Origin of the sequence: Aquamicrobium sp., assembly GCF_023954335.1 — a bacterium.
Lineage (GTDB): Bacteria > Pseudomonadota > Alphaproteobacteria > Rhizobiales > Rhizobiaceae > Aerobium.
This window is the reverse complement of the sequence record NZ_JAMLIE010000002.1, coordinates 833,829-889,312: the sequence shown is the minus strand read 5'-3', so window position 1 is coordinate 889,312 and position 55,484 is coordinate 833,829. Positions and strand designations below refer to the sequence as shown.

Below are 55,484 nucleotides of genomic sequence, written 5' to 3'. Positions count from 1 at the left end.
CCGGCGTCACCGTGCCGAGCGCGTTCGACATGTGGGCGATCGCGACGAGCTTCGTCCGCTCCGTCAGGCATTTCTCGAACGCGTCGAGATGGAAGACGCCCTCGTCGTCCACCGGCGCCCACACCAGCTTGGCGCCCTGCCGCTCGCGGATGAAATGCCACGGCACGATGTTGGAGTGGTGCTCCATGATCGACAGGACGATCTCGTCGCCGGCGCCGATATTGGGCATGCCCCAGCCATAGGCCACGGTGTTGATCGAGGCGGTGGCCGAGCGGGTGAAGACGATCTCGTCAACGCTTCCCGCGTTGAGGAAGCGGCGCACCGTCTCGCGCGAACGCTCATAGGCGTCGGTCGCGGCGTTCGACAGGAAATGCAGGCCGCGATGGACGTTGGCGTATTCGTTGGAATAGGCGTGGGCGACCGTGTCGATCACGACCTGCGGCTTCTGGGCCGACGCGCCGTTGTCGAGATAGACGAGCGGCTTGCCGTAGACGGTGCGCGACAGGATCGGGAAATCCCGGCGCACTGCCTCGACGTCATAGGCCGCATGCTCCACGATCTGGTCCATCTGCGCCACCGATCATCCGTGCGTGGCGAACCACTGGTCGAGCTTGTCCTCGAGCGCCGCCACCAGCGCCTCGTCCTCCAGCTCCTCGACGATCTCGGCGAGGAACGCCTTGATCAGGAGCCCGCGCGCCTGCTTCTCGTCGACGCCGCGCGCCATAAGGTAGAACAGATGGTCGCGGTCGATCTCCGTCACCGTCGCGCCGTGGCCACAGGCGACGTCGTCGGCGAAGATCTCCAGCTCCGGCTTGGTCGAGAACTCGGAATCGTCCGACAGGAGCAGCGTGTTGCAAGCCATGCGCGCGTCGGTCTTCTGCGCGATCTGGGCGACCCTGATCTGCCCCTGGAACACACCGTGCGCGCGGTCGGTCGCGACGTTGCGGACGATCTCGGTCGAGGTCGTGTGCGGCGCCGAATGGTCGAGCACCATGGTCACGTCGCAATGGGTCTCGCCGCCGAGCAGGTTGACGCCGCGAAGCTGGAAGTCCGAGCCCTCGCCGGCGGCGTCGACGCGCACTTCCTGGCGCACCAGCTTGCCGCCCGCATTCATGATGAACAGGGTGAGCTTCGCGTCCTTGCCGAGCGTGGCGTTGAACTGGCCGAGATGGGTCGCCGTCTCGGCCTGCTCCTGGACGATGATCCAGAGAATTTCGGCGCCCTCGCCGAGGTCGAGCGAGGAGACGGAGCTGATCAGCGCCGCGCCCGAGCCGGCCTGCCGCTCGATGACGGTGGCCTTCGCGCCCGCGCCGACCGTGACCGGGAAGCGGGCATGGACCTGCCCGCCGGCTTGCAGGTTCTGGATCTCGATCGGCGAGGAAATCTGCGCATTGTCAGCGATTGTCAGGCCGAAGCCGTCGGCGGCGAAGGCGGCGTTGATCGCGCCGATGGCGTCGTCCCGGTCGACCGGGGCCATCGCGGCGCGGGCGTCGCCCGCCGTCAGCAGCGCGCCGAACGGCACGATCTCGACGCCCTCGATCCGCGGCGCAGGCAGCGCCTCGCCATTGGCGACGCGCAGCACGGACGAGCCCTCGATCAGCGCGCGCGGCGCCTCGGGCTTGGCCGCGGGATCGAACGCCGGCACCGTGGCGAGAAGCCGGCGCAAATCCGTATAGTGCCACGCCTCGATGCGGCGGGTCGGCAGGCCGGCCTTCAGCCGCTCGACGGCGTTGTCGCGGGTCAGCGCGATGTCGGCGTCGCCCGGCAGCTCGGAGATGCGCTCCGCGAACGCCTCGACCAGCGCGGTCTCGGCCGGCGTCAGCACGGGGCTGGAATGGATGTTCATCGCGCCCTCCTTACGCCGCCTCGCCGATCACGCCGGCATAGCCCTCGCGTTCGAGGTCGAGCGCGAGGCTCTTGTCGCCCGACTTGATGACCTGGCCGCGATAGAGCACATGCACGCTGTCCGGCACGATGTGCTCGAGCAGGCGCTGGTAGTGGGTGATGACGAGGAAGGCGCGGTCCGGCGCGCGCAGCGCGTTGACGCCGTCCGAGACGATCTTGAGAGCGTCGATGTCGAGGCCGGAATCGGTCTCGTCGAGCACGCACAGCTTCGGCTGCAACAGCTTCATCTGAAGGATTTCCGCCCGCTTCTTCTCGCCGCCGGAAAAGCCGACGTTGAGCGGCCGCTTCAGCATGTCCATGTCGATCGAGAGCGAGGCGGCCGCCTCCTTCACGCGCTTCAGGAATTCGGGGATCTTCAGATCCTCCTCGCCGCGCGCCCGGCGCTGCGCGTTCATCGCAACTTTCAGGAATTCCATGGTCGGAACGCCGGGTATCTCCATCGGATACTGGAAGGCGAGGAAGATGCCGGAGGCGGCGCGCTCGGCCGGGTCCATCTCGAGGATGGATTCGCCGTTGTAGAGGATGTCGCCCTCGGTCACCTCGTAATCGTCGCGCCCGGCGAGAATGTAGCTGAGCGTCGACTTGCCGGAGCCGTTCGGCCCCATGATGGCGGCGACCTCGCCGGCCTTCACGGTCAGGTTCAGGCCGCGGATGATCTCGGTGCCGTCCTCGGCGATGCGGGCGTGCAGGTTCTTGATCTCAAGCATGGTATGTCTTCCTGAATAGTCTTGCCGGCCGGTTGGGTCTGTCGGCCTCAGCCGACCGAGCCTTCGAGCGAGATGCCGATCAGCTTCTGCGCCTCGACGGCGAACTCCATCGGCAGTTCCTGGATGACTTCCTTGACGAAGCCGTTGACGATCAGCGCGATGGCTTCCTCCTCGGGAATGCCGCGCTGCATGACGTAGAACTTCTGGTCGTCGGAAATCTTCGAGGTCGTCGCCTCGTGCTCGATCTGGGCCGACGAGTTCTTGGCCTCGATATAGGGCACGGTGTGCGCGCCGCAGTCGTTGCCGATCAGCAGCGAGTCGCAGTTGGTGAAGTTGCGCGCGCCCGTGGCCCGGCGGTGGACCGAGACCTGCCCGCGATAGGTGTTCTGCGACTTGCCGGCCGAGATGCCCTTGGAGATGATGCGGCTCGACGTGTTCTTGCCGAGGTGGATCATCTTGGTGCCCGAGTCGATCTGCTGGTGGCCGTTCGACACGGCGATCGAGTAGAACTCGCCACGCGAATTGTCGCCGCGCAGGATGCAGGACGGATATTTCCAGGTGATCGCCGAGCCGGTCTCGACCTGCGTCCACGAGATCTTCGAGTTCTTGCCGCGGCAGTCGCCGCGCTTGGTGACGAAGTTGTAGATGCCGCCGAGACCCTCGGCGTCGCCCGGATACCAGTTCTGCACCGTCGAATACTTGATCTCGGCGTCGTCGAGCGCGACGAGCTCGACCACGGCGGCGTGAAGCTGGTTCTCGTCGCGCTGCGGAGCGGTGCAGCCCTCGAGATAGGAGACGTACGCCCCCTCCTCGGCGATGATCAGCGTGCGCTCGAACTGGCCGGTGTTCTTCTCATTGATGCGGAAATAGGTCGACAGCTCCATCGGGCAGCGCACGCCCTTCGGCACGAACACGAACGAGCCGTCGGTGAACACCGCCGAGTTCAGCGTCGCGTAGTAGTTGTCGGTCGTCGGCACGACGGAGCCGAGATACTTCTTCACCAGCTCGGGATGCTCGCGGATCGCCTCCGAGATCGAGCAGAAGATGACGCCGGCCTTGGCCAGTTCTTCCTTGAAGGTGGTAACGACGGAGACGGAATCGAACACCGCGTCCACCGCGACGCGGCCGGAGGCGTAGACGTTGTCGTTGGCCGTCTCGCCGTCGCCGGCATCCTTCTGCACGCCGGCGAGGATTTCCTGCTCCTTGAGCGGGATGCCGAGCTTCTCGTAGACGCGCAGCAGCTCAGGATCGACCTCGTCGAGCGACTTCGGGCCGCTCTGGTTCTTCGGCGCGGCGTAGTAGTGGATGTCCTGGAAGTCGATCTTCGGGTACGACACGCGCGCCCAGGTCGGCTCCTCAAGCGTCAGCCAGCGACGGAAGGCGTTGAGCCGCCATTCCAGCATCCATTCCGGCTCGCTCTTCTTCTCCGAGATGAAGCGGATGATGTCTTCGTTCAGCCCCTTCGGGGCCTTGTCGGTCTCGATATGGGTCTCGAAACCGTATTTGTACTGGTCCACGTCGATCTTGCGGACCTGCTCGATCGTTTCCTGCACGGCAGGCATCGGCGTTCTCCATCCTCGCCGGGTTCAAGGCCCGGCAGTTGTCGAAATCGCATAAGGCCGCGTCTTTGTCGCGGTATGCGCTCTATATAGGCGCTCGGGCCGGAAATACACCGGCCCCGCGCCCGGATCAGGCCGCGTTCACCCGCGCGGCCCTACGTTCCATCATCTTCGCCAGCGCCGCCCGGAAGGCGGCAAGCTCGGCCTCGCCCGTCTCGCGCCCGATCGAGACGCGCAGCGCGCCGAGATCGCTCTCGACGCCCATCGCCTTCAGCACGTGGCTCGCGCCGACCTTGCCCGACGAGCAGGCGGAGCCGGCCGACAGCGAAACGTCGGCGAGATCGAAGGCGATCTGCGCCGTCTCGGCCTTCACCCCCGGCACGGAGAAGAACAGCGTGTTGGCGAGGCGCTCAGATTTGCTCCCGTGGATCGCGGCATCGGGCGCGAGCTCGAGCAGGACCGCCTCGAACGCGTCGCGCCGCGCCCGCATCGCGTCCATGTCGCCGAGGCCGGCGAGCGCCGTGCGCGCCGCCGCGCCGAAGCCCGCGATGGCGGCAACGTTCTCGGTGCCGGGGCGATGGCCCTTTTCCTGCCCGCCGCCGCGAATCAGCGGCGCCGGCATCATCAGGTCGGTGACGCCGACGAAGGCGCCCGCGCCTTTCGGCCCACCGATCTTGTGCGAGGTCAGGATGAGGAAATCGCCGTATCCATCCGATATGTCTATAGGAATACGCCCAACTGCCTGCACCGCGTCGACCACCAGAACCGCGCCGTGCGCCTTGGCGATCCGCGCGACCTCGCGCACCGGCTGGATCACGCCGGTCTCGTTGTTGGCGGCATGGATGGCGACGAGCGCCAATCCCTCCTCGCGGTCGTGGCCGATGAGCAGCGCCTCCAGCGCGCCGAGATCGACGACGCCGTCGCCGTCGACGCCGACGACCGTGATCGCCTCCGGCGGGAACCGTCCGCCCGAGAGGAAGCAGGGATGATCGGTGGCGCAGACGATGAGCCGGGCCATCCGCACCGGCGCGCGACCGAGCCGCCATTCGGGCGACAGGAGCGTCGAGGCCGCTTCCGTCGCGCCCGAGGTGAACACCACGTGCTCGGACTTGCCGCCGACGAGGGCGGCGACGTCGCGCCGCGCCTGCTCCACCATGCGGCGCGCCTCGCGGCCGTCGGCATGGACGGACGAGGCGTTGGCGCCCGCCTCCAGCGCGGCCAGCACCGCCGCGCGCGCTTCAGGCAGAAGCGGGGCGCTGGCGTTGTGGTCGAGATAGGCGCGCTTGCCGGTCATTCAGGCGATTCCGTTTCCCTTGCGGGTTGTCCGCGCGGTCGGTCGGCGTTTTTCCTTGAAATTGCAAGGCCAGCCGTCCTATTTACCCGCTCTGCCAACAGGCTGGCTACCGGCTTGCCTGTTTTGAACTGTTCTAAACTGGCTTCTACGGCGACGATCCTTCCGCGTCAAGTCCGGCGAGCGTTCCGCTCCGGCCGGACCGGCGGTCGAAACCCGGCGAACCCGTTGTGCATTGGAGTTGGTATGCCCGAGGTAATTTTCGCAGGTCCGGCCGGCCGTCTCGAGGGCCGCTACCAGCCCTCCAGCCAGAAGAACGCTCCGATCGCGATCGTGCTGCACCCGCATCCGCAGTTCGGCGGCACGATGAACAACAAGATCGTCTACGACCTGTTCTACATGTTCCAGAAGCGTGACTTCACCACGCTGCGCTTCAATTTCCGCGGCATCGGCCGCAGCCAGGGCGAGTTCGACCACGGCACGGGCGAGCTCTCCGACGCGGCCGCCGCGCTCGACTGGGTGCAGTCGCTGCATCCCGATTCCAAGAGCTGCTGGGTCGCCGGCTATTCCTTCGGCGCGTGGATCGGCATGCAGCTGCTGATGCGCCGGCCCGAGATCGAGGGCTTCATCTCGGTCGCGCCGCAGCCCAACATCTACGACTTCTCGTTCCTCGCCCCTTGCCCGTCCTCCGGCCTCATCATCCATGGCGACGCCGACAAGGTCGCCCCGGCCAAGGACGTGCAGACGCTGGTCGACAAGCTGCACACGCAAAAGGGCATCACCATCACCCAGAAGACGCTGCCCGGCGCCAACCATTTCTTCTCCAACGACGCCGATCTCCTGATCGAGGAGTGCGCCGACTATCTCGACCGCCGGCTGGCGGGCGAACTGGCCGATCCGCGCCCCAAGCGCCTGAGATAGGGAGGCCGGGATCGTGGAACTGCTGCGCTTCCGGCGTTTCCACGAGACGGACCTGGCCGTCTACGCCGCCTGGTTCGCGGACGAGGAGCTCGCCCGCCGCGCGCCCTTCCCCGATACCGACTGGTTGGCCGAGGCGACCGCCGGCGAAGGCGTGGTCGCCGAAATCGCCTCGCTCGACGCCGAGGGCACGCCCGTCGCCGTAATCCGCTACGAGGAAGAAGGCGACGGCGGCATGACGCTGTTCATCGCCGTCGATCCCGCCCAGCGCGGCAAGGGCGTGGCGCGCCGGGTGCTGGACGCCTTCGCCGAGCGCGCCGCCGACCGCTTCTCCCACATCGACGTCTTTGTCGCGCGCGATAACGAGGCGGGGCTTGCCCTGGTGCGCGCCTGCGGCTTCCGGCTGATCGACGGGCCGGACGACGAAGGTTTCGTCCCCTACCGCCTCGGCCTCACGGATTAACCAGAACCCCGCCCGTCACCGGCCGGGCACAGCCGGTCGTCGTCGGGAACGTCAGCGGCAGGCCGTTCAGCGCCCGCACCGCGAGATAGGCCCAGGCCTCCGCCTCCATCGCGTCGCCGTCGAAGCCCGCCTCCTCGGCCGCGATCACCCGCACATTGCCCGCGCCGCGGCGCAGGTCCTCCATGATCGCCGGGTTCTTGCGCCCGCCGCCGCAGACGATCCACAGGAGCGGCGGCTCCGGCATGTGCGCCCGCGCCTTGAGGATCGCCGCGGCGCTGACGGCGGCGAGCGTGCGCGCGCCGTCCTCCAGCGAAAGGTCTTGCGCCAGATCGGTGGTGAAATCGCCGCGGTCGAGCGATTTCGGCGCCGGCTCGTCGAAGAACGGGGCGTCGAGATAGCGCGCGACGACATCCTCGACCGCTCCGCCCCCGGCCGCGATCCGCCCGTCCTCGTCATAGGACGGGCCGCCGCCGCGCTGGACCCACTGGTCGATCAGCGCATTGCCCGGCCCGCTGTCGAAGGCGACGGGATCGCCCGCCTCGGGAATGAAGGTGACGTTCGAGATGCCGCCGATATTGACGAAGCAGACGGGGAAGGAACGCAGCGCCGCCGGCAGCGAGGCGGCGAGCGCGGCGTGATAGACCGGCACCAGCGGCGCGCCCTGCCCGCCATGCGCCATGTCGTTGGCGCGCATGTCGTAGACGACCGGAACGCCGGTCTCGCGCGCCAGCAGCGCGCCGTCGCCGAGCTGGACCGTCAGCGCCTGGTCGGGCCGGTGCAGCACCGTCTGGCCGTGGAACCCGATCACCCGGGGCGTTAGGCCGGGATTATCAGTGAGGAACCGCTTCACCGCCCCGGCGTGGCGCAGCGTCAGGTCGCGCTCCAGCGCGCCAAGCGCGCCCGGCCGCTCCTGCCGCCCGGCCATGGTGCGCGCGTCGTCCAGCCCCGCCTCGATGCGGGCGCGGAACGCCGCGTCATAGGCGAAGAAGCCGCCCGGCCCGCGCCGGACATGACCGCGCCCGTCGGTCTCGACGGTCGCCACGTCGATGCCGTCCATCGACGTGCCGCTCATCAGCCCGATGCTCCAGACAGGTTCCGTCATAGCCTCGTCCCATTGCCGTTCTTGTGATTCCCGCCGCCATGATGCTAAAGGCCCCCGCATCCATACGCACGAAAGAACCGATCATGTCCGCCTTCAAGTCCGATTTCCTGCGCACGCTTTCCGAGCGCGGCTTCATTCATCAGATTTCCGATGAAGCCGGCCTCGACGCCCTGCTGGCGAAGGAGACGGTGACGGCCTATATCGGCTTCGACCCGACCGCGCCGAGCCTCCATGCCGGCGGGCTGATCCAGATCATGATGCTGCACTGGCTGCAGCAGACCGGCCATCGGCCGATCGCGCTGATGGGCGGCGGCACCGGCATGGTCGGCGATCCCTCTTTCAAGGAGGAGGCGCGCCAGCTGATGACGCTGGAGACCATCGCCGCCAACACCGCCTCGATCAAGTCCGTGTTCTCGCGCTACCTCGCCTTCGGCGACGGCCCGAAGGACGCGCTGATGGTCGACAATAGCGAGTGGCTGCGCGGCTTGAACTACCTCGACTTCCTGCGCGACGTCGGCCGCTACTTCTCGGTCAACCGCATGCTGTCCTTCGACTCGGTCAAGATGCGGCTCGACCGGCAGCAATCGCTGTCGTTCCTCGAATTCAACTACATGATCCTGCAGGCTTACGACTTCGTCGAGCTGAACAGGCGCTACGGCACGCGCCTGCAGATGGGCGGCTCCGACCAGTGGGGCAACATCGTCAGCGGCATCGACCTCGGCCACCGGCTCGGCACGCCGCAGCTCTACGCGCTGACCTCGCCGCTGCTCACCACCGCGTCGGGCGCCAAGATGGGCAAGTCGCTGTCCGGCGCGGTCTGGCTCAACCCCGACATGCTGTCGGCCTACGATTTCTGGCAGTACTGGCGCAACACCGAGGACGCCGACGTCGAGCGGTTCCTGAAGCTCTACACCACGCTGCCGCTGGACGAGATCGCCCGGCTCGCCGCCCTCGGCGGCTCCGAGATCAACGAGGCCAAGAAGGTGCTGGCGACGGAGGTGACGGCGATGCTGCACGGCCGCGCCGACGCGGAAGGCGCGGCCGAGACCGCGCGCAAGACCTTCGAAGAAGGCGCGCTCGCGGAAAGCTTGCCGACGGTGGAGCTGCCCGCGGCCGAGTTGGAGGCCGGCATCGGCGTGCTGGCGCTGTTCGTCAGGGCCGGCCTTGCCGCCTCCAACGGCGAGGCGCGCCGGCATGTGCAGGGCGGCGCGGTCCGCGTCAACGACCAGCCGGTCGCCGACGACAGGCGCGTCGTCGGCGCGGCCGACGTGACCACAGACGGCGTCGTCAAGCTGTCGCTCGGCAAGAAGAAGCACGTGCTGGTCCGCCCGGTCTGATCGGGCACGCCCGCGCCGCCCCTCATCCGCCCTTCGGGCACCTTCTCCCCGTGAACGGGGAGAAGGGGAAGCGGCAAGGTCGCGGCAGTCTCCCCTCTCCCTGTTCACGGGGAGAGGATGCCGGCAGGCAGGTGAGGGGCAGCGCCGGCGTTGCCGTCTTCCCCTCACCGGAACTTGAACACCGAGCGGAAGATTCCCGGTGCGATGACCGAGAGCGGGTTGACCTCGAGCCGCGGCTCGTCGGTCTTTCCCGCGAGGCGGAAGGTGATGCCGATCAGGCCGCGGTCGCGGCCGTTGCCGAGAATCTGGCCGATGATCGGGATCTCGCCGAATATCCGGTTCAGGCCATAGGCCGGCATGAAGGTGCCGGTCATGGCCATGTTGCCGTTGCCGTCGCTGAGAAGCCCCTGGAAGCTGACGCCGATCATCGGCCCGCGCAGGATGCCGCGGTCGAGCGACACCCTGCCCTGTCCGCGCGCGATTTCGGCATAGCCGCGCTCGAACTGCACGCGGCTGGTGTCGAGCGAGCCGCGCACCGCCTGGTTGAGCGAGCGCCCGTCCTGCGTCGACGGCGTCGAGACGATGGAGGACAGCCGCGGCTCGTTGACCAGCCAGAAATCGCGCGCGTCGATCCGGCCGCGCAGCGTCTCACCGCCGCGCCCGGACAGGCTGAGCGCGATGCGCCCGCCCTCCATGCGCTCGTAGATGTCGAGGAAGCGCAGCAGCGCGCCGGCATCCGCCGACTGCATGGAGATGCCGCGCGTCCCACCCTCCATCCCGTCGCGGAAGACGATCTGCTGGCCGCTCGCCGTCGTCGCGGAAAATTCAGTGTTGCCGCCCTGCGCGCCCGTTCCCGAATAGGAAAGCGTCACGTCGCGCAGCACCTCGCCATGGAAGCCGGACATGGCGTCGACCTTGAGGTCGAGCGTGACCGGCGTCGCCGCCGCCTCGGCCGTCCCGCCCGCGCCGGCGTCGCGCGTGTAGAGCTTGACGAGCGAGCGGGCGTCGACGCTCTTGCCGCGCACGGTCACGGCATAGCCCCCTCCGCTGCGCACGACGTCGAGCGAGAAGTCGTCGCCCCGGTTGAGCCGCATCGCGGGAAATCGCACGCGCTCGACGCCGCCATCGTTGAGAAGAACCGTTCCGCTCGCGGCGAAGGTCTCGCCGCGCAGCGAAAAGTCGGACAGCTCCGTGCGGCCGCCCGACGCCTTCATGGCGAAGGAGACCGCAGCCGCAACCCCGGCCCCCTTGCTCCATCCGACCCACGGGATCGAAAGGGTGGCGGGCTGGAGATCGGCCCGGATCGTCCGCGCCGCATCCGCCCCGGCGCCGGAGCCGGCCCCGGACCCGGCATCGTCCACCTCGACCCTGACGATGCCGGAAAGCAGCGCGTCGAGGCCCGGCGCCAGCGCCGCGCGCGCCTTGTCGTCCATGTCGATGGCGATCTGGCGCTGGCGCTGCTCGGTGCTCTGGCCGAGCGGCTCCGTCAGCTTCAGCGTCGCCGGCAGGCCGTTCAGCTGCGCCTTCGCCTCGATTACCGCCTTCTGCGGATCGACGATAATGGTGCCCGTCGCCGCCCGGACCGCCTGCCCCTGGAACGGCCGCGCCACCGAAAGGTCGTCATAGGCGAGCTCGACCTTCCAGTCGAGCCGGTCGAGGGGAACGCCGCTCTGCAGCGGAATGTCGGCCGCGACGGAGCCGCTGACCGTGCCGTCGAGATCGTCCGGCTTCAGGTCGACGAAGCGGCCGACGCCGATCGGGTCGTAGCTCGCCAGCTCCAGCACCGCGTCGGCCTGCCCCGCGACCTCGATGTCGAGCCTGCCGATCGTCGGCTTGATGTGGGCGTCACGGATGTCGAGGACGCCGTTGCTCGCCGCGACCGTGCGCCCGGACGGCATGTAGACCGTGCCTTCCGCCAGCTCGATCTCGACATCCGTGCCGAAGAAGGCGACGGTGCCGGTGCCGTCGCGCACCGGCGGAATGCGGCCGGCGACGTCGAAGCGCGTCCCGCGCACCTTGAAGAAACCCGACACCTCCTCGTGCCGCAGCGGCGTGCCGTCGCCGAACCGCCCGGCCGGCACCTTCAGCTCGACCCAGCCGCCCTCGACCTGCCCGCCGAAGACGTTGGCCGTGACCCAGCGCTGGGCCGAGCCCGCGGCGAACCAGGGCCAGAGCTGCTTGGCATGGCTGACCGGCATGGCGCCGACATCGATGCGCAGATCGAGGCCGGGGCGCTTGCCGCGCTCGAACCGCACCGCGCCGTGCCCAGTCACCTCGCCCTGCGGCGAGCGCACGCCGATCTCGTCGGCATGAAGGGCCGTGGCTGCGGCGTCGAGCCGGCCGGCAACCCGGGCGGCGACCAGCAGCGTCGGCTCCGACGAGCCCGCGGGCGCGACCGACGAGCCGTCGCTGACCAGTTCGTAGCGATAGAACGCGCCATTTTCGGAGGGTGGGCCATCGCCAGCGGCTCCCTCGCGCGGCGCCGGGCCGATCGCGCCATGGAATCCCCATGTCGAGCGGCCGGAAAGAATCCGCAGCCGCTCGATCTCGACCTTGCCGGTGCCGCTCTGCGACGTGGCGACGAAATCGAGATCGGCGACGATGTTGTCGCGGCGGCTGACGGGAAAATCGGCCCGCTCGACGCGGCCGGACAGCGCGAGGCGGCCGCCATCCGCAACCTGGCTGCCGGAAAAGGCTAGGACTGCCGCCCCGACCCGCTCCGCGGCGGGTCGCGGCGCGGCCGCGTCGTCTTCCTTCTGCGGCTGTGCGTAATCGGCAAGGTCGACGCGCAGATCGAGCGAGGCGACACGGTCGCCAGCGGAATCGAGCGCCGCGTCGCCGCGCGCGGTCAGCACGCGCCCCAGCGCCTCCATCGTCGCCGAAAGCCGCATCCCCCCGCCGGACCTGCGCCGCAGGGCGGCCTCGTCGACGCGCACCCGCGTCGCCGCCTCCCCCGGCAGCACGATTTCGACATTGCTGATTTCGATGCGGCGCATCCCCCGCGCCTCGAGCACGTCGATCGCCTGCTTGACGACGTCGAAGACCGCGGCGTTGATCAGGTCGGGATCGGCGAGGCCGTCCCCGTTGAAAATGGCAAGGCCGGCCCCGCCGGCCGGCTGCGGAAAAGCCCCGGCGTCGAGCACCGCGTCCGAAACGGCGATGCGGCCGATCTGCATCTCCCCGCGCAGCAGCGGCAGCATGTTGAGGCCGAACCGGGCCGAGCCGACGCGCGTCGTGCGGCCCTCCTGTCCGGCCGGCGCGATGGCCATGTCGTCGATCCTGAGCACGAAACCGCGAAAGCCGTCGAGCGTGACCCCGACGCTGCCTATCCCCACCTCGTAGCCGTCGCCGACGAGGCCAAGCACCGCCTTCTGCGCCTCGAGGCGCAGCCGCCCCTCGCCGAACCCGGCGACGACGACCGCGACCGCCAGCGCCACAGCGACGCAGATGCCGAGCACGCCGAGGACGACAGCCTTGCCCAGCTTTCGCGAGGCGCGCGCCACGCGCGCATGGCGCGGAAGCGGGACGGCTGAAGGCAGCGCGTCCAGGGACGCAATGTCGCTGCGGCGAAAGCGGATCTTCTCGTGGGGAGGAACCTCGCTATGCACGCGTGGCGAGCCTGTTTCCTGTCTGCGAACGAATCTGGCAGAGACACTATAGCGCCGCAGGGCAATGGCGACACCACAAAGGAGGCCACGGCATGGATCAGATCAAACCCGGCAACCCGGCACCGGACTTCACCCTTCCCGGAAGCGGCGAGAACCGGATTTCCCTATCGGACTATCGCGGCAGGATTGTGGTCCTGTTCTTCTACCCCAAGGACGACACCAGCGGCTGCACGGCCGAGGCAATCAGCTTCAGCGGGCTCAAGGCCGGGTTCGACGCGCTCGGCGCGACGGTGATCGGACTGTCGCCGGACAGCGTGAAGAGCCACGACCGCTTCCGGGCCAAGCACGAGCTCACCGTCGACCTCGCCTCCGACGAGGAGAAGGAGGTGCTCCAGGCCTATGGCGTGTGGGTACAGAAAAGCATGTACGGCCGCAAATATATGGGCGTCGAGCGCACCACCGTCCTGATCGACCGCAGCGGCACGATCGTCCGGGTCTGGAACAAGGTCAAGGTTCCGGGCCACGCGGCCGAGGTGCTGGAAGCGGTGAAGGCTCTGGGCTGAGCGGCGGCCGCGCGGCCGGAACAAAATCGCGAACGGAACGTTTGCCTTCCACCGGATCATTCAACCGAAAAGGGAGGCTTCATGTTCCGTTCGCTCATCCTCTGGCTCGTCGGCGTCCCCATCCCGATCATCATCCTCCTGTGGCTGTTCCTGAACTGATTTCGCCTCGCCGATCCCCGCCGGCGCGGCGAGCGCAAAGCTTTGTTAACCCTAACATTGTGTAATCGCACCCGATCTTCCTTGACGTCGGTTGGGTGTAGTCGTGACAGGGATCAGACAGGCTTCGGTATTCGGCAGACGCAAGGAGCCGCATACGCTCATCATCGCACGGGGCGACGAGATCAGGCATTTCGTCGTCCGGCCGTGGCTCGCCGCCGTCGTCGGCTCGGTGCTGGCCGCGCTGGCGATCGGCTATCTCGTCGCCACCTCCTACCTCGTGCTGCGCGACGATCTGATCAGCGCCACCGTAGCGCGCCAGGCGCGCATGCAGCAGGCCTATGAGGACCGGATCTCCGCCCTGAGGGCGCAGGTCGACCGCATCACCAGCCGCCAGCTCCTCGACCAGCAGATCGTCGAGAGCAAGGTGACGGAGCTGCTGGAGCGGCAGACGCAGCTCACCCAGCGCCACGGCCGCATCGGGCCGATCCTCGAGCGCATGGGCGGGGCCGAGGCGCCTGCCCTGCCCGCCCCAACCCTGCCCACTTCAGGCACGGCCCCCGTTCCGGCGACCAAGCCGGAGCTGCGCGCTTTCTTCGAGGAGCCGGTCAGGAGCGCCGCGGGCGGCAGCGCCGGCGCTGCCTTCTGGCCCTTCCGCCAGACGGTCGCCGGCGAGGAGACCGCGGCCGACCGGGCCGACCGCATGTTCGTCGCCATCAACCAGTCGCTGCGCACCATCGAGAACGAGCAGATCGAGGGCATCGATTCCCTCGCCGAGAACGCCTTCGAAACCGCCGACACCATTGCCGAGGCGCTGGCCGCCGCCGGCCTCAAGGTCGCGCTCGACGGTGAGGCGGACGAGGCCGTCGGCGGGCCGCTGCTGCCGGTCGACGCCGGCCGCGCCTTCGAGGCGCGCGTGCGCGAGCTCGACGAGGCGCTGGGAAAGCTGGAAACGGTGAAGGCTGCCGCGCGGGCGATGCCCATCCACAATCCCGCCCCCGGGCAGCCTGTGTCGAGCAGCTTCGGCGTGCGGCGCGATCCTCTCCTGCGCACGCCGGCCATGCATGCCGGCATCGACTTCCGCGCCACCTCAGGCACCGCGATCCGTGCCGCCGGCGCCGGCACCGTCGTGCGCGCCGGCTGGAACGGCGGCTACGGCCGCATGATCGAGATCGACCACGGCAACGGCCTGTCCACGCGCTACGCGCATATGAGCAAGATCCGCGCCCGCGAGGGCCAGAAGGTCGAGACCGGCGACATCGTCGGCGAGGTCGGCTCCAGCGGCCGCTCCACCGGCCCGCACCTGCACTACGAGGTGCGGCGCAACGGCAACCCGGTCGACCCGCTGCGCTTCCTCAAGGTCGGCCGCAAGATCGCCGGGCTGCTCTAAAGCAATTCCAGCAAAAGTGCGAAGCGGTTTTGCGTCCGGAATTGCGTAAAAACAAAGAGGTAGATCGTTTCCATGAAACGGTGAAACGATCTAGCCGTCGATCGCCGCCGGCAGGCGGAAGCGGTATTCGCTTGTCTGCCGGTATTCCTCGCCCGGCCGCAGCACCGCCTGCGGGAAATAGGGCCAGTTCGGCGCGTCGGGCCAGACCTGCGGCTCGAGGCAGAAGCCCGCGCCCGGCCCGTAGACGATGCCGTCGAGCCCCGGGACCTCGCGCGCGGAAAAATCGCCGGAGAAGAATTGCAGCCCCGGCTCGGTCGTCCACACCTCCATCTCGATTCCGCTTGCCGGCCCTTGCGCCCACGCCGCCTGCCGCAGCGGGCCGCGCGCGGCCGACAGGCAGAAATTGTGATCGTACCGCTCCGCGCCGCCGGCCAGGCGGATCGGCCGCGCGAGCTGGAAATCGAACGCGGTTCCCTCGACGGGCAGCACCGCGCCGGTCGGGACGCGGCGCGTGTCGATCGGCAGATAGGCCGAGGCCGCGATCGACAGCCGATGGCCGGAAATGCCGCCTCGCCCGCCGTCGTCGAGGTTGAAATAGGAATGATGGGCAAGATTGCACAGCGTCGGCCGGTCCGTGGTGGCGACGAGCTCGACGGCGAGCGTCGCCGGCGGCTTCAGCCGGTAGGTGCAGGCGATGTCGAGGTTTCCCGGAAAACCCATCGCCCCGTCGGGGTCGCGAAGGACGAGCGTGACGAAATCCGCGCCCGAAGCGGCGATGCGCCAGACGCGGCGGTCGAGCCCGGCGCGCCCGCCATGCAGCGTGTTGCCGTCATCGTTGGCGTCGGTGTCGAACCGCTCGCCGTCGAGGGTGAAGCGCGCGCCGCCGATGCGATTGGCATAGCGGCCGACGATGGCGCCGAAATAGACCGAATGGTCGAGATAGTCGGAAAGCGCCTCGAAACCGAGCACCAGCGGCGCGTCGTGGCCGGCGAGGCGCAGATCCTGCACCACCGCGCCGAAGGTGAGGATGCGGGCGGCGAGCCCGCCGCCCGCGATCGTCAGCCGGTGGACGGACTCACCCTCCGGCGTTTCGCCGAAGGGCTCGCTCGCGTCCATCGCGCGCCGGCTTCACAGGCCAAGGCCGCCGATGCAGACATATTTGGTGTCGAGATAATCGTCGATACCCTGATGCCCGCCCTCGCGGCCGAGGCCCGATTCCTTGACGCCGCCGAACGGCGCTTCCGGCGTGGTGATGAGGCCCTCGTTGACGCCGACCATGCCGTATTTCAGCCCCTCCATGACGCGGAAAGCGCGGCCGAGATCGCCGGTGTAGAAATAGCAGGCGAGGCCGTATTCGGTGTCGTTGGCGAGCGCAACGGCTTCTTCCTCGGTCTTGAACTTGAACACGGGGGCGACCGGGCCGAAAATCTCCTCCTTCGCGAAACGCATCTTGGTGGTCGCATCCGCGATCACGGTCGGCTGGAAGAAAGAGCCGCCGAGCTCGTGGCGCTTGCCGCCGGTGACGACCTTGCCACCCTTGGCGGCGGCGTCGGCGATCAGCTCCTCGACCTTCTCGACCGCCTTGTCGTCGATCAGCGGCCCCTGCTGCACGCCGTCCTCGACGCCGGGGCCGACCTTCAGCTTCTTCGAGGCGGCAGCCAGCTTCTCGACGAACGCGTCGTAGACGCCGGCCTGCACGTAGAAGCGGTTGGTGCACACGCAGGTCTGGCCGGAATTGCGGTACTTGGCGGTGACGGCGCCCTCGACCGCACGGTCGATGTCGGCGTCGTCGAAGACGAGGAACGGCGCATTGCCGCCCAGCTCCATCGACACCTTCTTGACCGTCGAGGCCGACTTCTCGATCAGGATCTTGCCGACCTCGGTCGAGCCGGTGAAGGTGATCTTCTTGACGATCGGGTTGGTGCAGAGCTCGTCGCCGATCTCGCCGGCCGCGCCGGTGACGACATTGACCACGCCCTTCGGGATGCCGACCTCCTCGGCCAGCGCGCCCCAGGCGAGGCCGGAATAGGGCGTCTGCGAGGCCGGCTTGACCACCGCCGTGCAGCCGGCGGCGATGGCCGGGCCGATCTTGCGCGCCAGCATCGAGGACGGGAAGTTCCACGGCGTGATCGCGGCGATGACGCCGACCGGCTCCTTGTTGACGAGGATGCGCCGGTCCGGCCACGGGCTCGGGATGACGTCGCCATAGGTGCGGCGCGCTTCCTCGGCGAACCACAGCACATAGGCGGCCGACGCGCCGACCTCGCCCTTCGCCTCGGTCAGCGACTTGCCCTGCTCCATGGTCAGCAGCGCGGCGAGCGCGTCCTGGTTGTCCATGATCGCGTCGTGCAGCCGGCGCAGCATCTTCGAGCGCTCGAGCGCCGAGGTCTTGCGGAAGGTCAGGAAGGCGCGCTCGGCCGCCTCGATGGCGCGGCGCGTCTCGGCCTTGCCCGCCTTCGGCACGGTGCCGATCTTCAGGCCCGTCGCCGGGTTGACGACATCGATGGTCGCGCCGGAATCGGCCTGCACCCACTCGCCGTCGATGAGGTTGGCCTGACGCAGGAACTGGCTGGCTTTCTGCAACATCTCGCTTCTCCCTTGCCGGCGCGCAGGCCGGTTGCGTTTTCCTTGCCCCTACAATGAAACGCAATCGCGTCGATTCCAAGCCTTCAGCCGAAAACCGATTGGGCCACGGCGAGCCAGAAGCCCGTCGTCGCGGCGGCAAGGAGGGTCGAGATCGTCATCGTGTTGGAGGCAAGGACCTGGCCCGTGCCGAAGCGCGACGCGATGAGATAGGGATTGACCCCCGTCGGCATCGACGCGGCCACGACGATCACCATGGCGACGAGCGGCGGCAGGCCGGCGATCAGCACCGTCGCCAGCACGAGCGCCGGCATCAGGACGACCTTGAGCAGCGCGAGCGCCAGCGCCGGCTTCACGTTTCCCGAGATCCCGAACTTGCGCAGGCCGAGGCCCATCGCGAACAGCGCCACCGTTCCCGCGATCCCGGCGAAGGCGTCGACGAAGCGCGCGCCCATCGCCGGCATGGCAAGGCCGCTCGCGCGCCATGCCAGCCCGGCGAGGATGCCGACGATCAGCGGGTTGAGGAAGAGATTGCGCAGGAAGTCGCGCAGCACCCTGAGCGGCGCGCTCGCCTTTCCCTCCCCGCGCCGCACCCATTCGAACATGACGATGGAGGCCGCCATCATGATCGGCAGGTGGATCGCCAGCAGCAGCGACAGGATCTCGACGCCCGGCCGGCCGAACACGCCCTGTATGAAGGGCAGGCCGAGGAGGAGCAGGTTGGAGAACGAGGCCGCGACGCCCGCCACCACGCCGGCCGCGACCTCGCGCCCGAACAGGCGCGTCGCGACGAGATGGCCCGCGAGCCACACCGGCGGTATGGCGCAGAAATAGGCCGCCCACATCGCCCAGGGCGCGGCGCCGGCGAAATCCATCCCGATCATGGTGCGGAACAGCAGCGCCGGCAGCGCGGCGACGATGACGAAATCGGTGAGCGCGTCGCCGACCTGCGGCCGCAGCAGCCCCGTCCAGCCGGCGGCATAGCCGAGCCCGACCAGCCCGAAGACGAATGCGATGGTTTCGACCATGGGAAACATCGGCGAGCCGGTATCGCAACGGCAGGGCGACGGCAAGCCACGAACGCGCCCCTTGCCTTTCATGTTCCGATCCCCTCCCTATATGAGCAGTTGCACAAAGGGGGCCGGATGCTTCGCTTCTTCACCATCGTCGTCGCGCTTCTCCTCGCCGGCCTGCCGCAGGCGAGAGCGACCGAGGCCGGCTGGGCGCTGCTGCGCGAGGGCAACCAGATCGTGCTTCTCGTCAACGCCAACGCGCCGGGCCACGGCGACCCGGCCAATTTCGACATCGACAATTGCCGCACCCAGCGCAATCTCTCCGAACGCGGCCGCCAGCAGGCGCGGCGGATCGGCGCACTGTTCGCGGCGCGGGCCGAGCCGGTCGAGCAGGTCTATTCCAGCCGCTACTGCCGGGCGCTGGAGACGGCGCGGCTCGCCTTCGGCGATCGCCTCGTCGAGCCGAGGGATTCGCTCGATTCGCTGGTGCGCAACCCCGAAGGGGCCGAAGAGGCGAAAAAGGCGGTGATCGATCTCGTGCGCGGCTATAGCGGCTCGGGCAATCTCGTCCTCGTCACCCACCCCGAGAACGTCGAGGCCCTCGTCGGCGCGCGGGCGCGCGAGGGCGAGGCCGTCATCATCGCGCCGCACGAGGATGGTCTCGTCGTCATCGGGCGGATCGTCTTCAACTGACGGGTGCGCAGGGATCGCGTTTTTGGCTTCGACCCTTTTCCTGCCGACAAAAACGGACTAGACAGCCGCGATAGCGGAGAGCCACCCCGATCACCGAGGAATCGCAGTGACAACGACATTCGACAAAGTTGCCGACATCATCGCCGAGACGAGCGAGATCGACCGCGACACCATCACGCCCAAGAGCCACACCATCGACGATCTCGGCATCGACAGCCTCGATTTCCTCGACATCGTGTTCGCCATCGACAAGGAGTTCGGCATCAAGGTGCCGCTCGAGAAGTGGACGCAGGAAGTCAACGACGGCAAGGCTTCGGCCGAGGAATACTTCGTCATGGAGAACCTGTGCGCCAAGATAGACGGCCTCGTCGCCGCCAAGAACGCCGTCTGACGCGCCGCCGTCCCATTCGCACGATGAGGCCCGCATGAGCGCCAACGACGTCGTCATCACCGGTATCGGCCTCGTCTCCTCGCTCGGCGAGGGCGCGGACCGGCACTGGCAGATCCTGTCGGCGCCGGGGGCGAAGCCGGTCATCGAGGCCGAGCGCTTCACGCCCTACACGGTCCATCCCCTGCCGGAGATCGACTGGAGCCGCCAGATTCCCAAGCGCGGCGACCAGCGCCAGATGGAGACGTGGCAGCGGCTCGGCACCTATGCGGCGGGGCTGGCGCTCGACGATGCCGGGATGAAGGAGAACGAGGCGCTCCTCGCCAGCATGGACATGATCGTCGCCGCCGGCGGCGGCGAGCGCGACATGGCCGTCGACCAGGTGATCCTCGACGCCGGCCGCGCCCGCAACGACCGCGACATGCTGCTCAACGAGAAACTGACGACGGAGCTGCGCCCGACGCTGTTCCTCGCCCAGCTTTCCAACCTCCTCGCCGGCAACATCTCCATCGTCCACAAGGTGACGGGGTCCTCGCGCACCTTCATGGGCGAGGAAGGCGCGGGCGTCGCCGCGGTGGAGACGGCCGCGGCGCGCATCCGCGCCGGCCAGTCCAGCCACGCCCTCGTCGGCGCGGCGTTCCAGACCGAGCATGCCGACATGCTGCTCGGCTACGAGCTCGGCGGCCTCCTGCACCGCAAGCGGTGGAAATCCATCTGGAAACGCGCGGCGAACGACGGCGGCGGCATCGTCACCGGCTCGGGCGCGGCCTTCCTCGTCCTCGAATCGCGCGCGCATGCGAAGCAGCGCGGCCGCAACGCCTATGCCGCGCTCGGCAAGGTCGAATCCGGCAGCGCCCGGCGCGCCGAGGGCAACCTGACCGAGGCGATCTCTGGTCTTGTGCGCGCGCTCGGCCTGCCCGGCGAAAGGCTGCTGGCGCTGTCCGGCGCGTCGGGCGCCCATGCCGCGACCGGGGCGGAGCGCTCGGCACTCTCCGGCGCCGGCGATTTCGCGGTTCGCGGCTTTTCCTCGCTGACCGGCCACATGAAGGAGGTCCAGTTCCCCTTCGCCATCGCGCTCGCCGCGCTCGCCATCCACAACGGCGCGCCCTACCCCGCCTTCGACCCCGAGAACGAGAGCGGGATCGACGGCGCGCCGCAGGCGGCGCTGGCGACGGCGGTCGGCTATCGCCGCTTCGAGGGCGCGGCCCTCGTGGTCAGGGCCTAGAGCAACTCCAGGAAAAGTGTGAAGCACTTTTCCGTCCGGAATTGCGTCAATACAAGGAGTTGGACTGCTTCACCGTGGCCATGAAACGATGAAGCGGTCTAAGAGGGAAGGCAACCCGCATGGCACGCACCACCGATCATTTGGGCAGGCCCATCGTCGCCGTCACCGGCATCGGCGTCGTCACCTCGCTCGGCCAGGGCGTCGAGGACAACTGGTCGGCCCTGACCTCCGGCCGCTCCGGCATCCGGCCGATCACGCGCTTCCCGGTCGAGCATCTGGCGACCACCATCTCGGGCATGGTCGATTTCCTGCCGTCGAGCGACAAGGGCGCGAGCGCCCTGACCTACGAGCTCGCCGAAACCTCGGCCGTCGAGGCCGTCGCGGGGTCGGGGCTCGATGCCGGCAACTTCGCCGGCCCGCTGTTTCTCGCCACGCCGCCGGTCGAGCTCGGCTGGCACGACCGCTTCCGCCTCTACGACGCCGCCAATCTCGACCTGCCGGATTATGAGCGGCTGCTGGTCTCGGCCCGCGAGCATCTCGACGAGACCGTCTGGGATTCGACCCAGTTCGGCACCATCGCCGACCGGCTAGCCGAGCGGTTCGGCGCGCGCGGCTTGCCGGTGAGCGTCTCGACCGCCTGCGCCTCGGGCGCGACCGCGATCCAGCTCGGCGTCGAGGCCATCCGCCGCGGCGAGGCGACGCGGGCGCTTTCCATCGGCGCCGACGGCTCGGCCACCGCCGAGGCGCTGATCCGCTTCTCGCTGCTCTCGGCGCTGTCGACGCAGAACGAGGAGCCGCAGAAGGCCTCGAAGCCCTTCTCGCGCGACCGCGACGGCTTCGTGCTGGCCGAAGGCTCGGCCGCGCTGGTGCTGGAATCGCTCGACAGCGCGCTGGCGCGCGGCGCCAAGGTGCTGGGCATCGTCGCCGGCTGCGGCGAGAAGGCCGACGATTTCCACCGCACCCGCTCCAAGCCAGACGGCTCGCCGGCCATCGCCGCCGTGCGCGCCGCGCTCGCCGACGCCGGCCTCGGCGAGGACGGCATCGACTACGTCAACGCCCACGGCACCTCGACGCCGGAGAACGACAAGATGGAGCACCTGTCGCTGTCCACCGTGTTCGGCGGGCGGATGAAGACGATGCCGGTCTCGTCCAACAAGTCGATGATCGGCCATACGCTGTCGGCGGCCGGCGCGGTCGAGGCCGTGTTCTCGATCCTGACCATGACGCGCGGCGTCATCCCGCCGACCATCAACTACGACCAGCCCGACCCCTCGATCGAGCTCGACGTGGTGCCGAACGTCAAGCGCGAGGCCGAGGTTTCGACCGTCCTGTCGAACTCCTTCGGCTTCGGCGGCCAGAACGCATGCCTTGTCATGGCGCGGGAACCCGGCTAACCCGCACCGCAACAAGACAGACACTAGCGGACGAAAACCCATGCGCGCATTGCAACTCGTCGAGGACCGGCGGCTGGAAGCCGTCGAGCTGCCTCCTCCGCCGCCGCCCGCCATCGGCGAGGTCACGGTGCGGATCAGGGCCGTCGCGCTCAACCACATCGACGTCTGGGGCTGGCGCGGCATGGCCTTCGCCAAGCGCAAGATGCCGCTCGTCATCGGCGCGGAAGCCTCCGGCGAGGTCGAGACGGTCGGCCCGGGCGTCGCCGGCCTCCTGCCCGGCCAGCTCGTCTCGATCTACGGCGCGCGCACCTGCGGGCGCTGCCGCGCCTGCCGCGAGGGCCGCGACAACCTCTGCGGCCACGTCTCGGGCGTTCACGGCTTCCATCTCGACGGCTTCGCGCAGGAGAAGGTCAATCTCCCGGCGCGCCTGCTCGTCCCCGCGCCTCCGGGCGTCGACGAGGTCGGCGCGGCGGTCGCGCCCGTCACCTTCGGCACGGTCGAGCATATGCTGTTCGACAACGCGAAGCTGGAACCCGGCGAGACCATCCTGATCCATGCCGGCGGCTCCGGCATCGGCTCGGCCGCGATCCAGCTCGCAAAACGCATGGGCTGCACTGTCATCACCACCGTTGGCTCGAACGACAAGATCGACAAGGCGAAGGCGCTGGGCGCCGACCACGTCATCAACTATCGCGAGGACCGCTTCGAGGGCGTGGTGCGCAAGCTCACCGCCAAGAAGGGCGTCGACGTCGTGTTCGAGCATGTCGGGGCGGACACCTGGGCCGGCTCGATGCTGTCGATGAAGCGGGGCGGCCGCCTCGTCACCTGCGGCTCGACCTCCGGCGTCTCGACCTCGATGAACCTGATGCAGCTCTTCCAACAGCAGTTGAAGATCTTCGGCTCGTTCGGCTGCCGCATGGAGAACATGGAGAACGCCATGCTCAAGATGGCGGCCGGCATCGTCAGGCCGGTGATCGACACGGAAGTCGGCTTCGACGACATCGACCTCGCGCTGCGCCGCATGGAAGGCCGCGACGTCTTCGGCAAGATCATCCTGCGGATCGCCTGATGGCCGGACGCGCGGCGACATTCCTGCGGCCGCTCGCCGCGCGCACGCTGCGCATTCTCAAGCGGGCGGAGCACTGGCTGGTCGGGCAGCTCGCCTTCGCCATATTGTGGCTGCTGCGCCTCCTGCCGCCCGACAGGGCGCTGGCCTTCGCCGACCGCGCCGCCCGGCGCATCGGGCCGCTCACCGGCCGCCACCGCGTCGCGCTCGACAATCTGCGCCGCGCCTACCCCGAGAAAAGCGAGGAGGAGATCCGCGCCATCGCCTCCGACATGTGGGGCAACATGGCGCGCCTTGCCGGCGAGTATCTCTATCTCGACCGGATGTTCGAGCTGAAGCCCGGCGACGGCGAGCAAGCGCGGATCGAGATTTCCGGCGAGGAGATTTTCCTGCGCCTGCGCGAGGAGAAGAAGCCGCACATCTTCTTCACCGCCCATACCGGCAATTTCGAGCTCTTACCGGTGGCGGCCTCGCTCTACGACCTGCCGGTGACGGCGCTGTTCCGCGCGCCGAACAACCCCTACATCGCGAAATACATCTTCTCGACCCGCGCCGAGGCGATGGGCGAGCTGATTGCCTCGCGCGCCGGCGCCGCTTTCGGCCTCGCCCGGGTGCTGGAGCGCGACGGCAATATCGGCGTGCTGGTCGACCAGAAGTTCAGGCACGGCGTGCCGACCACCTTCTTCGGCCTGCCCTGCAACACCAGCCCGCTCGTCGCCAAACTCGCCCGCCAGTACGAGTGCGACGTCTACCCCGCGCGCTCGATCCGCCTGCCGGGCAACCGCTTCCGGCTCGAGGTCTACGACAGGCTCGTCCTGCCGCGCACCGAAAAGGGCACGGTCGACGTCAACGCCACCTGCCAGCTGCTGAACGACGTGGTCGAGGGCTGGGTGCGCGAGCATCCCGGCCAGTGGATGTGGTTCCACAAGCGCTGGGAGCTCGACGGCAGGAAGAAGGCGAAGGCGGCGAAGCCCGCCCCTCAGTCCTGAACGATGATCCGGGTGTTGCCCGGCCCGACCTGCCGGACCAGCGTGTAGAAGATCTCGGCATTGGGCGTAGCGAGCCGCACGCAGCCATGCGAGGCGGGGCTGCCGAGGCGCGACACGGCCGAGGTGCCGTGCACCGCCCAGCCGCGGTCGTAGAACACCGCGAACGGCATCGGCGCCATGTCGTAGGTGCGCGAATGCCACATCTTGTGGATGCGCTGCGGCCGGTATTCGCCGCGCGGCGTCGTGTAGCCCGCCGCCGCGGTCGAGACCGGCCATTCGTGCAGCACCTTGCCGTAACGCGAGACGGTCATCTTCTGCGCCGCGACGTCGACGCGCGCGATGAGGCTCGCGGCCTCGGCCTCGACGGCCGGGAGCGTCCACAGCGCGAGGCCCGCTGCCACGGTCGCAATGAAACGCCTCGTGCCCGCCATATCCCCGATTCCCCTGCCCGGTCTCGCGAAAATCATTGCCGCAGAATCCCTTTGCGATCAATCTTCCCGCGCATCCTGCCGCCAATTCCCTAACAGGATGTCGCCGGCGGGCGGTCAAATCCGCGTGAGGCGCTGGCCCAACGCCGACATCTTGCCAGACCTGCCCCGCTTTGCTCTAGGTTGCCCCATGAACGAACGTCTCTTCCGTGCAGTCGAAAGCCGACGCGACGAGCTCGTCGCCCTGACGTCGGACCTGATCCGCTTCCCGACGGTCAACCCGCCGGGAGAAGCCTATACGCCCTGCGCCGAATATATCGGCGCGCGGTTGAAGCAGCGCGGCTTCCAGACGAAGCTGGTTCGCGGCGAAGGCACGCCCGGCGACACCAATCGCTACCCGCGCACCAACATCGTGGCGCGGCGCGAGGGCCGCAGCCCCGGCGCGACCGTGCATTTCAACTCGCATATCGACGTGGTCGAGGCCGGCGAAGGCTGGACCGTCGATCCGTTCGCCGGCACGGTGAAGGACGGGCGCGTCTACGGGCGCGGCGCCTGCGACATGAAGGGCGGCCTCGCCGCCTCGATCATCGCGGCCGAAGCCTTCATGGAGGTCTTTCCCGACTTCCCCGGCGCGATCGAGATTTCCGGCACGGTGGACGAGGAATCCGGCGGCTTCGGCGGCGTCGCCTATCTGGCGCGGCAGGGCTTGTTCTCCCGCCCGCGCGTCGATCACGTCATCATCCCCGAGCCGCTGAACAAGGACCGCATCTGCCTCGGCCATCGCGGCGTCTGGTGGGCGGAGATCGAGACGAAGGGCTCCATCGCCCACGGCTCGATGCCCTTCCTCGGCGATTCGGCGATCCGCCACATGGGCGCGGTGCTCCACGCTTTCGAGGACGAGCTCTTTCCCGCGCTCGACGCCAAGCGGACCGAGATGCCCGTCGTGCCGGAAGGCGCGCGCCGCTCGACCATGAACATCAACTCGATCCATGGCGGCCAGACCGAGGACCATTTTCCCGGCCTTCCCTCGCCAAACGTCGCGGATTCATGCCGCGCGGTGATCGACCGCCGCTTCCTGCTCGAGGAATCGCTCGACGAGGTGAAGGGCGAGGTCACGTCCATTCTCGAGCGCCTGAAGCGCGAGCGGCCGAAATTCGACTATTCGATCCGCGACATGATGGAGGTGCTGCCGACCATGACCGAGCGCAACGCGCCGGTGGTGACGGCGGTGGCGGAAGGAATCCGGCAGATCTTCGGCCGCGAGCCGGACTACGTGATCTCGCCCGGCACCTACGACCAGAAGCACATCGCCCGCATTGGCCACCTGCACGACTGCATCGCCTACGGCCCCGGCATCCTCGATCTCGCCCACCGGCCGGACGAGTGGGTCGGCATCGACGACATGGTCGAATCGGCCAAGGTGATGGCGATCTCGCTCGACGCGCTGCTGCGCGGCGCGCGCCAGGATTCCCATGCCCACGATCATGGCCACGGCCACCGTCACGGATAGAGCGCGGTGCGCCGCAACAAAGCCGATTTACTCGCCGGCCGTTTCGCGCTTTGATCGCCGCCAAAATCAGTTCCACGTCAGGGAGAGAGTGATGAAGCCGTTGAAGTCGATCCTCGCCGCCGCAGGGCTTGCGCTGGCCGTTTCCACCGCCGCCGCCACCGGGGCGCTCGCGGCCCGCACCGATGTCGTCATCGGCATGGTGCTGGAGCCGCCGCATCTCGACCCGACCGCCGGCGCCGCTGCCGCGATCAAGGAAGTCGGCTACGCCAACATCTTCGAAGGCATCACCCGCATCGGCCCCGACGGGCAGGTGCAGCCCGGCCTCGCCGAAAGCTGGGACATCTCGGACGACGGCAAGACCTACACCTTCAAGCTGCGCACCGGGGCCAAGTTCCACGACGGCACGCCGTTCAGCGCCGACGACGTCAAGTTCTCCATCGAGCGGGCCATGGCCGAGGATTCGGTCAACCCGCAGAAGCAGCTCTACTCGGCCGTCGACACGGTCGAGGTCGTCGATCCGGCGACCGTGAAGGTGACGCTCAAGCACCCGCAGGGCGCGTTCCTGTGGAACATGGGCTGGGGCGAAGCCGCCATCGTCTCGCCGGCCACGGCCGACAACAACAAGGAGCACCCGGTCGGAACCGGCCCGTTCAAGTTCGAGAGCTGGGCCAAGGGCTCCTCGATCAAGCTGGTCAAGAATCCCGACTACTGGGGCGAGCCCGTCGCGCTGGAGCGCGCCGAATTCCGCATCGTGCCGGATGCCGCCGCCGCGATCCCTGCCCTGCTCTCAGGCGACGTCCACGCCTTCTCCAACATGCCGGCCGGCGACGCGCTGGCGCAGATTGAGGCCGATCCCCGCTTCAAGGTGGTGATCGGCTCGACCGAGGGTGAGACGGTCCTGTCGACCAACAACAAGAAGGAGCCGTTCGACAAGCTCCAGGTGCGCCAGGCCATCGCCCATGCGCTGAACCGCGACGAGATCATCGCCGGCGCGTCCTCCGGCCTCGGCGTGCCGATCGGCTCGCACTTCGCCCCGCACCATCCGGCCTATGTCGACCTGACCGGCACCTATCCGCACGACCCGAACCGCGCCAAGGAGCTGCTGGCCGAGGCCGGGCTGCCGGACGGCTTCTCCGCGACGCTGAAGCTGCCGCCCCCGCCCTATGCCCGCGAGGGCGGCGAGATCATCGCCTCGCAGCTTCGCCAGGTCGGCATCAACCTGGAGATCGTCCCGCTCGAGTGGGCCGACTGGTTGAAGCAGGTCTTCACCGACAAGGACTACGACCTGTCTATCGTCAGCCATGTCGAGCCGAACGACATCAACATCTATGCGCGGCCCGATTACTACTTCCAGTACCAGAACCCCGAGTTCAACGCGGTGATGGAGGAGCTGGAAGTCACGACCGACGAGGCCAAGCGCAACGAGCTCTACGGCAAGGCCCAGCGCATCCTCGCCGAGGACGCGGCCGTCGGCTTCCTGTTCCAGATGCCCAAGGTCGGCGTGTGGGACGCCAAGCTCGAAGGCATGTGGGAGAACTGGCCGCTCTCCGTCGCCGACCTGACCAAGGTCCACTGGACGGAATAGCATCCGGCCTTTCCTGAACGCCTTCCCCGCGCGCATCGCGGGGGAGGCTTTTTCCGTCACGGCAGGCCCTTTCCCCGCATGATCGCATTTCTGGCAAAACGCATCGGCATCGGCGCCGTCACGCTCCTCGTGGCGTCGATGGTGGTGTTCGGCGTGCTGGAAATCCTGCCGGGCGACCCAGCCCAGCTCATGCTCGGCATGAACGCGACGCCGGAGGCGCTCGCCGCCATGCGCCAGCAGATGGGCCTCAATGCCCCGGTTCCGGTGCGCTACGTCAACTGGGTCGGCGGGCTCATCGTCGGCGATTTCGGCCGCTCCTTCACCTATTCCTCGCCGGTGATCGACCTGATCCTCGAACGCGTCGTCGTCTCGCTGCCGCTCGCGCTGATCTCGCTGGCGCTGTCGACGGCCATCGCCATCCCCGTCGGCATCTTTTCCGCCGCCCGGCGCGGCAAGGCCGGCGACACGGTGTCGATGGGCATCGCCCAGCTCGGCGTCGCGGTGCCGAATTTCTGGTTCGCGCTGCTTCTCGTCTACGTCTTCGCCGTGTGGCTGAGGCTCCTTCCGTCCGGCGGCTTCCCCGGTTGGGGCGCCGGCGTCTGGCCGGGCCTGAAGGCGCTGATCCTGCCGGCCGTGGCGCTGGCGCTGCCGCAGGCGGCGATCCTTGCCCGCGTCACCCGCTCGGCCATGCTGGAGGTGCTGGGCGAGGACTATATCCGCACCGCCCGCGCCAAGGGCATGCCGCGGCGCACCGTTCTGTGGCGGCACGCGCTGCGCAACGCCATGATCCCGGTGCTGACCATCATGGGCCTGCAATTCTCCTTCCTGCTCGCCGGCACCATCATCATCGAGAACGTGTTCTATCTCCCCGGCCTCGGCCGCCTCGTCTTCCAGGCCATCACCCAGCGCGACCTGATCGTGGTCGAGGGCGTGGTGATCCTGCTGGTGGCGAGCGTCGTGCTCGTCAACCTCGTCGTCGACATCCTATACGCCGTGGTCGACCCGCGCCTGAGGGTCAGGGCATGACGATGGAGACGCCAGCGCCCGAAGCCGCGCCGCCCGGCCTGCTGCGGCTCGCCTTCGCCAACCGCTCCTTCGTCGCCGGCTTCGTCATCACCGCGCTGATCGCCGCGATGGCGCTTCTCTCCTTCCTGTGGAAGCCGACCGACATCACCCATCTCGTCGTCGCCGACCGGATGAAGCCGATGTCGTGGCAGCACCCGTTCGGCACCGACCATTTCGGCCGTGACATCCTGTCGATGATCATGATCGGCTCGCGCAACTCGATCGCCGTAGCCATCGTCGCCGTCGGCATCGGCATGGGGATCGGCGTGCCGCTCGGCTGCTGGGCCGCGGCGCGCGGCGGCTGGATCGACGAGGCGCTGATGCGCTTCAACGACGTGGTCTTCGCCTTTCCGGCCCTCCTCTCGGCCGTCATGATCACCGCGATCTTCGGCCCCGGCGCGGTCAACGCCATCATCGCCATCGGCATCTTCAACGTGCCCGTCTTCGCCCGCGTGGCGCGGGCCGGGGCGCTGTCGCTGTGGCCTCGCGAATACGTGCTGGCGGCGCGCGCCGCCGGCAAGGGGCAGGTGCTGATCACGCTGGAGCACATCCTGCCCAACATCGCCTCGATGCTGCTGGTGCAGGGCACGATCCAGTTCGCGCTCGGCATCCTCGCCGAGGCGGGCCTGTCCTATCTCGGCCTCGGCGCACAGCCGCCGATGCCGTCATGGGGGCGCATGCTGTTCGACGCCCAGACGCGGATGATGATCGCGCCCTGGCAGGCGGTCTTCCCCGGCCTCGCCATCGTCGTCACGGTGCTGGGCCTGAACCTGCTCGGCGACGGCCTGCGCGACGTGCTCGACCCGAGACTGAGGCGCGAGCGATGAGCCTCCTCGAAATCGAGAAGCTGACGCTTTCCATCGGCAGCACCCCGATCCTGAAGGATGTCGACCTCGCCATCGAAGAGGGCGAGGTGATGGGGCTGATCGGCGAATCCGGCTCCGGCAAGTCGATGACGGCGCTGACCGTGATGCGCCTCCTGCCCGAGATGATGCGCGCTTCCGGCCGCGTCGCCTTCGACGGCATCGACATCCTTTCCGCCCCGGAAGCGGCGATGAACCGGCTGCGCGGCGACGATATCGGCATGGTGTTCCAGGAGCCGATGACGGCGCTCAACCCGGTCAAGACCATCGGCGAGCAGGTGGCCGAGGGCATACGCTGGCACACCGGCGCCTCGCGCGCCGAAGCCGAGGCGCAAGCGCGCAAGATCCTCGACCGCGTCGGCCTGCCGGCGGAAAAATTCCCGCTGTCGCGCTTTCCGCACGAGCTTTCCGGCGGCCAGCGCCAGCGCGTCGTCATCGCCATCGCCTGCGCCCTGAAACCCAAGCTGCTGATCGCCGACGAGCCGACCACGGCGCTCGACGTCGTCCTTCAGGCGCAGATCCTCGACCTTCTGCGCGATCTGGTCGACGAGCGGAAGATGGGCCTCCTCCTTATCTCGCACGACCTCGCCGTCGTCGCCGACATGGCCGACCGCATCACCGTCATGCGCCATGGCGAGGTCATGGAATCGGGCCCGGCGGCAACGATCCTCACCGAGCAGGCGCATCCTTATACGCGCCAGCTCGCCCGCGCCTCGACCCATGTGCCGGACCGCCGCCCCCGGCGGGCGCGGACCGCCGCCGCGCCGCTGCTCGAGGTCGCGTCGGTGACGAAGGACTACCCCGGCCGCCGCGCCTCGCTGTTCACGAAGCCGGCGCCGTTCCGCGCCGTCGACGGCGTGTCGTTCTCGCTTGCCGAGGGCCAGTCGGTCGCGCTCGTCGGCCGCTCCGGCTGCGGCAAGTCGACGCTCGCGCGGATGATCCTCGCGCTCGACCGGCCGACCGGCGGCGCGATCCGGCTCGACGGCGCCGAGACGAGCGCGCTCGGCGAGGCGGCGCTGAAAGCCTCGCGGCGCAAGATGCAAGTGGTGTTCCAGGACCCCTACGGCTCGTTCGACCCGCGCCACAAGGTCGAGCGGCTGGTGGCCGAGCCGCTGCATCTGCTCGAAAAGCAGCCCACGGCCGCCGAGCGGCGCGAGATGGTGGCGGCAGCGCTCAACGAGGTCGGCCTCGCGCCGCGCGACATGGAGAAATATCCGCACGAGTTTTCCGGCGGCCAGCGCCAGCGCATCTCGATCGCCCGCGCCATCATCACGCGACCGAAGCTGGTGGTGGCCGACGAGCCGGTCTCGGCGCTCGACGTGTCGATCCGCGCCCAGATCCTCGACCTCTTCGCCGATCTGAACGGCCGGCTCGGCGTCGCCTATCTGTTCATCACCCACGATCTCACCGTGGCGCGCGCCATTACCGACCAGGTGATGGTGATGCATGAGGGCCGCATCGTCGAGCGCGGCAACACCGGCGAGGTGCTGGACAACCCGCAATCGGAGGCGGCGAAGGCGCTGGTCGCCGCCGCGCCCGACCTTTCGCGGGCGCTCGCCCGCCGCCTCTCCGAACAAGGCTAGCCATGTTCGGCGAGATCGGCCTCGACATCCTGCTTCTCCTTGCGCTGGCGGGATTCCTTGCCGGCTTCATCGATTCCATAGCCGGCGGCGGCGGGCTGGTGACGGTTCCCGCCCTGCTCCTCGCCGGCTTCTCGCCGGTCGAGGCGCTCGGCACCAACAAGCTGCAAGGCGTGTTCGGCTCGGGCTCGGCCACCTGGTCCTACGCCTCGGCGGGCCTCGTCGACCTCCGGCGGCAGCTGCCATGGGCATTGCTCGCCCTTCTCGGCTCCATCGCCGGCGCGCTGCTCGCCACCGTCCTGCCCGGCGAATGGCTGCGCGCGGCGCTGCCGCCGATGCTCGTCCTCATCGCCCTCTACTTCGCCTTCAAGCCCGATATGGGCGACATCGACCGGGCGCAGCGCATCTCGCCCTTCCTGTTCGGCCTGACCATGGTGCCGCTGATCGGCTTCTATGACGGGCTGTTCGGCCCCGGCGCCGGCTCGTTCTTCATGCTCGCCTTCGTCGCGCTCGCCGGCTACGGCGTCCTCAAGGCGACGGCGCACACCAAGCTGCTGAACTTCTCGTCCAATCTCGGCAGCCTGATCCTGTTCGCCGCCGTCGGTGCGGTGTCGTGGAAGGTCGGGCTGGTCATGGGCGTTGCGCAGTTCGTCGGCGCAAGGCTCGGCGCGCGGCTGGCCATGAAGGCGGGCGCGCGGCTGATCAAGCCGCTGCTGGTGGTCACCTGCGTCGTGCTGGCGCTGCGTCTCCTGCTCGACTGAGCAAGACGAGGAAAACAACCCTCCCCGAAGAGTTCGGAAAGAGTAAAGTAACGCGGCAGGGAATCATCTTGTCTCAGGGAGAAAGTCATGAATCTGAATGCCCCCACGCAGATCGTGTTCCTGATTTCCGTCGTCCTCGCACTCGTCGGTCTTCTCGGTCATCTCGCGGTCCTCGGCCCCGCCGTCGCGGTCTGGGCCTTCTGGATCGTCTTCGTCGCCTGGCTCGCCCTCGCCGCGGGAAGCCTGTTCAAGGGCATGTAAAAGCGGCGGTCTCCATCGATTGGATCTTCGGGCCGGCGCGCCACCCCGTGCGCCGGCCCGTTTCGTTCCGCCCGGTCGCCGACCTCGATAAATCGCACTCCCATTATCCAAATTTCGCACAGCGCCTGTGCAGGCAGCCTTGTTGCGCGGCTGCCTCGATGGAATAGACTGGCGGCACGATCGACCGCCGAAATCCGCCATCGGCCATCTGGGAGGATGTCATGGACGCTGCGACCCCTGCCGCCGCGCAGTTCGAGCTCAACGGGGACCAGCGCGCCATTCAGGAGATGACCGCCGCCTTCGCCGCCGAGAAGGTCGCGCCTTACGCGCTCGAATGGGACAAGGAGCGGCATTTCCCCTCCGACGTCATCCGCGAGACGGGCGCGCTCGGCTTCGGCGGCATCTATATTGGCGACGATGTCGGCGGCTCCGGCCTCGGACGCCTCGACGCGGTGCTGATCTTCGAGGCGCTGGCCGCCGCCTGCCCCGGCTTTTCCTCGATGATCTCGATCCACAACATGGCGGCGTGGATGATCGACACCTTCGGATCGGAGGAGCAGCGCCAGCGCTTCCTGCCGGCCATGACCTCGCTCGAATGGCTGGCGAGCTACTGCCTGACGGAGCCGGGCTCGGGCTCGGACGCCGCCGCGCTGAAGACGCGCGCCGTGCGCGCGGGCGGCAACGGCAGCGACTACACGCTGAACGGCACCAAGCAGTTCATCTCCGGCGCCGGCGATTCCGACGTCTACGTCGTCATGGCCCGCACCGGCGACGACGGTCCGAAGGGCGTCTCGACCTTCGTCGTGCCGAAGGACGCGCCCGGCCTCAAGTTCGGTCCGGCCGAGAACAAGATGGGCTGGCACATGCAGCCGACCCGGCAGGTGATCTTCGAGGATTGCAAGGTGCCGGCCGAGAACCTCCTGTCCGGCGAAGGCGCGGGCTTCCGCATCGCCATGGCCGGGCTCGACGGCGGGCGGCTCAACATCGCCGCCTGCTCGCTCGGCGGCGCGCAGTCGGCGCTCGACAAGGCGCTGTCCTACGCGGGCGAGCGCGTCGCCTTCGGCAAGGCGATCAACCAGTTCCAGGCGCTCCAGTTCAAGCTCGCCGACATGGAGATCGAGCTTCAGGCGTCGCGGATCATGCTCTATACCGCCGCCTCGAAGCTCGACCGCAAGGCGCACGACGCCGGCAAATGGTCGGCGATGGCCAAGCGCTTCGTCACCGACACCTGTTTCGACATCGCCAACGACGCGCTGCAGATCCATGGCGGCTACGGCTATCTGCACGAATACGGCGTCGAGAAGCTGGTGCGCGACCTGCGCGTCCACCAGATCCTCGAAGGCACCAACGAGATCATGCGCCTGATCGTGGCGCGGCATCTGATCGGAAGATGAAAAGTAAGTGAGTAGGGAATAGTGAGTAGTGAGTAGGAAAATTCCCTCGTCACCACTCACTACTCACTATTCCCTACTCACTCTTTCTCTGGAGGGACACCATGACCACCATCGCATTCATCGGCCTCGGCAATATGGGCAATCCCATGGCGGCCAATCTGGTCAAGGCGGGGCATGAGGTTCGGGGCTTCGACCTCGTGCCGCAGAACCTCGACACCGCGCGCGCCAACGGGCTGGCGGTCGCGGCGAGCGCCGCCGAGGCCGTCAAGGGGGCCGACGCCGTCGTCACCATGCTGCCGGCCGGCAAGCATGTGCTTTCCGTCTATGCCGACATCGTGCCGGCGGCGGCGAAGGGCACGCTTTTCATCGATTCCTCGACCATAGACGTCGAGTCGGCGCGCAAGGTCCATGCGGTGGCGACGCAGGCCGGCATGCTGTCGGTCGACGCGCCGGTTTCGGGCGGCGTCGGCGGCGCGGCCGCCGGAACGCTGACCTTCATGGCCGGCGGCGCGGCGGAAGCCTTCGCCACGGCCGAGCCCCTGCTCCAGCCGATGGCCGGCAAGATCGTGCATTGCGGCGAGGCCGGCGCCGGCCAGGCCGCCAAGATCTGCAACAACATGATCCTCGGCATCTCGATGATCGGCGTGTCGGAAGCCTTCGTGCTGGCCGAGAAGCTCGGCCTGTCGCATCAGGCGCTGTTCGACGTCGCCTCGACCTCGTCGGGCCAGTGCTGGTCGCTGACCACCTACTGCCCGGTGCCCGGCCCGGTGCCGACCTCCCCCGCCAACCGCGACTACCAGCCGGGCTTCGCCGCGGCGCTGATGCTGAAGGACCTGAAGCTGGCGCAGGAGGCGGCGCAGGGCGCGGGCGCGGTCACGCCGCTCGGCGCGGAAGCCGCCCAGCTCTACGCCCTGTTCGACGCGGCCGGCCACGGCGGCACGGATTTCTCCGGCATCGTCCGCTTCCTGCGCGGCAAGGCCTGAGGCGTCGACGCCGATCCGATCCGCCACGCGCAAAAAAGTGGCGGATTCAGGATTGCTTAAGCTCTCGATAACCGCGTGGTAACGATGTCCCGGTAGAACGGATCGCGAGGACGGCAAACGCAGCCGCCCACCGCTCCGGATCAGGTACATGCGTACCGGAGCTGTCAGTTTCGCAAGCGTATCGAGTATCTGCGAAGCGCCATGCGTATCTATGGCAAGACCGCGTTTCTCCCCGCCCGGAGAACGCGGATCTTGCTGTTTCAGCCCCGCTCAAGGCATTCGCGAACGCCGCCTGCGGCCCGCTCAAGCACGGGTCTTCAGCCGCCTGTAGTTCTTCTTCACCCGCTTTCCGGCAGGTTTCAGCGCGGCATGGACGGCGCGCTCGAAGGCGACGCCGGTGAGCAGCGACGGCGTCGCGCCGCCATAGAGCTCCAGCCAGAAGGTCGAGGTCGAGCGCACCAGCGAAAGCTGCGCCGCCACCATGCCCTCGGCCGCCGCCGCTAGCTTCTCGCTGACGGCGCGCGTCGTTTCCAGCCGCCACGGGTTGAGGTCGCGCGCCTCGGCCGCGAGCAGCGGCGCGCGCAGCGCCATCACCGCCGGCGCGAGCATCAGGCTGCCGGCCAGCGCGCCGGCATTGCGATCCGAACGACGGGAAGCCCGCTTCATCGCCACCGCTCCCGGCTCAACGCGGCGTGAACTTGACGTCGACCGGCGGGCGAAGCCCGTTGGCGAGCCGGTTGGTCTCGTTGGCCATGCCGACGACCGCCAGGAGTTCCATGAGCTGGGCGTCCGTCATGCCCCTCGCCCGGGCCGACGCTGTGTGGGAATAGGTGCAGTACTCGCACCCGTTCGTCGCCGAGACGGCGATATAGATCATCTCCTTGACGAGCGGGTCGAGCGCGCCGGGTCCCATCACCTGCTTCAGGTCCTCCCACGTCCGCCGCAACAGGTCGGGATCGTGCGCCAGCACCTTCCAGAAATTGTTGATCCAGTCGATGCCGCGCGTCTCCATGATGTCGTCATAGATGGCGCGCACCTCCGGCGAGGCGTCCTCGTACTCGATCAGTGAAACCACGGGCTGGTCGGGCATGGCTATTTCCTCAGGTCGGTTTCTGCGAGGTCGAGCGCCTTGCCGATGCGCTCCACCGCCATATCGATCGTTTCCCGCGTCCAGATCAAGGGCGGCGACAGGATCATCGTGTCGCCGGTCGCCCTGAGCATCATGCCGCCCGCGATGGCATGGTCGCGCACGACGACCGCAGCCGCCCCGTCGCCGGGGAAGCGCTCGCGGGTTTCCTTGTCCCGGACGATCTCGATCGCGCCCATCAGGCCGATCGCCCGCACCTCGCCGACAATGCCGTGGCCGGCGATGCGCTCGCGCAGCGCCTCGATGAAGTACGGGCCGGTGTCGTCGCGCACCCGCTCGATCAGCCCCTCGCGCTCGATGATGTCGAGATTGGCGAGCGCCACGGCGCAGGCCACCGGATGCCCGGAATAGGTGTAGCCGTGGTAGAACTCGCCGCCCTTCTCGACCAGCGTCGCCGCGATGCGGTCGCCGACGAGCAGCGCCGACAGCGGCTGGTAGCCCGAGGTCAGCGCCTTGGCCGTGGTGATCGTGTCGGCCTCGATGCCCATCGACTGCGCGGCGAACCACGCGCCGGTGCGCCCGTAACCGGTGATCACCTCGTCGAGCATCACCAGGACGTCGTACTTCTTGCAGATGCGATTGACCTCCGGCCAGTAGCTCGCCGGCGGGATCTTGACGCCGCCCGCGCCCATCACCGGCTCGCCGATGAACGCCGCCACCTTGTCCGGCCCGGCCGCGAGGATCGCGTCCTCGACGGCCCTTGCGGCGCGCAGGCCGAATTCGTGGTCGCCCTCGCCGGGCAGCGCCAGCTCGTAGGCATAGGGCATCATCACGTGGACGATGCCCGGCACCGCGCCGCCGAGCTGGGCGTGCATCCCCGCCATGCCGCCGAGCGAGGTGCCGGCGACCGACGAGCCGTGATAGGCGTTCTTGCGCGAGATGACGAGGTTCTTCTCCGGCTTGCCCTCCAGCGCCCAGTAGTGGCGCACGAGCCGGAGCGCCGTGTCGTTGGCCTCCGAGCCGGACGAGCCGTAGAACACCTGGCTGAAGCCGGCCGGCGCGATCTCGGCCAGCTTCTTCGCCAGCAGCACCGGCGTCGCCGTCGCGCAGCGGAAGAAGGAGTTGTAGTAGGGCAGCTCCTTCATCTGCGCATAGGCGGCCTCGGCCAGTTCGTCGCGGCCGTAGCCGACATTGACGCACCACAGGCCGGCCATGCCGTCGAGGATCTCGTGGCCTTCCGAATCGTAGATGAACGGCCCGTCCGCGCGGGTGATGATGCGGCTTCCCGCGGCGCGCAGGTCCTTGTGGTCGGTGAAGGGATGCAGGTAATGCGCCGCGTCGAGCGCCTGAAGCTGCTTCAGGGAAAAGTTCTGATAGGTCATGGCGATAGGAACTCCCGTTGAATCGATCCGGCAGGACTGCCGGGGCGGATTCAGGCGGGACGGTGGGGCGAGTAGCCGATGCGGGCGCACAGAAGCAGCAGCTCCGCGTGGCGCGTGCGCGCCGACGGCGTGACCGACACCCTGTCAGGAACGATCTGGTTTCTCTCGAGCACCATGGGGCAACCATAGCCCGGCTTCCAAGGGCTGAACAAGTGTGCGTGAGCGGAAGGAACGCGAAACGCGGGCGAACGTTTCTCCAATCGGCCGGGCAATACCCCCGGCCGCGCTCCGGAGGAGGAGCAACTTCCATGAAAATCGCTGTTATTGCACTGACGACCCTGCTTGCGGGCGCAGCGGGGACCTATGCCGCCGAACCGGCCGGAACCGCGACGATCAACGGCCAGAAGTTGTATACCGATGCCCAAGGCATGACTCTCTACACCTTCGACAGGGACACCGCCGGCAAATCCAATTGCGACGGCGACTGCGCGACGAGATGGCCGCCCTTCAAGGCCGAGGCCGGCGCGGCCGCCGAAGGCGACTGGACCGTGGTGGAGCGCAGCGACGGCTCCATGATGTGGGCCCACAAGGGCAAGCCGCTCTACACCTACGCGGACGACCAGAAGGCCGGCGACGCGACGGGCGACGGCGCCGGCGGCGTCTGGCATCTCGCCACGGCTGATTAAGCCAGCGATGCGGATGCGGCGCCTCGCCGCCGCATCCGCCCGCCACCGGAAGGCGCTCAACGGGCAAAATGCCCGTCGATCCGGCACGGCCGTTGATTTGATATAATCATTTCTTTATATGCTTATTTCATCCATTTCCTGCCGGACCCCATTGGACTTATTGCCCATGACCAATCCGATCGACGCGCTGCTCGCCAAGAAGGGCGTTCTTCTGGCCGACGGCGCCACCGGCACCAACCTCTTCGCCATGGGGCTGGAAGCCGGCGAGGCGCCCGAGCTTTGGAACGAGGCCCATCCCGAACGCGTCGCCGCGCTGCATCAGGGGTTCGTCGACGCCGGGGCCGACATCATCCTGACCAACTCGTTCGGCGGCACCCGCCACCGGCTGAAGCTGCACCACGCGCAGGACCGCGTGCGCGAGTTGAACCGCAAGGCGGCTCAGATCGCGCGGGGCGTCGCCGACAAGGCCGGCCGCCGCGTCATCGTCGCCGGCTCGGTCGGCCCGACGGGCGAGCTGCTGCAGCCGCTCGGCGCGATGAGCTACGAGGAGGCGGTGGACGCCTTCGCCGATCAGATCGAGGGCCTGAAGGAAGGCGGCGCCGAGGTCGCGTGGATCGAGACCATGTCCGCGCCCGGCGAAATCCGCGCCGCGGCCGAGGCCGCGATCCGCGTCGGCCTGCCCTACACCTATACCGGCTCGTTCGACACCGCCGGCCGCACCATGATGGGCCTGGCGCCGAAGGACATCCACGGCGTGGTCGACGGCCTCGCCGAGGCGCCGGCCGCGGTGGGCGCGAATTGCGGCGTCGGCGCCTCCGACACGCTCGCGGCCCTGCTCGACATGAGCGACGCGAAGCCGGAAGCCACTATCGTCGTCAAGGGCAATTGCGGCATCCCCGAATTCCGCGGCACCGAAATCCACTATTCCGGCACTCCGGAGCTGATGGCCGACTATGTTCGCCTCGCCATAGACGGCGGCGCGCGGATCGTTGGCGGCTGCTGCGGCACCTCCTTCGTGCACCTGAAGGCGATGCGCGAGGCGCTCGACGCCCACCGCAAGGCCCAGCGCCCGACCGTCGAGGAGATCGTCTCCCGCATCGGCCCCCTGCGCAACAAGCAGGCGGCGGAAAGCGGCGCGGACGGCAGCGCCGGCGCCCGCCGCGAGCGGCGGAGGGGGAGAGGAGCGAATAGGGAATAGCGAGTAGCGAATAGGGTTTTATTCCCAATTATATACGTGACAAAGTATGGATCGCGACGTATGATTCGGATGCGTGACAGGCCGGGTTGTTGAAAAAGAAATCCCGTCAAGCGGGTTGGAAATTGCGACGACATGATTCATGGTGATTACGGTGGAGGCGGAGGGGATTGAACCCTCTAGACCCAAGGTCGGAAGCCCGGACTAGCTACCAAGCCGCCCCCACTACGACAGAGACCCGACGACGGTCTCTGAAGGCACCCATAGCGGGTAGCGCCAGCTAGTGGGCCATACGGCGGACCGAGCGATCAAATGTGGTGGCGACCACGGATTGCTCGGTCCTCGTCGCACTTGCGCTCACAACAGAAGGCGACTCGCCACCTCGTGGCAAGAGTCTTCGGCGCAAAAATGCCGCAACCAACACCCTAGATAGGTGACCTGTGAACACCGGGGATAATCAAGGCAAGGACAAAGAGGCCGACGAGCGCGCTTTCAACGACGCGCTAAAGCGGCTGCTCAAGACCCCGCCAAAGCCTCACGTAAAGGACTCGGAAACCGAATCGGCGCAAGAAAGAAAACCGGGCGGCTATCCCGCGAAGAACGACCGCCCGGAAGAGCCAAAGTCTTAACGGCTTCGGCGCTTTTTGATTGTCTCAACGACATGCGTTCGGGGCTTTGCCTTGGCCGTAGAGACCTTGGTAAAGCGCCCTGTCACGGCGCTGCGACCGACTTTGATCTTGCTCATGTGTATCACCTCCTTTCACGGGCGGTAGCCCGCCGTTAGAGGCACGGCCGCAAAGGCAAGCGAACGAATCGCAAGATCAGCAAAGATAATGAGATCACGCCCGTGCAGAGTCTAGACGTTCTCCAGAACGCTTGACTAAGCCTAAAAGGATTCGGCTAGCCCCCCCCCGCTTTGGTATTTAATCTCCGAAACGAAGCAGGGGCAGCAGAATGAGCGGGACCATGAACAACGACGGAGCGCATGGCTTCGTCTCGGCGCCCAAAACCTTGTTCACTCACGATGAAGAACGAGTAGATCATATTATTTCGGAAGAGACGCTCATGGAACTGGCTCGCGGTGGACAGGACCGATCGCTCGAAATCGCGATAGGGGCCGCAGGAGTGGCTTTCGGCTACTTCCAGAATTTCGCGTCGGCTATCGGCCGGATGGAAGCAGCGGAGCCTCTTTCACGTTGGGACGCGGCAGGTGCCGGGATCTTCATTATCTCTGCTACGGCTGCCATCATCTTCTTAGCTCACTATCGCAAGAACGGCACACGGCTTGATGACCTGCTGACGCGCATTAAAAGTCGGAAAGTGGGCCGCATGGCAGAGCCTGGAACACCCTATGTTGGTGGCGAGCCAGTCCCTGAGTCGACCGCTATGGAGCAAGTCTCTGCTTCAACCACTGAGTAATCTCGGTCGAATAGCCATACCATGCGGCTTCGCCAGATAGACGCCCCACAAAAAGCTTGTCGTTTGAATCGAGGCACGGCCTTAGAAAATCGCGAACATTGGCCGCTGATTGCGCTGTCTCGATAATCCAAACTGATTGTTGCATATGCCAGCGGGTGCCATAGGTTTTGAGCTTCTCAATGAGCCGCTCATAGTTTTGACCCTGCTGATGGAGATCGTAACTCACGATATACGTCGGCACTGTAGGGACCCCTCCTGCGGTAGACCTTTGAAAGCGTAGCAAATCATTTGCTCGGAAGCTTTCGCTTTCTCATCATCTTCGTTGCCTTCTGCTTAGGCGTAACGGGCTTCACCAATCCGCCGATAGGTAAGGCGCTTGCCGCCGATCATGGACAGCAGATCGTCGTGGCGCTCTGTGTCGGTAATCTTGAGCGCTGTACGGCGGTTGTAGCGGAAATCGAACTCTGCAAGGTAGCGATGCAAATGTGCTTCGCCGCAATGCTGGTAGACGCCGACCATGCCGCGCTTGAACACCGAGAACACGCTTTCGATGGTGTTGGAATGGATCACAAGGTCGCCTTCATAGCGCACGTATTCGCCGGCTGAGTGCTTGGTGGTCTTGTGCGAAGTGTATTCCGCGCCGGTTTCGGTGTAGAGGCGCGACTCGTCGGTCATCAGGTGCGACTTGCGATCAACGTTGCGAACCAGAATGTCGCGGACGGATGCCTTGGTGGCGTGCTGGACGTGGAAGGTACGAACCTTGCCGCCACGCTCGACCAGACCGACCACGGCGTTCTTGCCGGGTTTCTTGCGCTTGAGATAGGGGCGACCCTTGCGCTGCGGAGAGACGTAACCGTCCTCGCGGCGACCCTGATAGGTTTCGTCGGCTTCGACGGTCTTGCCTTCGCCGCCAATCGGGCCGGACGTGGACACGTCCTCTTTCATGGCTTCACGAATGCGATGCGCCATGAACCATGCGGTCTTGTAGGTAACGCCCAACATGCGGTGCAACTGGTGCGCCGACATGCCTTTCTTTGACGACGTGAGCAGGAAGGTCGCGAGCAGCCACTTGTTCAATGCGATCTTGGAACGCTCGAACACAGTGCCAACGGTCACGGTGAACTGCTGGCGGCATTCCATGCAGTTGTAGAGGCCGGGACGGTGCGCCTTGCCTTCCATCTTCGTGATGCGGTCGGGGCGAGCATTGCCGCAATGAGGGCAGTTCGGGCCAAGCGGCCAGCGCTGAGCCTCAAGATGCTCGCGGGCCTTGTCTGCGTCCTGAAAGATTGGGCTGTCGAGTTTCATGGCTGCGTCCCTGAGTTAGCCAACTCTATGAAATAGCCCATACTTTGTCAAGTATATAATCAGGGTTTTATTCCCACTACTCACTACTCACTATTCCCTACTCCCTATTCGCTATTCGCTAAAAAAAGGCCGACAGGGATTTTTCGCCCTGCCGGCCTGCCTCACCCGCCCTTGGGCAGTCGGCGCCGTTCATACGATCCCATCGTGGCGCCGCCTGCCCGCTTTTTGCCGTCTACCGCGTCCCGTCGAGCGCCGAGGCAAGGCGCACCAGCGAGAGGAATTCGGCGCGATACCCGAAGGGGTCCGCGCCTCGTGCGGCGGCGGCAATCTCCATGACCTTGTCGTATCCGTAGTCGGCGAGCGCGTCGGTGCCGCGCAGCTTCTGCCCGAAGGCGGCGACCGCGACCGAGAAGCGCAAATCCTCGCCCGCCTCAGCGAAGGCAGAAACGGCGTTGGCGTCCGTCACCGGCGTCTCGATCAGCTTGCTCGTCTCCTCGCCCGGCGTCTTGTAGCGGATCTTGACGAAGGCATATTCGTCGGCGTTGGCGACGCCCTGACCCTGCCCTTGGCCCTGCCCGGCCTCGCCGTAGCGCAAATCGTCGATCATCCGCGCCGGGCTGCCGACGGGCGTGATCTCATAGATCGCCGTCACCGTGTGGCCGGAGCCGATGTCGCCAGCGTCGACCTTGTCGTTGTTGAAATCCTCGCGGTTCAGCGCCCGCGTCTCGTAGCCGATCAGCCGGTATTCGGCGACGCGCGCCGGGTTGAACTCGACCTGGATCTTGACGTCCGAGGCGATGGTGAACAGCGACGAGGAGGCTTCCTCGACCAGCACCTTCTCGGCCTCGGCCAGCGTGTCGATATAGGCGGCGACGCCGTTGCCGTTCTGGGCGATGGTCTGCATCATCGCGTCGTTCAGATTGCCGCGCCCGAAGCCGAGCACCGACAGGTAAACGCCGCTCTTGCGCTTTTCCTCGACCAGCCGCTTCAGCGCCTCGTCGCTGGTCTGGCCGACATTGAAGTCGCCGTCGGTCGCCAGCATGATGCGGTTGACGCCGTCCTTGACGAAGGATTCCTCCGCCAGCCGGTAGGCCTCGGTGATGCCGGCCTCGCCGGCCGTGCGCCCGCCTGCCTCCAGCCTGTCGAGCGCAGCGAGGATCTTTCCCTTGTCGGACACCTTCGTCGGCTCCAGCACCGTCCCGGCATTGCCGGCATAGGTGACGATGGAGACGGTATCATCGGCCTCCAGTCTCTCGACCAGCAGCCGGAACGAGTTCTTGAGCAGCGGCAGCTTGTCGGCCGCGCTCATGGAACCCGACGTATCGATGAGAAAGACGAGGTTCGAGCGCGGCTTTTCGGTCTGCTGGATGTCGTAGCCCTTGATGGCGACGTGCATCAGCCGCGTGTCCGCGTCCCAAGGCGTCGGCGTCACCGTCACCGTGGTGTTGAACGGCACCTCGGCGTTGCTCGGCCCGGCCCAGTCATAGGGGAAATAGTTGATCATCTCCTCGACGCGCACGCTGTCGCGCTCGGGCAGGAACCCCTCCTTCAGCGAGCGGCGGGCGAAGGCGTAGGACGCGGTGTCGACATCGATGGAAAAGGTCGAGACCGGGCTCTCCAGCGCCGAGCGCACCGGGTTGGTGCCGAAGCGCTCGAACCGCTCGCGGTCCTCCGGCGTGATGTAGGGCTCGGGCGCGATGATGGGCGGCGCGGCCGGAACCGCCAGATGCTTCGACAGGGCCGAGCCACCGACCTGCATGTCGCGCGAGGCCGGGCGCGGCGCGCCGTTGAGCAGTGCGGGCTCCTCGCTCCGCGGCTGCGTGGCGAGCGTATCGGCGATGCCGCGCTCGCCGGTCTCGGCCTCGCCCACGGGTGCCTGCGGCGTTTCCACGCGCTGGCGCTCCGGCGCTTTCGTCTCGACGAGGGCGCCGTCGCCCGGCGCGGTCGCGAGACGGAATTCCTCCATCACCTGCCAGCCGACATAGCCGGCGACCGGGAGCGCGACGAGGCCGGCGAGCGCCGGGGCGGCAACGAGTTTCTTCTGCATCATTTCCCTCCAGAACCGGATCGTTCTGTCGGTAAGACGCGTCCCGTCCGCCGATCCTTGGGCGGCGGGCGAAATTTTTTCCGCCGCATCGAAAGCGGCCATCGCGCCGGCAAGCGCGCGCGCCTTGGCGGCCTCGTCGGGGGCCGGCGTCTTCGCGCTGCGCAGGATGTCGAGTTCGTAGAATTCGTTCTTCGCCATGATCAGACTTCCCCGGCCGCAACGATCTGCCGCAGCCGTTTCTTCGCCTCATGGACATGCCACGAGACGGTTGCTTCCGAGCAGCCCATCAGGTCGGCCGCTCCCGCATGGTTCATGCCCTCGCCATAGACGAGGGTGATCGCCTCGCGCTGCTTGGCGGGCAGTTCGCGCACCGCCGCCCACAGCGCCTCGGCGGGATCGTCGCTATGGTCGTCGACCGCCTCGCCGCCCTCGATCAGCGCCTGCGCGCTCCAGGCATCGGCCTTGGCCGCCTCGCGCGCCGCGCGCCGCCCGGCGTCATGCGCCGCATTGACGACGATGGCGTAGAGCCATGTCGTGAAGGCGGAGCCGCCGCGATAGGTGCGGATCGCCCGGCCGAGCCGCGCGCAGACCTCCTGCGCGATGTCCTCGGCGTCGGCCTTGTGGCCGGTCAGCCGCCAGGCGAGACGGAAGATGAAGCCGTAATGCCGCTCCACCAGCGCGGAAAACGAATCCCGATCGCCGCCTGCCGCGTTGCGGGCAAGCTCGGCATCGGGAATGCGTTGTTCCATCATCAGCGCCATCATCGACCGTTGGACGGCGCGAGCTTGGCATTCCTTGGGGGAAAGGCAAAAGAATTTTGCCGGGCGCTTTCAAATACCGGCGAAGGCGCGCTGGTGGAACGCCTGCACCGCGGCCGGATAGCGCCATTCCCGCCCGTGCGGGCAGGCGTTGCGCGCCAGGCACCCGGTGCGGCAGCCCATGCCCTCCCCGCCGCGCACATGCGCAAGGCACGCCTGATAGGCGAATCCCTTCGCGGAGTAGGCCGAGACCGGACAGGCATTCAGGCAAGGTTTTCCGGCACATAGGTCGCAAGGGTGATTCACCTCGGCAACCGCCTGAACCGGAATCTCGACATCGAGGAGCAGCGCCCCGCGAAAAGCGTGCCAGAGGCCGTAGCGCGGGTGGATCAGCAGCCCGAGCGGCGACGGCCGCAGCCCTTCCGCGCGCATCGCCCACTGCTGGAACGGCAGATAGGGCCGGTCGTTCGGCATCGCCACCCGCGCGCCGATTGCCTCCGCCGCCCGCGCGATCACCATGCGCGACCAGGTGTCGAGCGGGTTGGCGACCGAAGCCCCCTGCTCCGCGCGCCAGCGTGAAAAATGCCGCCAGTAGCCCGCGCCCGCATTGCCGACGAGGATGACCGCGCGCGCCGGCGCGCCGTCCGGCCCCTCCGGCCGTTCCTCGTCCGGGGCGAAATTCAGCGCGCCGCGCAGGATCAGCCCGCTCGGCGCGAGCGCGGCACGGGCGCGTTCGATCGGGTCAGCGTCCATGTCCCCTCAGGGCGGCGCTGCGCCAGACCTCGTTATGGATGATCTCGGCCACTTTCGCCCGGCCCGACACGGGCTCTTTTCATGTGAAGGCGTCGGGCATCGATGCCTTCTTCGCCGCCACGTAGTCGCGCAGCCCATCGGCGATGCCGGGGTCGAGCGCCGGCGCCTCGTAGCTCGCCAGCCAGCGCCGCGCCATCTCGTTGGCGCGCTGCGGCGCGGTCTTCTCGCCCTCCGCCAGCCATTGCTCGTAGGAATTGTTGTCGGCGATGGACGAGCGGTAGAACGCGGTCTGGAAATTCGCCTGCGTGTGGGTGCAGCCGAGATAGTGGCTGCCCGGCCCGACCTCGCGGATCGCATCCATCGCCTGCCCGTTCTCGGAGAGGTCGACGCCTTCGGTGAATTTCTGCGCCATGCCGAGCTGGTCGATGTCCATCATGAACTTCTCGTAGCAGGAGGCGAGCCCTCCCTCGAGCCAGCCGGCCGCGTGCAGCACGAAATTGGTGCCGGCGAGCAGGGTGGAGTTCAGCGTGTTGGCGCTCTCGTAGGCGGCCTGCGCGTCCGGCACCTTGGAGGCGCAGAGCGAGCCGCCGGTGCGGAACGGCAGGCCGAGCCGCCGCGCGAGCTGCGCCGCGCCGTAGGAGACCAATGACGGCTCCGGCGTGCCGAAGGTCGGCGCGCCCGACTGCATCGAGATCGACGAGGCGAAGGTGCCGAACAGCACCGGCGCGCCCGGCCGGATCAGCTGGGTGAAGGACGCGCCCGCTAGCACCTCGGCCAGCACCTGCGTCAGCGTGCCGGCGACCGTCACCGGGCTCATCGCCCCGGCGAGGATGAACGGCGTGACGATGCAGGCCTGGTTGGCGCGGGCATAGACCTTTGCCGCGCCGAGCATGGTCTCGTCGAACACCATCGGCGAATTGGCGTTGATGAGGTTGATGACGACCGTGTTCTGGTCCACGAAATCGTCGCCGAACAGGATCCGCGCCATCGCCACCGTGTCCTCGGCCCGCTCAGGCGCTGTGACCGAGCCCATGAACGGCTTGTCCGACAGCGTCATATGCGCCAGCACCATGTCGAGATGGCGCTTGTTGACCGGCACGTCGACCGGCTCGCACAGCGTGCCGCCCGAATGGTGGATCGCCGGCGCCATGTAGCCGAGCTTCACGAAGTTGCGGAAATCCTCGATCGTGGCGTAGCGGCGCTTGCCGTCGAGATCGCGCACGAAGGGCGGGCCGTAGACCGGGGCGAACACGGTGGCGTCACCGCCGATCTGCACCGAGCGCGCCGGGTTGCGCGCGTGCTGGGTGAAGACGGACGGCGCGGTCTTCAGCAGCGACCGGCACAGGCCCTTGGGAAAGTGGACGCGCTCGCCCTTCACCTCGGCCCCCGCCTCGCGCCACAGCGCCAGCGCCTCGGCGTCGTCGCGGAACTCGATGCCGATCTCCTCCAGCACCGTGTCGGCATTGGCCTCGATCAGCGCCAGCCCTTCCTCGCCCAGCACCTCGTAGAGCGGCACCTTGCGGGTAATGTAGGTGAGCTGCCCGCCCGGCCCGCCGCCCGAGCGCGCGGCCCGGCGCGCGGCGGCCCCGCCGCCGCGGTCGCCCCGGCCCCGCCTGCCGCCCGTTTCCTCTCCCGTTTCCGCCGTCGTCGGGGCGTCGTCCGTCATCGCCGTCAATCCTGAATCCGCACGGCCGCACCTGTCGCATTCTCGGGCCGCATTCTCGAAGGATGGTATCCGAGCCATTATGCCGGAGCGGCCAGCCAACGCCAGCGCCTGTCGCAAAACCGACAGGGGAAAAGCCGATCTCCGCGCAATGGCCCGCGATGGCTCGCGCAGTCGCTTTATCCTTGCGGAACGTCGCAAATCGGCTATGGAGACCATGATCGGCCGGACTATGAATTGGCAAGGATTTGCCGGCACGCCTTGCCCGGTTTCCCCCTCGCAGACGCAGCTTCTGGAGCCACGAGATGTCCGACGACGAAATCATCCTCTCCGAGCTTTCCGACGACGAGCTCGTGCAGCAGATGCACGACGACCTTTACGACGGCCTGAAGGAAGAGATCGAGGAAGGCACCAACATCCTGCTCGAGCGCGGCTGGGCGCCCTACACGGTGCTGACCGAGGCGCTGGTCGAGGGCATGCGCATCGTCGGCGAGGATTTCCGCGACGGCATCCTGTTCGTGCCCGAGGTTCTGCTTTCGGCCAACGCCATGAAGGCGGGCATGGCGATCCTGCGCCCGCTGCTCGCCGCCACGGGCGCGCCCAAGCAGGGCAAGCTGGTCATCGGCACCGTCAAGGGCGACATCCACGACATCGGCAAGAACCTCGTCGGCATGATGATGGAGGGCGCGGGCTTCGACGTCGTCGACCTCGGCATCAACAACCCGGTCGAGAACTATCTCGCCGCCATCGAGGAACACAAGCCGGACATCGTCGGCATGTCGGCGCTGCTCACGACCACCATGCCCTACATGAAGGTCGTGATCGACACGCTGAAGGAAAAGGGCATCCGCGACGACTACGTGGTGCTGGTCGGCGGCGCGCCGCTCAACGAGGAATTCGGCAAGGCCGTCGGTGCCGACGCCTATTGCCGCGATGCGGCCGTGGCGGTCGAGACCGCCAAGGACTTCATGAAGCGCAAGCACAACGTCCACGCCGCCTGACGCCCCATGCGGGGCGACGGGCGGCGGGGAGCCCGCCGTCAGTTGGCGGCGCGATCCACTTTCCGGCCGGCGTCCTGTGTCGCGTCGACGGCATTCGCGGTATCCTGTCCCATGCCGCGTATGGTGTTGGCGTAGCCCGCCGTCATCAGGGCAACGAGCGCGAGGGCGGAAATTCGGATGGCCGTGGATGTCATGATCGTATCCCCTGTCGTTCGGGCGCAACGGGCGCCCGTTTGCGTGTGACGCAAATGGAACGCGCGAGCCCGCAAAAGGTTCTCGTCATCGCCTGCGGAATGCTGGCGCGCGAGGTGCTGGCCGTGAAGGAGCGGCTGGGACTCGCCCATCTCGACCTGACCTGCCTGCCGGCGGAGCTGCATTTCCACCCCGACCGCATCCCCGCCGCGATCGACAGGGCGATCAAGAAGGCGAAGGCCGAGGGCTACGACGACATCTTCATCGGCTATGCCGATTGCGGCACCGGCGGGCTTCTCGACCGGGTGCTGGAAAAGCACGGCGTCGCGCGCATGGCGGGGCCGCACTGCTTCGCCTTCTACCAGGGCGAGGCCGCCTTCGCGGCGGTCGCCGACGCCGACATCACCGCCTTCTACATGACCGATTTCCTCTGCCGGCAGTTCGACGCCTTCTTCGTCAAGCCGCTCGGTCTCGACCGCCACCCGGAGCTGGCGAAGGATTTCTTCGCCAATTACGAGAAGGTCGTCTATCTCGCCCAGACCGACGATCCCGAGCTGGAGAAGGTGGCGATCCGCGCGGCAACGATGCTCGGCCTCGCCTACGAGAAGCGCGTCACTGCCTATGGCGACCTCGAGCCGGCGCTGAAACGCGCGGCCGCCGGCGACGGCGCATGACGCGTCGTTTTTGAAGCTGCCGCCGTCGCGCGGCAGCAAGCAGGCATTCCCCCTTCAGACAATGCTCACGAACGGATGGAGAGAAGAACATGGCGGACCTGATCGTGGTCTATTGGCGCGACATCCCCGCACAGGTGATCGTCAGGAAAGGCAGGCAGAACGCCAAGCGCGAGCTGCCCCTGCGCTTCACCGAGGCGATAGACATGTGCGCCATGCGCACGGATGCGAAAGACACCGACGCGTATCTCGCCGACTGGCGCAAGGCCGACCCCGTTCCCGTCTCCGACGATCTGGAAGCGGAGGCCGACAGGGCCGCCGCCGCGTTCGACAGCGACTACACGCGCGAGCGGCTGGTGGCGCTGGTCAAGGCCGGCGGCAGGGACACGGGCGGGAGGAACGATGGCTGAACCCAAACCCGCCGCCGCGCCGGCGACGAAGGCGGCCTACAAGCCGGCGGATACGTCGCCGCAGCGGCGGGTGCAGCGGCGCTGGTCGCTGCGGCTGTGGTCGGTGCGCCATGCGCGGGGGCTGGAATGGGTCTATGGCCGCTTCGCCAGCCTCTTCCTCGCGCTCGACCCGCTCTGGCGGGCCGTCGGCTACGCCCGCGCCGAAAAGCCGGTGAAGTTCGTCGAGCGGCATGTGAAGGGGCTGCTGTTCGACTGCCGCATGTGCGGCCAGTGCATCCTGTCCTCGACCGGCATGTCGTGTCCGATGAACTGCCCCAAGCAGCTGCGTAACGGCCCCTGCGGCGGCGTTCGCGCCAACGGCCATTGCGAGGTCGAGCCGGACATGCCCTGCGTCTGGGTCAAGGCGTGGGAGGGCGCGCAGAGGATGCGCGGCGGCGACGCCATCCTCAATGTCCAGAAGCCGGTGGACCAGTCGCTGCGCGAGACCTCGGCCTGGCTGCGCGTCACCGCCGAGGCCGCGGCCGCGCGCGCCAGGGCCCGCGCCGGAGAGGCGGCATGACGCCCGGCGCGCGCCATCACGACGAGAACCCGGCCGGCGCGCACCTGCCGCTCGATCCCCTGCCCGGCCATTCCTCGCGCGGGCGGCTGGAGCGCGTCTTGAGGCGCGGCGAGTTCGCCGTCACCGCCGAGCTGAACCCGCCCGACAGCGCCGACCCGGAGGAGGTCTACGAGCGGGCGCGGATCTTCGACGGCTGGGTCGACGGCATCAACGCCGTCGACGCCTCGGGCGCCAACTGCCACATGTCGTCGGTCGGCATCTGCGCGCTGCTGACGCGCATGGGCTATGCCCCGATCATGCAGATCTCCTGCCGCGACAAGAACCGCATCGCCATCCAGGGCGACGTGCTCGGCGCGGCGGCGATGGGGGTGACGAACATCCTGTGCCTGACCGGCGACGGCGTCCAGGCCGGCGACCAGCCGGGCGCCAAGCCCGTCTTCGACCTCGACTGCATGTCGCTGCTGGAGACCGTTCGCACCATGCGCGACGAGGCGAAGTTCCTTTCCGGGCGCAAGCTGACCACGCCTCCTGCCGTCTTCCTCGGCGCGGCGATCAACCCGTTCGCGCCGCCGCACGATTTCCGCCCGCTCCGGCTCGCCAAGAAGATTGCCGCCGGGGCGCAGTTCGTCCAGAGCCAGTATTGCTACGACGTGCCGATGTTCCGCGCCTACATGGCCCGCGTGCGCGAGCTCGGCCTTCAAGAGCAATGCTTCATCCTCTGCGGCGTCGGGCCGCTGGCCTCGGCCCGCACCGCGCGCTGGATGCGCGCCAACGTGCCGGGCGTCCACATCCCCGACGCGGTGATCGCGCGGCTGGAAGGCGCGGCCGACCAGAAGAAGGAAGGCAAGCAGCTCGCCATCGACATCATCGACGAGGTGAAGGAGATCGAGGGCGTGGCCGGCATCCACGTCATGGCCTACCGGCAGGAGGAATATGTCGCCGAGATCGTCCATGAATCGGGCATTCTCAAGGGCCGCCGGCCGTGGCGGCGCGAGCCGCGCGCCGACGACGCGCGTGTTGCCGAGCGGCTCGACCACATCCTCAACGACGCGCCCGTGGAAACCCCGCAGGAGATCGTGCGCGATGCCGCTTCGTAAGGCCGCCGCCCGCTTGAACGCTTAAAGATAACGATATAAAGAAATCTTTATATCTCTGAGGAGAACTTCATGACCCGCACCATCGTCGCCTCCGCGACACGGGAAGTCGTCATCGGCTTCGACAAGCCCTTCTGCGTCATCGGCGAGCGCATCAACCCGACCGGGCGCAAGAAGCTCGCCGCCGAGATGATCGAGGGCAATTTCGAGACGGTGAAGAAGGACGCGCTGGAGCAGGTGGCGGCGGGCGCGACCATGCTCGATGTCAACGCCGGCGTCACCGCCGTCGATCCCAACGCGACCGAGCCCGCGCTTCTCGTCCAGACTCTCCAGATCGTGCAGGAACTGGTCGACATCCCGCTCTCCATCGATTCCTCGGTCACCGCCGCCATCGAGGCCGGCCTCAAGGTCGCCAAGGGCCGCCCGCTGGTCAACTCCGTCACCGGCGAGGAGGAGAAGCTCGAGGCCATCCTGCCGCTGGTGAAGAAATACGACGTGCCGGTCGTCGCCATCTCCAACGACGAGACCGGCATCTCCATGGACCCCGACGTGCGCTTCGCCGTGGCGAAGAAGATCGTCGAGCGGGCGATGGACCACGGCATCAAGCCGCAGGACGTGGTGGTCGATCCGCTGGTGATGCCGATCGGCGCGCTCGGCGATGCCGGCCTTCAGGTGTTCGCGCTGGTACGCCGCCTGCGCGACGAATTGAAGGTGAACACCACCTGCGGCCTGTCCAACATCTCCTTCGGCCTGCCCCACCGCCACGGCATCAATGCCGGCTTCATCCCGATGGTGATCGGCGCGGGCATGACCAGCGCGATCATGAACCCCTGCCGCCCGCAGGAGATGGAGGCCGTGCGCGCCGCGAACGTGCTTGCCGGCACCGACAGGGACTGCGCGAGCTGGATCAGGACCTACAAGGATTTCAAGCCCGGCGAGCATGTCGCCCCGGCGGCGGCGGCACCGGCGCCGGCTGGCGCGGCGGCGGGCGGACGCCGGCGCGGCGGCCGCGAGGCGCGGCTCGGCGCGAGAGGATAGAAATGACGGTTGTTGCAGCAATTCCTTCTCCCCGTTCACGGGGAGAAGGTGGCCCGAAGGGTCGGACGAGGGGCAGCGCGGGCCTTGCAATGCAGGCTCTGCCCCTCATCTGCCTGCCGGCATCTTCTCCCCGTGAACGGGGAGAAGAGGAGCTGCCATGACCGCCTCATCCAATCTAAAAGACCCCCTCGTCCTGTTCATGCCCTCGGGCAAGCGCGGGCGCTTTCCGGTCGGCACGCCGGTGCTCGATGCCGCGCGCCAGCTCGGCGTCTATGTCGAGAGCGTGTGCGGCGGGCGCGCCACCTGCGGCCGCTGCCAGGTCGAGGTGCAGGAAGGCAGCTTCGCCAAGCACGGCATCGTCTCGTCCTGCGACCACATCTCGCCGAAGGGCCCGAAGGAGGAGCGCTACGAGCGCGTGCGCGACCTGCCCGAAGGCCGGCGCCTCTCCTGCTCGGCCACCGTGCAGGGCGACCTCGTCGTCGACGTGCCGCAGGATACGGTCGTCAACGCGCAGGTGGTGCGCAAGGCCGCCTCCGACCGCGTCATCGAACGCAACCCGGCTGTGCGGCTCTGCTATGTCGAGGTCGACGAGCCGGACATGCACAAGCCGCTCGGCGACCTCGACCGGCTGAAGGCGATGCTGGCGCGCGACTGGGGCATCGACGATCCCGCGGTGCCGCTGCGGCTGCTGCCGCTGGTGCAGAAGACCCTGCGCAAGGAAGGCTGGGGCGTCACCGTCGCCGTCCACCACGACGAGGACACCGCCCGCCCCGAAATCCTCGCCATCTGGCCGGGCCTGCACAACGAGACCTACGGCATCGCCTGCGACATCGGCTCGACCACCATCGCGCTTCATCTCGTCTCGCTCTTGTCGGGCCGGGTCGTCGCCTCGGCCGGCGCGTCGAACCCGCAGATCCGCTTCGGCGAGGATCTGATGAGCCGCGTCTCCTACGTGATGATGAACCCGGACGGCCGCGAGGCCATGACCTCCGCCGTGCGCGAGGCCGTCAACGGGCTGATCGACAAGGTCTGCGCCGAGGGCGGCGTCAGCGCCGACGACATCCTCGATGCCGTCTTCGTCGCCAACCCGGTCATGCATCATCTCTTCCTCGGTATCGACCCGACCGAGCTCGGCCAGGCGCCGTTCGCGCTCGCCGTCTCCGGCGCGGTCCGCACCTCGATGGCGGAGCTCGGCCTCAAGGCCAACGAGGGCGCGCGCACCTATCTCCTGCCCTGCATCGCCGGCCATGTCGGAGCCGACGCTGCCGCCGCGACGCTCTGCGAAGGCCCGCACCGGCAGGAGCGGATGATGCTGCTCGTCGATGTCGGCACCAATGCCGAGATCGTGCTCGGCAACAGCGCCCGCGTCGTCGCCGCCTCCTCGCCCACCGGCCCGGCCTTCGAGGGCGCGGAAATCTCCTCCGGCCAGCGCGCCGCGCCCGGCGCCATCGAGCGCGTGCGCATCGACCCCGACACGCTCGAGCCGCGCTTCCGCATCATCGGCTCGGAGAGATGGTCGGACGAGGACGGCTTCGCCGAGGACGCAGCAACCCTCGGCGTCACCGGCATCTGCGGCTCGGCGATCATCGAGGTCGTCGCCGAGATGTACCTTTCCGGCATCGTCTCGGAGGACGGCGTCGTCGATGGCGCGCTCGCCGGCAAAAGCCCGCGCATCGTGCCGAACGGCCGCACCTTCTCCTACCTCCTGCATGACGGAAGCCCGCGCATCACCGTCACACAGAACGACATCCGCGCCATCCAGCTCGCCAAGGCCGCGCTCTATGCCGGCATCCGCCTGCTGATGGAGAAGCAGGGCGTGGCCGAGGTGGACACGATCCGCTTCGCCGGCGCGTTCGGCTCGTTCATCGACCCGAAATACGCGATGGTGCTCGGCCTCATTCCCGATTGCGACCTCGCCGAGGTCAAGGCCGTGGGCAACGCCGCCGGCACCGGCGCGATGATGGCGCTGCTCAACCGCGGCCACCGCCGCGAGATCGAGGAGACGGTGACGCGCATCGAGAAGATCGAAACCGCGCTGGAGCCGCATTTCCAGCAGCTTTTCGTCAACGCCATGGCGATGCCGAACAAGGTCGACCCGTTCCCGAAGCTCACTGCGGCGGTGAAGCTGCCGCCCCGCAAGGCGGCCAGTGACGACGGGGGCGACGGCGACCCCGCCCCCCGCCGCCGCTCGCGCGAGGAGCGCATGGCGAGGCGCGCCAGATAGTGGAAGACCGACCCTCCGCCGCCCGAACTAGCCGAGCGCGATCCTGACCGCGGCCGGCTCGGCCGGGACGTCCAGCCAGATGCGCACCCTCGTCTTCACGTCGGCCGCCTCGGCGACCAGAAAGGCGATCTCATTGACATCGCTGCAAATGACGGATCGCCTCGGCGTCTGCAGCCATCCCTCGAAATCCGGATCGGTGCCGTCTTCAGCCATCTCGCCGGCCGACCAGACCACGAGCTCGGTCGGGCCTTCGTTCCAGTATCTGCACGGCACGGTGATGCAGATTTCATTGCCGACGATGCCGTTGGCACTGTCGTGATCGATCGGAATATCGGACGGATAAAGCTCCCCGCTCAGCAGAAACCCCTGATATTCCAGAGAAAGCAGACGCCTCTGCATCATCTCCGTTGCCCCGCGAGGTGCTTGAAGAAGATAGTCCCTGACATCCGGCTGCACCTGAGACAGGTAGGATACAACCGCTCGGGAACAGAAAGCATCCGGGGAGGCCAGAAATCGGCGATGTAGTTACCGGAGGCCGTGAAGGGATCGGTGGAACCACACCGATGACAACCGGACTTCCGGCCGATCCGGTTGATCTCGGCTTGCTCATCTGCGCTCAAATGGAGATTGAAAAACGAGACCGTATCCACCTGAAAATCCCCCGTCTTCAGGTCAAGAATGCAGATCCTATAGTATTTCCGACCGCCATCAACTGACTGCCAGCCATACGACCTTCGTGTCCGGAAATCCGTCTGTCCATACCCGCAGTCCGGTTGCCGCGCGGGCCACCGGCATGCGGAACAAGGTGACATCAGGAAGGATTTCGACCGTGAGCCCTCCGCTCGGCGTATCGATCGCCCCGTCGAAGATGCAGACCAGACCGGAATCGGAAGATGGGTCCGAGTCCGAAAGGATAATATCAGTGGCACCGTCGGAATCCGGCAGACACGAGATCGCGACGCCTGTCGAATTGCGCCAGATGCGCCCCACGCCGTCGGTGTCGGGCGCACCTGCAACTGCGCTGTCGCGCGCGAATATGAGGCTGTTCAGGACCGGCACGGTCTTCCGCTGCATTCTGATCGCTCTTTCCGCCGGCATGCCGGGCGCGGATTGGGTCCGGCTGCCCGGTATACCCGCCGCTTCAAGGCAAGGCGCGGCGCAGAACGGCCCCTCACTCTAGAGCAATGATCACATCGTCCAGGCAAATTGGATCGTTTGTC

55 protein-coding genes (2 of these 55 cut by a window edge) are annotated in these 55,484 nt (G+C 67.5%); 31 read left to right on the top strand and 24 right to left on the bottom strand.

The features are described from left to right. From M9945_RS16985 to M9945_RS16965, 5 genes are all read right to left on the bottom strand, one after another. Positions 1 to 577, bottom strand: partial view of a cysteine desulfurase gene (locus M9945_RS16985; RefSeq protein ID WP_367945523.1) — the 5' portion only. Its footprint begins 674 nt before the window's first position; 577 of the gene's 1,251 nt are visible here — the first part of the coding sequence; its start codon is at positions 575 to 577; its stop codon lies beyond the left edge, outside the window. A gap of 3 nt (positions 578 to 580) precedes the next feature. Then, positions 581 to 1,846 (bottom strand): Fe-S cluster assembly protein SufD, encoded by a 1,266-nt coding sequence (sufD, locus tag M9945_RS16980; RefSeq protein ID WP_367945522.1) that lies wholly within the window; start codon positions 1,844 to 1,846, stop codon positions 581 to 583. A 10-nt stretch (positions 1,847 to 1,856) separates the two neighbouring features. Further along, the gene (sufC, locus tag M9945_RS16975; RefSeq protein WP_367945521.1) at positions 1,857 to 2,612 is read right to left on the bottom strand and encodes a Fe-S cluster assembly ATPase SufC; all 756 of its coding nucleotides are present in this window, start codon (positions 2,610 to 2,612) and stop codon (positions 1,857 to 1,859) included. Between the two features lie 47 nt (positions 2,613 to 2,659). After that, positions 2,660 to 4,174 carry a Fe-S cluster assembly protein SufB gene (gene sufB, locus M9945_RS16970; protein WP_367945520.1) on the bottom strand — a complete coding sequence of 505 codons (1,515 nt, stop codon included), beginning with the start codon at positions 4,172 to 4,174 and terminating at the stop codon, positions 2,660 to 2,662. Positions 4,175 to 4,301: 127 nt separating this feature from the next. Further along, complete coding sequence (locus M9945_RS16965) at positions 4,302 to 5,465, bottom strand: cysteine desulfurase family protein (RefSeq protein ID WP_367945519.1); 1,164 nt, start codon at positions 5,463 to 5,465, stop codon at positions 4,302 to 4,304. 243 nt (positions 5,466 to 5,708) lie between these two features. On the opposite strand from M9945_RS16965, the gene M9945_RS16960 reads away from it, so the two are divergent. Beyond that, the gene (locus M9945_RS16960) at positions 5,709 to 6,383 is read left to right on the top strand and encodes an alpha/beta hydrolase (protein ID WP_367929499.1); all 675 of its coding nucleotides are present in this window, start codon (positions 5,709 to 5,711) and stop codon (positions 6,381 to 6,383) included. Positions 6,384 to 6,396: 13 nt separating this feature from the next. Beyond that, a complete protein-coding gene (locus M9945_RS16955; RefSeq protein WP_367945518.1) occupies positions 6,397 to 6,843 on the top strand; it encodes a GNAT family N-acetyltransferase in 447 nt (148 codons plus the stop codon). Here the strand turns inward: M9945_RS16955 and M9945_RS16950 are convergent. Then, the gene (locus M9945_RS16950; RefSeq protein ID WP_367945517.1) at positions 6,833 to 7,945 is read right to left on the bottom strand and encodes an anhydro-N-acetylmuramic acid kinase; all 1,113 of its coding nucleotides are present in this window, start codon (positions 7,943 to 7,945) and stop codon (positions 6,833 to 6,835) included. The genes M9945_RS16955 and M9945_RS16950 overlap by 11 nt on opposite strands. Before the next feature lie 83 nt (positions 7,946 to 8,028). On the opposite strand from M9945_RS16950, the gene tyrS reads away from it, so the two are divergent. Continuing rightward, positions 8,029 to 9,282 (top strand): tyrosine--tRNA ligase, encoded by a 1,254-nt coding sequence (gene tyrS, locus M9945_RS16945; RefSeq protein WP_367945516.1) that lies wholly within the window; start codon positions 8,029 to 8,031, stop codon positions 9,280 to 9,282. A gap of 164 nt (positions 9,283 to 9,446) precedes the next feature. On the opposite strand, the gene M9945_RS16940 is transcribed toward tyrS, so the two are convergent. Next, on the bottom strand, positions 9,447 to 12,890 hold the full coding sequence (locus M9945_RS16940; protein ID WP_367945515.1) for a DUF3971 domain-containing protein: 3,444 nt from the start codon (positions 12,888 to 12,890) through the stop codon (positions 9,447 to 9,449). Positions 12,891 to 12,982: 92 nt separating this feature from the next. On the opposite strand from M9945_RS16940, the gene M9945_RS16935 reads away from it, so the two are divergent. Both M9945_RS16935 and M9945_RS16930 read left to right on the top strand, forming a co-directional pair. Then, entirely contained in the window at positions 12,983 to 13,453 is a 471-nt protein-coding gene (locus M9945_RS16935; RefSeq protein WP_367945514.1) for a peroxiredoxin, read from the top strand. 262 nt (positions 13,454 to 13,715) lie between these two features. Then, positions 13,716 to 14,999: a M23 family metallopeptidase gene (locus tag M9945_RS16930; protein WP_367945513.1), complete on the top strand. Its 1,284-nt coding sequence runs from the start codon at positions 13,716 to 13,718 to the stop codon at positions 14,997 to 14,999. Positions 15,000 to 15,089: 90 nt separating this feature from the next. Here the strand turns inward: M9945_RS16930 and M9945_RS16925 are convergent, their stop codons facing one another. The 3 genes from M9945_RS16925 to M9945_RS16915 form a co-directional block, all read right to left on the bottom strand. Continuing rightward, complete coding sequence (locus M9945_RS16925; RefSeq protein WP_367945512.1) at positions 15,090 to 16,115, bottom strand: aldose epimerase family protein; 1,026 nt, start codon at positions 16,113 to 16,115, stop codon at positions 15,090 to 15,092. A gap of 12 nt (positions 16,116 to 16,127) precedes the next feature. Further along, entirely contained in the window at positions 16,128 to 17,585 is a 1,458-nt protein-coding gene (locus M9945_RS16920) for an NAD-dependent succinate-semialdehyde dehydrogenase (protein WP_367945511.1), read from the bottom strand. Between the two features lie 83 nt (positions 17,586 to 17,668). Then, the gene (locus M9945_RS16915) at positions 17,669 to 18,619 is read right to left on the bottom strand and encodes an AEC family transporter (RefSeq protein WP_367945510.1); all 951 of its coding nucleotides are present in this window, start codon (positions 18,617 to 18,619) and stop codon (positions 17,669 to 17,671) included. A gap of 108 nt (positions 18,620 to 18,727) precedes the next feature. Here M9945_RS16915 and M9945_RS16910 point away from each other — a divergent pair, with 108 nt between their 5' ends. The 6 genes from M9945_RS16910 (at position 18,728) to M9945_RS16885 (ending at position 24,350) form a co-directional block, all read left to right on the top strand. Beyond that, the gene (locus M9945_RS16910; RefSeq protein ID WP_367945509.1) at positions 18,728 to 19,288 is read left to right on the top strand and encodes a histidine phosphatase family protein; all 561 of its coding nucleotides are present in this window, start codon (positions 18,728 to 18,730) and stop codon (positions 19,286 to 19,288) included. Between the two features lie 100 nt (positions 19,289 to 19,388). Further along, positions 19,389 to 19,679 (top strand): acyl carrier protein, encoded by a 291-nt coding sequence (locus M9945_RS16905; RefSeq protein WP_367945604.1) that lies wholly within the window; start codon positions 19,389 to 19,391, stop codon positions 19,677 to 19,679. Positions 19,680 to 19,713: 34 nt separating this feature from the next. Beyond that, positions 19,714 to 20,901, top strand: a complete 1,188-nt coding sequence (locus M9945_RS16900; protein ID WP_367945508.1) for a beta-ketoacyl-ACP synthase — start codon at positions 19,714 to 19,716, stop codon at positions 20,899 to 20,901. 119 nt (positions 20,902 to 21,020) lie between these two features. Continuing rightward, the gene (locus tag M9945_RS16895; protein ID WP_367945507.1) at positions 21,021 to 22,295 is read left to right on the top strand and encodes a beta-ketoacyl-ACP synthase; all 1,275 of its coding nucleotides are present in this window, start codon (positions 21,021 to 21,023) and stop codon (positions 22,293 to 22,295) included. Between the two features lie 40 nt (positions 22,296 to 22,335). After that, positions 22,336 to 23,364, top strand: a complete 1,029-nt coding sequence (locus tag M9945_RS16890) for a zinc-binding dehydrogenase (protein ID WP_367945506.1) — start codon at positions 22,336 to 22,338, stop codon at positions 23,362 to 23,364. After that, positions 23,364 to 24,350 (top strand): lipid A biosynthesis lauroyl acyltransferase, encoded by a 987-nt coding sequence (locus tag M9945_RS16885; RefSeq protein ID WP_367945505.1) that lies wholly within the window; start codon positions 23,364 to 23,366, stop codon positions 24,348 to 24,350. Before M9945_RS16890 ends, M9945_RS16885 begins: the two co-directional genes overlap by 1 nt. Here the strand turns inward: M9945_RS16885 and M9945_RS16880 are convergent. Further along, positions 24,341 to 24,781 carry a L,D-transpeptidase gene (locus M9945_RS16880; protein ID WP_367945504.1) on the bottom strand — a complete coding sequence of 147 codons (441 nt, stop codon included), beginning with the start codon at positions 24,779 to 24,781 and terminating at the stop codon, positions 24,341 to 24,343. The genes M9945_RS16885 and M9945_RS16880 overlap by 10 nt on opposite strands. A gap of 187 nt (positions 24,782 to 24,968) precedes the next feature. Here M9945_RS16880 and M9945_RS16875 point away from each other — a divergent pair, with 187 nt between their 5' ends. The 9 genes from M9945_RS16875 (at position 24,969) to mmsB (ending at position 34,780) form a co-directional block, all read left to right on the top strand. Beyond that, a complete protein-coding gene (locus M9945_RS16875) occupies positions 24,969 to 26,288 on the top strand; it encodes an acetylornithine deacetylase/succinyl-diaminopimelate desuccinylase family protein (RefSeq protein WP_367945503.1) in 1,320 nt (439 codons plus the stop codon). Between the two features lie 91 nt (positions 26,289 to 26,379). Continuing rightward, positions 26,380 to 27,873: an ABC transporter substrate-binding protein gene (locus M9945_RS16870; protein WP_367945502.1), complete on the top strand. Its 1,494-nt coding sequence runs from the start codon at positions 26,380 to 26,382 to the stop codon at positions 27,871 to 27,873. Positions 27,874 to 27,951: 78 nt separating this feature from the next. Further along, positions 27,952 to 28,899, top strand: a complete 948-nt coding sequence (locus M9945_RS16865) for an ABC transporter permease (RefSeq protein ID WP_367945501.1) — start codon at positions 27,952 to 27,954, stop codon at positions 28,897 to 28,899. Beyond that, entirely contained in the window at positions 28,896 to 29,765 is an 870-nt protein-coding gene (locus M9945_RS16860; protein ID WP_367945500.1) for an ABC transporter permease, read from the top strand. Before M9945_RS16865 ends, M9945_RS16860 begins: the two co-directional genes overlap by 4 nt. Further along, positions 29,762 to 31,384: an ABC transporter ATP-binding protein gene (locus M9945_RS16855; RefSeq protein ID WP_367945499.1), complete on the top strand. Its 1,623-nt coding sequence runs from the start codon at positions 29,762 to 29,764 to the stop codon at positions 31,382 to 31,384. The genes M9945_RS16860 and M9945_RS16855 overlap by 4 nt, the downstream gene beginning before the upstream one ends. 2 nt (positions 31,385 to 31,386) lie before the next feature. After that, entirely contained in the window at positions 31,387 to 32,142 is a 756-nt protein-coding gene (locus tag M9945_RS16850; RefSeq protein ID WP_367945498.1) for a TSUP family transporter, read from the top strand. 87 nt (positions 32,143 to 32,229) lie between these two features. Continuing rightward, positions 32,230 to 32,403 carry a hypothetical protein gene (locus tag M9945_RS16845; RefSeq protein ID WP_367929656.1) on the top strand — a complete coding sequence of 58 codons (174 nt, stop codon included), beginning with the start codon at positions 32,230 to 32,232 and terminating at the stop codon, positions 32,401 to 32,403. 221 nt (positions 32,404 to 32,624) lie between these two features. Then, positions 32,625 to 33,797 carry an isobutyryl-CoA dehydrogenase gene (locus M9945_RS16840; protein ID WP_367945497.1) on the top strand — a complete coding sequence of 391 codons (1,173 nt, stop codon included), beginning with the start codon at positions 32,625 to 32,627 and terminating at the stop codon, positions 33,795 to 33,797. Between the two features lie 101 nt (positions 33,798 to 33,898). Further along, positions 33,899 to 34,780, top strand: coding sequence for a 3-hydroxyisobutyrate dehydrogenase (gene mmsB / locus M9945_RS16835; RefSeq protein ID WP_367945496.1), 882 nt, complete (start codon positions 33,899 to 33,901; stop codon positions 34,778 to 34,780). Between the two features lie 303 nt (positions 34,781 to 35,083). On the opposite strand, the gene M9945_RS16830 is transcribed toward mmsB, so the two are convergent. From M9945_RS16830 to M9945_RS16815, 4 genes are read right to left on the bottom strand one after another with little or no spacing between them, the layout of a single operon-like run. Further along, positions 35,084 to 35,446: a hypothetical protein gene (locus tag M9945_RS16830; RefSeq protein WP_367929653.1), complete on the bottom strand. Its 363-nt coding sequence runs from the start codon at positions 35,444 to 35,446 to the stop codon at positions 35,084 to 35,086. 16 nt (positions 35,447 to 35,462) lie between these two features. Beyond that, positions 35,463 to 35,870, bottom strand: a complete 408-nt coding sequence (locus M9945_RS16825) for a carboxymuconolactone decarboxylase family protein (RefSeq protein ID WP_367929652.1) — start codon at positions 35,868 to 35,870, stop codon at positions 35,463 to 35,465. A gap of 2 nt (positions 35,871 to 35,872) precedes the next feature. Beyond that, positions 35,873 to 37,249: an aspartate aminotransferase family protein gene (locus tag M9945_RS16820; protein WP_367945495.1), complete on the bottom strand. Its 1,377-nt coding sequence runs from the start codon at positions 37,247 to 37,249 to the stop codon at positions 35,873 to 35,875. A 50-nt stretch (positions 37,250 to 37,299) separates the two neighbouring features. Continuing rightward, the gene (locus M9945_RS16815; protein WP_367929650.1) at positions 37,300 to 37,425 is read right to left on the bottom strand and encodes a hypothetical protein; all 126 of its coding nucleotides are present in this window, start codon (positions 37,423 to 37,425) and stop codon (positions 37,300 to 37,302) included. A gap of 132 nt (positions 37,426 to 37,557) precedes the next feature. Here M9945_RS16815 and M9945_RS16810 point away from each other — a divergent pair, with 132 nt between their 5' ends. The 3 genes from M9945_RS16810 to M9945_RS16800 all read left to right on the top strand — a co-directional run bounded on the left by M9945_RS16810 (position 37,558) and on the right by M9945_RS16800 (position 40,549). Further along, positions 37,558 to 37,935, top strand: a complete 378-nt coding sequence (locus tag M9945_RS16810) for a hypothetical protein (protein ID WP_367945494.1) — start codon at positions 37,558 to 37,560, stop codon at positions 37,933 to 37,935. Between the two features lie 166 nt (positions 37,936 to 38,101). Further along, on the top strand, positions 38,102 to 39,133 hold the full coding sequence (bmt, locus tag M9945_RS16805; protein ID WP_367945493.1) for a betaine--homocysteine S-methyltransferase: 1,032 nt from the start codon (positions 38,102 to 38,104) through the stop codon (positions 39,131 to 39,133). A 951-nt stretch (positions 39,134 to 40,084) separates the two neighbouring features. After that, the gene (locus tag M9945_RS16800) at positions 40,085 to 40,549 is read left to right on the top strand and encodes a hypothetical protein (RefSeq protein WP_367945492.1); all 465 of its coding nucleotides are present in this window, start codon (positions 40,085 to 40,087) and stop codon (positions 40,547 to 40,549) included. A 333-nt stretch (positions 40,550 to 40,882) separates the two neighbouring features. On the opposite strand, the gene M9945_RS16795 is transcribed toward M9945_RS16800, so the two are convergent. The 5 genes from M9945_RS16795 to M9945_RS16775 form a co-directional block, all read right to left on the bottom strand. After that, a complete protein-coding gene (locus M9945_RS16795; RefSeq protein WP_367929646.1) occupies positions 40,883 to 41,854 on the bottom strand; it encodes an IS1595 family transposase in 972 nt (323 codons plus the stop codon). A 232-nt stretch (positions 41,855 to 42,086) separates the two neighbouring features. After that, entirely contained in the window at positions 42,087 to 44,099 is a 2,013-nt protein-coding gene (locus tag M9945_RS16790; RefSeq protein WP_367945491.1) for a von Willebrand factor type A domain-containing protein, read from the bottom strand. Positions 44,100 to 44,101: 2 nt separating this feature from the next. Beyond that, complete coding sequence (locus M9945_RS16785; RefSeq protein WP_367929662.1) at positions 44,102 to 44,662, bottom strand: RNA polymerase sigma factor; 561 nt, start codon at positions 44,660 to 44,662, stop codon at positions 44,102 to 44,104. Positions 44,663 to 44,731: 69 nt separating this feature from the next. Then, on the bottom strand, positions 44,732 to 45,412 hold the full coding sequence (locus M9945_RS16780) for a hypothetical protein (protein ID WP_367945490.1): 681 nt from the start codon (positions 45,410 to 45,412) through the stop codon (positions 44,732 to 44,734). A 79-nt stretch (positions 45,413 to 45,491) separates the two neighbouring features. After that, positions 45,492 to 47,078: a trimethylamine methyltransferase family protein gene (locus tag M9945_RS16775; RefSeq protein ID WP_367929643.1), complete on the bottom strand. Its 1,587-nt coding sequence runs from the start codon at positions 47,076 to 47,078 to the stop codon at positions 45,492 to 45,494. A gap of 302 nt (positions 47,079 to 47,380) precedes the next feature. Between M9945_RS16775 and M9945_RS16770 the strand changes: the two genes are divergently transcribed. Then, positions 47,381 to 48,076, top strand: a complete 696-nt coding sequence (locus M9945_RS16770) for a corrinoid protein (protein WP_367929642.1) — start codon at positions 47,381 to 47,383, stop codon at positions 48,074 to 48,076. Positions 48,077 to 48,114: 38 nt separating this feature from the next. Here M9945_RS16770 and M9945_RS16765 read toward each other — a convergent pair whose 3' ends face one another. Continuing rightward, positions 48,115 to 48,270 carry an entericidin gene (locus tag M9945_RS16765; protein ID WP_367945489.1) on the bottom strand — a complete coding sequence of 52 codons (156 nt, stop codon included), beginning with the start codon at positions 48,268 to 48,270 and terminating at the stop codon, positions 48,115 to 48,117. A 54-nt stretch (positions 48,271 to 48,324) separates the two neighbouring features. Between M9945_RS16765 and M9945_RS16760 the strand changes: the two genes are divergently transcribed. The 6 genes from M9945_RS16760 to M9945_RS16735 all read left to right on the top strand — a co-directional run bounded on the left by M9945_RS16760 (position 48,325) and on the right by M9945_RS16735 (position 54,264). After that, positions 48,325 to 48,942, top strand: coding sequence for a DUF1638 domain-containing protein (locus M9945_RS16760; RefSeq protein ID WP_367945488.1), 618 nt, complete (start codon positions 48,325 to 48,327; stop codon positions 48,940 to 48,942). 89 nt (positions 48,943 to 49,031) lie between these two features. Beyond that, complete coding sequence (locus M9945_RS16755; RefSeq protein WP_367945487.1) at positions 49,032 to 49,349, top strand: virulence factor; 318 nt, start codon at positions 49,032 to 49,034, stop codon at positions 49,347 to 49,349. Continuing rightward, entirely contained in the window at positions 49,342 to 49,908 is a 567-nt protein-coding gene (locus tag M9945_RS16750) for a methylenetetrahydrofolate reductase C-terminal domain-containing protein (protein ID WP_367929638.1), read from the top strand. Before M9945_RS16755 ends, M9945_RS16750 begins: the two co-directional genes overlap by 8 nt. Continuing rightward, positions 49,905 to 51,005: a methylenetetrahydrofolate reductase gene (locus M9945_RS16745; RefSeq protein ID WP_367945486.1), complete on the top strand. Its 1,101-nt coding sequence runs from the start codon at positions 49,905 to 49,907 to the stop codon at positions 51,003 to 51,005. The genes M9945_RS16750 and M9945_RS16745 overlap by 4 nt, the downstream gene beginning before the upstream one ends. A 69-nt stretch (positions 51,006 to 51,074) precedes the next feature. Beyond that, on the top strand, positions 51,075 to 52,040 hold the full coding sequence (locus M9945_RS16740; RefSeq protein WP_367945485.1) for a methyltetrahydrofolate cobalamin methyltransferase: 966 nt from the start codon (positions 51,075 to 51,077) through the stop codon (positions 52,038 to 52,040). A 157-nt stretch (positions 52,041 to 52,197) separates the two neighbouring features. Continuing rightward, the gene (locus tag M9945_RS16735) at positions 52,198 to 54,264 is read left to right on the top strand and encodes an ASKHA domain-containing protein (protein ID WP_367945484.1); all 2,067 of its coding nucleotides are present in this window, start codon (positions 52,198 to 52,200) and stop codon (positions 54,262 to 54,264) included. Between the two features lie 27 nt (positions 54,265 to 54,291). Here the strand turns inward: M9945_RS16735 and M9945_RS16730 are convergent, their stop codons facing one another. Further along, positions 54,292 to 54,666: a hypothetical protein gene (locus M9945_RS16730; protein WP_367945483.1), complete on the bottom strand. Its 375-nt coding sequence runs from the start codon at positions 54,664 to 54,666 to the stop codon at positions 54,292 to 54,294. Positions 54,667 to 54,827: 161 nt separating this feature from the next. On the opposite strand from M9945_RS16730, the gene M9945_RS16725 reads away from it, so the two are divergent. After that, on the top strand, positions 54,828 to 54,980 hold the full coding sequence (locus tag M9945_RS16725; RefSeq protein WP_367945482.1) for a hypothetical protein: 153 nt from the start codon (positions 54,828 to 54,830) through the stop codon (positions 54,978 to 54,980). On the opposite strand, the gene M9945_RS16720 is transcribed toward M9945_RS16725, so the two are convergent. Then, entirely contained in the window at positions 54,973 to 55,338 is a 366-nt protein-coding gene (locus tag M9945_RS16720) for a hypothetical protein (protein WP_367945481.1), read from the bottom strand. The two genes, M9945_RS16725 and M9945_RS16720, sit on opposite strands and share 8 nt — an antisense overlap. Before the next feature lie 97 nt (positions 55,339 to 55,435). Then, a protein-coding gene (locus M9945_RS16715; RefSeq protein ID WP_367945480.1) for a hypothetical protein crosses the window boundary here: on the bottom strand, positions 55,436 to 55,484 show its final stretch. 323 nt of this gene lie beyond the right edge of the window; the window shows 49 of its 372 coding nt (coding positions 324-372); the start codon falls outside the window, past its right edge; the stop codon is at positions 55,436 to 55,438.

Coding starts and splice junctions, on each gene's coding strand:
- M9945_RS16775 (WP_367929643.1), bottom strand. CDS start 47,078: ATGACGGACGACGCCCCGACGACGGCGGAAACGGGAGAGGAAACGGGC.
- M9945_RS16885 (WP_367945505.1), top strand. CDS start 23,364: ATGGCCGGACGCGCGGCGACATTCCTGCGGCCGCTCGCCGCGCGCACG.
- M9945_RS16785 (WP_367929662.1), bottom strand. CDS start 44,662: ATGGCGCTGATGATGGAACAACGCATTCCCGATGCCGAGCTTGCCCGC.
- M9945_RS16795 (WP_367929646.1), bottom strand. CDS start 41,854: ATGAAACTCGACAGCCCAATCTTTCAGGACGCAGACAAGGCCCGCGAG.
- bmt (WP_367945493.1), top strand. CDS start 38,102: ATGACCAATCCGATCGACGCGCTGCTCGCCAAGAAGGGCGTTCTTCTG.
- M9945_RS16900 (WP_367945508.1), top strand. CDS start 19,714: ATGAGCGCCAACGACGTCGTCATCACCGGTATCGGCCTCGTCTCCTCG.
- M9945_RS16890 (WP_367945506.1), top strand. CDS start 22,336: ATGCGCGCATTGCAACTCGTCGAGGACCGGCGGCTGGAAGCCGTCGAG.
- M9945_RS16780 (WP_367945490.1), bottom strand. CDS start 45,412: ATGGACGCTGACCCGATCGAACGCGCCCGTGCCGCGCTCGCGCCGAGC.
- sufC (WP_367945521.1), bottom strand. CDS start 2,612: ATGCTTGAGATCAAGAACCTGCACGCCCGCATCGCCGAGGACGGCACC.
- M9945_RS16915 (WP_367945510.1), bottom strand. CDS start 18,619: ATGTTTCCCATGGTCGAAACCATCGCATTCGTCTTCGGGCTGGTCGGG.
- M9945_RS16770 (WP_367929642.1), top strand. CDS start 47,381: ATGTCCGACGACGAAATCATCCTCTCCGAGCTTTCCGACGACGAGCTC.
- M9945_RS16765 (WP_367945489.1), bottom strand. CDS start 48,270: ATGACATCCACGGCCATCCGAATTTCCGCCCTCGCGCTCGTTGCCCTG.
- M9945_RS16880 (WP_367945504.1), bottom strand. CDS start 24,781: ATGGCGGGCACGAGGCGTTTCATTGCGACCGTGGCAGCGGGCCTCGCG.
- M9945_RS16820 (WP_367945495.1), bottom strand. CDS start 37,249: ATGACCTATCAGAACTTTTCCCTGAAGCAGCTTCAGGCGCTCGACGCG.
- mmsB (WP_367945496.1), top strand. CDS start 33,899: ATGACCACCATCGCATTCATCGGCCTCGGCAATATGGGCAATCCCATG.
- M9945_RS16760 (WP_367945488.1), top strand. CDS start 48,325: ATGGAACGCGCGAGCCCGCAAAAGGTTCTCGTCATCGCCTGCGGAATG.
- M9945_RS16845 (WP_367929656.1), top strand. CDS start 32,230: ATGAATCTGAATGCCCCCACGCAGATCGTGTTCCTGATTTCCGTCGTC.
- M9945_RS16755 (WP_367945487.1), top strand. CDS start 49,032: ATGGCGGACCTGATCGTGGTCTATTGGCGCGACATCCCCGCACAGGTG.
- M9945_RS16860 (WP_367945500.1), top strand. CDS start 28,896: ATGACGATGGAGACGCCAGCGCCCGAAGCCGCGCCGCCCGGCCTGCTG.
- M9945_RS16745 (WP_367945486.1), top strand. CDS start 49,905: ATGACGCCCGGCGCGCGCCATCACGACGAGAACCCGGCCGGCGCGCAC.
- M9945_RS16840 (WP_367945497.1), top strand. CDS start 32,625: ATGGACGCTGCGACCCCTGCCGCCGCGCAGTTCGAGCTCAACGGGGAC.
- M9945_RS16960 (WP_367929499.1), top strand. CDS start 5,709: ATGCCCGAGGTAATTTTCGCAGGTCCGGCCGGCCGTCTCGAGGGCCGC.
- M9945_RS16855 (WP_367945499.1), top strand. CDS start 29,762: ATGAGCCTCCTCGAAATCGAGAAGCTGACGCTTTCCATCGGCAGCACC.
- M9945_RS16825 (WP_367929652.1), bottom strand. CDS start 35,870: ATGCCCGACCAGCCCGTGGTTTCACTGATCGAGTACGAGGACGCCTCG.
- M9945_RS16740 (WP_367945485.1), top strand. CDS start 51,075: ATGACCCGCACCATCGTCGCCTCCGCGACACGGGAAGTCGTCATCGGC.
- M9945_RS16920 (WP_367945511.1), bottom strand. CDS start 17,585: ATGTTGCAGAAAGCCAGCCAGTTCCTGCGTCAGGCCAACCTCATCGAC.
- M9945_RS16865 (WP_367945501.1), top strand. CDS start 27,952: ATGATCGCATTTCTGGCAAAACGCATCGGCATCGGCGCCGTCACGCTC.
- M9945_RS16850 (WP_367945498.1), top strand. CDS start 31,387: ATGTTCGGCGAGATCGGCCTCGACATCCTGCTTCTCCTTGCGCTGGCG.
- tyrS (WP_367945516.1), top strand. CDS start 8,029: ATGTCCGCCTTCAAGTCCGATTTCCTGCGCACGCTTTCCGAGCGCGGC.
- M9945_RS16910 (WP_367945509.1), top strand. CDS start 18,728: ATGCTTCGCTTCTTCACCATCGTCGTCGCGCTTCTCCTCGCCGGCCTG.
- M9945_RS16965 (WP_367945519.1), bottom strand. CDS start 5,465: ATGACCGGCAAGCGCGCCTATCTCGACCACAACGCCAGCGCCCCGCTT.
- M9945_RS16950 (WP_367945517.1), bottom strand. CDS start 7,945: ATGACGGAACCTGTCTGGAGCATCGGGCTGATGAGCGGCACGTCGATG.
- M9945_RS16750 (WP_367929638.1), top strand. CDS start 49,342: ATGGCTGAACCCAAACCCGCCGCCGCGCCGGCGACGAAGGCGGCCTAC.
- M9945_RS16875 (WP_367945503.1), top strand. CDS start 24,969: ATGAACGAACGTCTCTTCCGTGCAGTCGAAAGCCGACGCGACGAGCTC.
- M9945_RS16870 (WP_367945502.1), top strand. CDS start 26,380: ATGAAGCCGTTGAAGTCGATCCTCGCCGCCGCAGGGCTTGCGCTGGCC.
- M9945_RS16815 (WP_367929650.1), bottom strand. CDS start 37,425: ATGGTGCTCGAGAGAAACCAGATCGTTCCTGACAGGGTGTCGGTCACG.
- M9945_RS16720 (WP_367945481.1), bottom strand. CDS start 55,338: ATGCAGCGGAAGACCGTGCCGGTCCTGAACAGCCTCATATTCGCGCGC.
- sufB (WP_367945520.1), bottom strand. CDS start 4,174: ATGCCTGCCGTGCAGGAAACGATCGAGCAGGTCCGCAAGATCGACGTG.
- M9945_RS16925 (WP_367945512.1), bottom strand. CDS start 16,115: ATGGACGCGAGCGAGCCCTTCGGCGAAACGCCGGAGGGTGAGTCCGTC.
- M9945_RS16730 (WP_367945483.1), bottom strand. CDS start 54,666: ATGATGCAGAGGCGTCTGCTTTCTCTGGAATATCAGGGGTTTCTGCTG.
- M9945_RS16830 (WP_367929653.1), bottom strand. CDS start 35,446: ATGAAGCGGGCTTCCCGTCGTTCGGATCGCAATGCCGGCGCGCTGGCC.
- M9945_RS16725 (WP_367945482.1), top strand. CDS start 54,828: ATGACAACCGGACTTCCGGCCGATCCGGTTGATCTCGGCTTGCTCATC.
- M9945_RS16935 (WP_367945514.1), top strand. CDS start 12,983: ATGGATCAGATCAAACCCGGCAACCCGGCACCGGACTTCACCCTTCCC.
- M9945_RS16735 (WP_367945484.1), top strand. CDS start 52,198: ATGACCGCCTCATCCAATCTAAAAGACCCCCTCGTCCTGTTCATGCCC.
- M9945_RS16790 (WP_367945491.1), bottom strand. CDS start 44,099: ATGGCGAAGAACGAATTCTACGAACTCGACATCCTGCGCAGCGCGAAG.
- M9945_RS16810 (WP_367945494.1), top strand. CDS start 37,558: ATGAAAATCGCTGTTATTGCACTGACGACCCTGCTTGCGGGCGCAGCG.
- M9945_RS16800 (WP_367945492.1), top strand. CDS start 40,085: ATGAGCGGGACCATGAACAACGACGGAGCGCATGGCTTCGTCTCGGCG.
- M9945_RS16895 (WP_367945507.1), top strand. CDS start 21,021: ATGGCACGCACCACCGATCATTTGGGCAGGCCCATCGTCGCCGTCACC.
- sufD (WP_367945522.1), bottom strand. CDS start 1,846: ATGAACATCCATTCCAGCCCCGTGCTGACGCCGGCCGAGACCGCGCTG.